This is a genomic window from Curtobacterium sp. PhB78, from assembly GCF_003751685.1.
GTDB lineage: Bacteria > Actinomycetota > Actinomycetes > Actinomycetales > Microbacteriaceae > Curtobacterium.
In genome coordinates this window covers 1-48734 of record NZ_RKIA01000011.1, presented here as the reverse complement: position 1 = coordinate 48734, position 48734 = coordinate 1, and the positions used below count along the sequence as shown (strand labels likewise).

The 48734-nt window shown below is 72.0% G+C and carries 48 protein-coding genes; 16 read left to right on the top strand and 32 right to left on the bottom strand.

The window, feature by feature from the left end; all coding sequences use genetic code 11:
- Positions 1 to 181: 181 nt before the first annotated feature.
- The 3 genes from rlmN to EDF53_RS18665 form a co-directional block, all read right to left on the bottom strand.
- Positions 182 to 1414: a 23S rRNA (adenine(2503)-C(2))-methyltransferase RlmN gene (gene rlmN, locus EDF53_RS18675; RefSeq protein WP_111086542.1), complete on the bottom strand. Its 1233-nt coding sequence runs from the start codon at positions 1412 to 1414 to the stop codon at positions 182 to 184.
- A gap of 90 nt (positions 1415 to 1504) precedes the next feature.
- Positions 1505 to 2260: a C40 family peptidase gene (locus tag EDF53_RS18670; protein WP_148058390.1), complete on the bottom strand. Its 756-nt coding sequence runs from the start codon at positions 2258 to 2260 to the stop codon at positions 1505 to 1507.
- A gap of 367 nt (positions 2261 to 2627) precedes the next feature.
- Complete coding sequence (locus EDF53_RS18665) at positions 2628 to 3362, bottom strand: pyridoxamine 5'-phosphate oxidase family protein (RefSeq protein WP_123294943.1); 735 nt, start codon at positions 3360 to 3362, stop codon at positions 2628 to 2630.
- A 34-nt stretch (positions 3363 to 3396) separates the two neighbouring features.
- On the opposite strand from EDF53_RS18665, the gene EDF53_RS18660 reads away from it, so the two are divergent.
- Positions 3397 to 4881, top strand: coding sequence for a PLP-dependent aminotransferase family protein (locus EDF53_RS18660; RefSeq protein WP_185021111.1), 1485 nt, complete (start codon positions 3397 to 3399; stop codon positions 4879 to 4881).
- Positions 4882 to 4935: 54 nt separating this feature from the next.
- Here EDF53_RS18660 and EDF53_RS18655 read toward each other — a convergent pair whose 3' ends face one another.
- The 3 genes from EDF53_RS18655 to EDF53_RS19510 form a co-directional block, all read right to left on the bottom strand.
- Entirely contained in the window at positions 4936 to 5451 is a 516-nt protein-coding gene (locus EDF53_RS18655; protein WP_123294941.1) for a hypothetical protein, read from the bottom strand.
- A gap of 98 nt (positions 5452 to 5549) precedes the next feature.
- Positions 5550 to 6425: an alpha/beta fold hydrolase gene (locus EDF53_RS18650; RefSeq protein WP_123294940.1), complete on the bottom strand. Its 876-nt coding sequence runs from the start codon at positions 6423 to 6425 to the stop codon at positions 5550 to 5552.
- 44 nt (positions 6426 to 6469) lie between these two features.
- The gene (locus EDF53_RS19510) at positions 6470 to 6637 is read right to left on the bottom strand and encodes a hypothetical protein (RefSeq protein ID WP_159572230.1); all 168 of its coding nucleotides are present in this window, start codon (positions 6635 to 6637) and stop codon (positions 6470 to 6472) included.
- Positions 6638 to 6791: 154 nt separating this feature from the next.
- Here EDF53_RS19510 and EDF53_RS18645 point away from each other — a divergent pair, with 154 nt between their 5' ends.
- Together EDF53_RS18645 and EDF53_RS18640 are read left to right on the top strand one after the other, a co-directional pair.
- A complete protein-coding gene (locus EDF53_RS18645) occupies positions 6792 to 7142 on the top strand; it encodes a GntR family transcriptional regulator (protein ID WP_123294939.1) in 351 nt (116 codons plus the stop codon).
- Positions 7143 to 7192: 50 nt separating this feature from the next.
- Positions 7193 to 8095 carry a DUF1648 domain-containing protein gene (locus tag EDF53_RS18640; RefSeq protein ID WP_260216158.1) on the top strand — a complete coding sequence of 301 codons (903 nt, stop codon included), beginning with the start codon at positions 7193 to 7195 and terminating at the stop codon, positions 8093 to 8095.
- A 164-nt stretch (positions 8096 to 8259) separates the two neighbouring features.
- On the opposite strand, the gene EDF53_RS18635 is transcribed toward EDF53_RS18640, so the two are convergent.
- Positions 8260 to 9021 (bottom strand): SDR family NAD(P)-dependent oxidoreductase, encoded by a 762-nt coding sequence (locus EDF53_RS18635; RefSeq protein WP_123294938.1) that lies wholly within the window; start codon positions 9019 to 9021, stop codon positions 8260 to 8262.
- A gap of 80 nt (positions 9022 to 9101) precedes the next feature.
- Here EDF53_RS18635 and EDF53_RS18630 point away from each other — a divergent pair, with 80 nt between their 5' ends.
- Complete coding sequence (locus tag EDF53_RS18630) at positions 9102 to 10604, top strand: hypothetical protein (RefSeq protein ID WP_148058389.1); 1503 nt, start codon at positions 9102 to 9104, stop codon at positions 10602 to 10604.
- A gap of 80 nt (positions 10605 to 10684) precedes the next feature.
- On the opposite strand, the gene EDF53_RS18625 is transcribed toward EDF53_RS18630, so the two are convergent.
- The 6 genes from EDF53_RS18625 to EDF53_RS18600 are packed head-to-tail and all read right to left on the bottom strand — an operon-like array spanning position 10685 to position 16865.
- Entirely contained in the window at positions 10685 to 11602 is a 918-nt protein-coding gene (locus tag EDF53_RS18625; RefSeq protein WP_123294936.1) for a phosphogluconate dehydrogenase C-terminal domain-containing protein, read from the bottom strand.
- Positions 11599 to 12444, bottom strand: a complete 846-nt coding sequence (locus EDF53_RS18620) for a sugar phosphate isomerase/epimerase (protein ID WP_123294935.1) — start codon at positions 12442 to 12444, stop codon at positions 11599 to 11601. The genes EDF53_RS18625 and EDF53_RS18620 overlap by 4 nt, the downstream gene beginning before the upstream one ends.
- Positions 12441 to 13256, bottom strand: coding sequence for a triose-phosphate isomerase family protein (locus tag EDF53_RS18615; RefSeq protein ID WP_123294934.1), 816 nt, complete (start codon positions 13254 to 13256; stop codon positions 12441 to 12443). Before EDF53_RS18615 ends, EDF53_RS18620 begins: the two co-directional genes overlap by 4 nt.
- On the bottom strand, positions 13256 to 13741 hold the full coding sequence (locus tag EDF53_RS18610) for a ribose-5-phosphate isomerase (protein WP_123294933.1): 486 nt from the start codon (positions 13739 to 13741) through the stop codon (positions 13256 to 13258). The genes EDF53_RS18615 and EDF53_RS18610 overlap by 1 nt, the downstream gene beginning before the upstream one ends.
- A gap of 11 nt (positions 13742 to 13752) precedes the next feature.
- Positions 13753 to 15471, bottom strand: coding sequence for a dihydroxyacetone kinase family protein (locus tag EDF53_RS18605; RefSeq protein WP_123294932.1), 1719 nt, complete (start codon positions 15469 to 15471; stop codon positions 13753 to 13755).
- A complete protein-coding gene (locus EDF53_RS18600) occupies positions 15468 to 16865 on the bottom strand; it encodes an MFS transporter (protein ID WP_123294931.1) in 1398 nt (465 codons plus the stop codon). The genes EDF53_RS18605 and EDF53_RS18600 overlap by 4 nt, the downstream gene beginning before the upstream one ends.
- Before the next feature lie 180 nt (positions 16866 to 17045).
- On the opposite strand from EDF53_RS18600, the gene EDF53_RS18595 reads away from it, so the two are divergent.
- A complete protein-coding gene (locus EDF53_RS18595; protein WP_111086527.1) occupies positions 17046 to 17795 on the top strand; it encodes a FadR/GntR family transcriptional regulator in 750 nt (249 codons plus the stop codon).
- A gap of 183 nt (positions 17796 to 17978) precedes the next feature.
- Positions 17979 to 18662: a bifunctional 2-polyprenyl-6-hydroxyphenol methylase/3-demethylubiquinol 3-O-methyltransferase UbiG gene (locus EDF53_RS18590; RefSeq protein ID WP_123294930.1), complete on the top strand. Its 684-nt coding sequence runs from the start codon at positions 17979 to 17981 to the stop codon at positions 18660 to 18662.
- 22 nt (positions 18663 to 18684) lie between these two features.
- Here EDF53_RS18590 and EDF53_RS18585 read toward each other — a convergent pair whose 3' ends face one another.
- The 4 genes from EDF53_RS18585 to EDF53_RS18570 all read right to left on the bottom strand — a co-directional run bounded on the left by EDF53_RS18585 (position 18685) and on the right by EDF53_RS18570 (position 23499).
- Complete coding sequence (locus EDF53_RS18585) at positions 18685 to 19590, bottom strand: sugar phosphate isomerase/epimerase (RefSeq protein WP_123294929.1); 906 nt, start codon at positions 19588 to 19590, stop codon at positions 18685 to 18687.
- Positions 19587 to 20840 (bottom strand): DUF993 family protein, encoded by a 1254-nt coding sequence (locus tag EDF53_RS18580; protein ID WP_123294928.1) that lies wholly within the window; start codon positions 20838 to 20840, stop codon positions 19587 to 19589. Before EDF53_RS18580 ends, EDF53_RS18585 begins: the two co-directional genes overlap by 4 nt.
- Positions 20837 to 22039, bottom strand: coding sequence for a Gfo/Idh/MocA family protein (locus EDF53_RS18575; RefSeq protein ID WP_260216163.1), 1203 nt, complete (start codon positions 22037 to 22039; stop codon positions 20837 to 20839). The genes EDF53_RS18580 and EDF53_RS18575 overlap by 4 nt, the downstream gene beginning before the upstream one ends.
- A gap of 404 nt (positions 22040 to 22443) precedes the next feature.
- Positions 22444 to 23499, bottom strand: a complete 1056-nt coding sequence (locus EDF53_RS18570) for a LacI family DNA-binding transcriptional regulator (protein WP_123294926.1) — start codon at positions 23497 to 23499, stop codon at positions 22444 to 22446.
- A gap of 246 nt (positions 23500 to 23745) precedes the next feature.
- On the opposite strand from EDF53_RS18570, the gene EDF53_RS18565 reads away from it, so the two are divergent.
- The 6 genes from EDF53_RS18565 (at position 23746) to EDF53_RS18540 (ending at position 31084) form a co-directional block, all read left to right on the top strand.
- A complete protein-coding gene (locus tag EDF53_RS18565; RefSeq protein WP_254067257.1) occupies positions 23746 to 25026 on the top strand; it encodes an ABC transporter substrate-binding protein in 1281 nt (426 codons plus the stop codon).
- An 80-nt stretch (positions 25027 to 25106) separates the two neighbouring features.
- The gene (locus EDF53_RS18560) at positions 25107 to 26081 is read left to right on the top strand and encodes a carbohydrate ABC transporter permease (RefSeq protein ID WP_207895555.1); all 975 of its coding nucleotides are present in this window, start codon (positions 25107 to 25109) and stop codon (positions 26079 to 26081) included.
- Positions 26078 to 27001, top strand: a complete 924-nt coding sequence (locus EDF53_RS18555) for a carbohydrate ABC transporter permease (RefSeq protein WP_260216151.1) — start codon at positions 26078 to 26080, stop codon at positions 26999 to 27001. Before EDF53_RS18560 ends, EDF53_RS18555 begins: the two co-directional genes overlap by 4 nt.
- Positions 27001 to 28683, top strand: coding sequence for a hypothetical protein (locus EDF53_RS18550; protein WP_123294924.1), 1683 nt, complete (start codon positions 27001 to 27003; stop codon positions 28681 to 28683). The genes EDF53_RS18555 and EDF53_RS18550 overlap by 1 nt, the downstream gene beginning before the upstream one ends.
- A complete protein-coding gene (locus EDF53_RS18545) occupies positions 28680 to 30605 on the top strand; it encodes a DUF6807 family protein (RefSeq protein ID WP_123294923.1) in 1926 nt (641 codons plus the stop codon). The genes EDF53_RS18550 and EDF53_RS18545 overlap by 4 nt, the downstream gene beginning before the upstream one ends.
- A complete protein-coding gene (locus EDF53_RS18540) occupies positions 30602 to 31084 on the top strand; it encodes a tetratricopeptide repeat protein (protein WP_123294922.1) in 483 nt (160 codons plus the stop codon). The genes EDF53_RS18545 and EDF53_RS18540 overlap by 4 nt, the downstream gene beginning before the upstream one ends.
- Positions 31085 to 31355: 271 nt before the next feature.
- On the opposite strand, the gene EDF53_RS18535 is transcribed toward EDF53_RS18540, so the two are convergent.
- From EDF53_RS18535 to EDF53_RS18525, 3 genes are all read right to left on the bottom strand, one after another.
- Complete coding sequence (locus EDF53_RS18535) at positions 31356 to 31574, bottom strand: PLDc N-terminal domain-containing protein (RefSeq protein ID WP_123294949.1); 219 nt, start codon at positions 31572 to 31574, stop codon at positions 31356 to 31358.
- 482 nt (positions 31575 to 32056) lie between these two features.
- The gene (locus tag EDF53_RS19505; RefSeq protein ID WP_134195974.1) at positions 32057 to 33490 is read right to left on the bottom strand and encodes a GAF domain-containing serine/threonine-protein kinase; all 1434 of its coding nucleotides are present in this window, start codon (positions 33488 to 33490) and stop codon (positions 32057 to 32059) included.
- 117 nt (positions 33491 to 33607) lie between these two features.
- On the bottom strand, positions 33608 to 35506 hold the full coding sequence (locus EDF53_RS18525; protein ID WP_123294921.1) for a family 43 glycosylhydrolase: 1899 nt from the start codon (positions 35504 to 35506) through the stop codon (positions 33608 to 33610).
- Between the two features lie 106 nt (positions 35507 to 35612).
- On the opposite strand from EDF53_RS18525, the gene EDF53_RS18520 reads away from it, so the two are divergent.
- Complete coding sequence (locus EDF53_RS18520) at positions 35613 to 36212, top strand: dihydrofolate reductase family protein (RefSeq protein WP_123294920.1); 600 nt, start codon at positions 35613 to 35615, stop codon at positions 36210 to 36212.
- Here EDF53_RS18520 and EDF53_RS18515 read toward each other — a convergent pair whose 3' ends face one another.
- From EDF53_RS18515 to EDF53_RS18505, 3 genes are all read right to left on the bottom strand, one after another.
- Positions 36213 to 36692, bottom strand: coding sequence for a hypothetical protein (locus EDF53_RS18515; protein ID WP_123294919.1), 480 nt, complete (start codon positions 36690 to 36692; stop codon positions 36213 to 36215).
- A 108-nt stretch (positions 36693 to 36800) separates the two neighbouring features.
- Positions 36801 to 37667: an ABC transporter permease gene (locus EDF53_RS18510; protein WP_123294918.1), complete on the bottom strand. Its 867-nt coding sequence runs from the start codon at positions 37665 to 37667 to the stop codon at positions 36801 to 36803.
- Positions 37664 to 38596, bottom strand: a complete 933-nt coding sequence (locus tag EDF53_RS18505) for an ABC transporter ATP-binding protein (protein ID WP_123294948.1) — start codon at positions 38594 to 38596, stop codon at positions 37664 to 37666. The genes EDF53_RS18510 and EDF53_RS18505 overlap by 4 nt, the downstream gene beginning before the upstream one ends.
- A 97-nt stretch (positions 38597 to 38693) precedes the next feature.
- On the opposite strand from EDF53_RS18505, the gene arr reads away from it, so the two are divergent.
- The gene (arr, locus tag EDF53_RS18500) at positions 38694 to 39104 is read left to right on the top strand and encodes an NAD(+)--rifampin ADP-ribosyltransferase (RefSeq protein ID WP_123294917.1); all 411 of its coding nucleotides are present in this window, start codon (positions 38694 to 38696) and stop codon (positions 39102 to 39104) included.
- A 93-nt stretch (positions 39105 to 39197) separates the two neighbouring features.
- Here the strand turns inward: arr and EDF53_RS18495 are convergent, their stop codons facing one another.
- The 3 genes from EDF53_RS18495 to EDF53_RS18485 form a co-directional block, all read right to left on the bottom strand.
- Positions 39198 to 39740 (bottom strand): cysteine hydrolase family protein, encoded by a 543-nt coding sequence (locus tag EDF53_RS18495; protein ID WP_123294916.1) that lies wholly within the window; start codon positions 39738 to 39740, stop codon positions 39198 to 39200.
- A 24-nt stretch (positions 39741 to 39764) separates the two neighbouring features.
- Entirely contained in the window at positions 39765 to 40541 is a 777-nt protein-coding gene (locus tag EDF53_RS18490; protein ID WP_260216143.1) for a hypothetical protein, read from the bottom strand.
- An 80-nt stretch (positions 40542 to 40621) separates the two neighbouring features.
- Positions 40622 to 41473, bottom strand: a complete 852-nt coding sequence (locus EDF53_RS18485) for an SDR family NAD(P)-dependent oxidoreductase (protein WP_123294946.1) — start codon at positions 41471 to 41473, stop codon at positions 40622 to 40624.
- Positions 41474 to 41575: 102 nt separating this feature from the next.
- On the opposite strand from EDF53_RS18485, the gene EDF53_RS18480 reads away from it, so the two are divergent.
- Positions 41576 to 42784, top strand: coding sequence for an MFS transporter (locus EDF53_RS18480; protein WP_123294915.1), 1209 nt, complete (start codon positions 41576 to 41578; stop codon positions 42782 to 42784).
- On the opposite strand, the gene EDF53_RS18475 is transcribed toward EDF53_RS18480, so the two are convergent.
- From EDF53_RS18475 to EDF53_RS18465, 3 genes are read right to left on the bottom strand one after another with little or no spacing between them, the layout of a single operon-like run.
- On the bottom strand, positions 42781 to 43317 hold the full coding sequence (locus EDF53_RS18475; RefSeq protein WP_123294914.1) for a GNAT family N-acetyltransferase: 537 nt from the start codon (positions 43315 to 43317) through the stop codon (positions 42781 to 42783). The two genes, EDF53_RS18480 and EDF53_RS18475, sit on opposite strands and share 4 nt — an antisense overlap.
- A 4-nt stretch (positions 43318 to 43321) precedes the next feature.
- Positions 43322 to 45079: an AMP-binding protein gene (locus EDF53_RS18470; protein ID WP_123294913.1), complete on the bottom strand. Its 1758-nt coding sequence runs from the start codon at positions 45077 to 45079 to the stop codon at positions 43322 to 43324.
- Positions 45069 to 46064 (bottom strand): amidohydrolase family protein, encoded by a 996-nt coding sequence (locus EDF53_RS18465; protein ID WP_123294912.1) that lies wholly within the window; start codon positions 46062 to 46064, stop codon positions 45069 to 45071. The genes EDF53_RS18470 and EDF53_RS18465 overlap by 11 nt, the downstream gene beginning before the upstream one ends.
- 91 nt (positions 46065 to 46155) lie before the next feature.
- On the opposite strand from EDF53_RS18465, the gene EDF53_RS18460 reads away from it, so the two are divergent.
- Positions 46156 to 46722: a TetR/AcrR family transcriptional regulator gene (locus EDF53_RS18460; RefSeq protein WP_123294911.1), complete on the top strand. Its 567-nt coding sequence runs from the start codon at positions 46156 to 46158 to the stop codon at positions 46720 to 46722.
- 6 nt (positions 46723 to 46728) lie between these two features.
- On the opposite strand, the gene EDF53_RS18455 is transcribed toward EDF53_RS18460, so the two are convergent.
- Genes EDF53_RS18455 through EDF53_RS18445 form a run of 3 tightly spaced genes read right to left on the bottom strand, consistent with a single transcriptional unit; the run spans position 46729 to position 48541 of the window.
- Positions 46729 to 47388: an HAD family phosphatase gene (locus EDF53_RS18455; protein ID WP_243834110.1), complete on the bottom strand. Its 660-nt coding sequence runs from the start codon at positions 47386 to 47388 to the stop codon at positions 46729 to 46731.
- Complete coding sequence (locus EDF53_RS18450) at positions 47385 to 48026, bottom strand: HAD-IA family hydrolase (protein WP_123294910.1); 642 nt, start codon at positions 48024 to 48026, stop codon at positions 47385 to 47387. Before EDF53_RS18450 ends, EDF53_RS18455 begins: the two co-directional genes overlap by 4 nt.
- A complete protein-coding gene (locus EDF53_RS18445) occupies positions 48023 to 48541 on the bottom strand; it encodes a GNAT family N-acetyltransferase (RefSeq protein WP_123294909.1) in 519 nt (172 codons plus the stop codon). The genes EDF53_RS18450 and EDF53_RS18445 overlap by 4 nt, the downstream gene beginning before the upstream one ends.
- Positions 48542 to 48734 lie beyond the last annotated feature (193 nt).

Below are 48734 nucleotides of genomic sequence, written 5' to 3'. Positions count from 1 at the left end.
ATCCGCTGCCCGGGGAAGAACCGTGGCGGACAAGATCCCCGGGTAAACCCAGTGACCGTCTCAGCCGTTCCGTTCTCCGCCGCCGTGGCAACGAGAGGTAACACTACACAGGCTCCGGGGGCCTCGCCAACCGTGGTTCCTCCCGGGCGTGTCGGCCCGGGAGCGCCCGTCGGCGCCGGGGCTACTCCGCTGCAGCGAGCTGCCCGCAGGCCCCGTCGATCTCCTTGCCGCGGGTGTCGCGCAGGGTCGTCGGGATGCCCGCGGCGTTGAGCCGGCGGACGAACTCGTCCTGCACGTGCACCTCGGACGAGGTCCACACGGAGCCCGGCGTCGGGTTGAGCGGGATCGGGTTGACGTGCACCCACCCCTTGCCGCGCTTGTTGAGCTTCTCGGCGAGCAGGTCGGCACGCCAGGCGTGGTCGTTCATGTCCTTGATGAGCGCGTACTCGATCGAGACACGGCGGCCCGTCTTGACGTAGTAGTTGTGTGCGGCGTCGATCGCCTCGTCGGCCTTCCAGCGCGAGTTCACCGGGATGAGCTCGTCGCGGAGTTCGTCGTCCGGGGCGTGCAGCGACAGCGCGAAGGTCACCGGGATGTTCTCGTCCGCCAGCTTGAGGATCGCGGGGACCAGCCCGACGGTCGAGATCGTGATGCCACGGGCGCTCATGCCGAGGCCGTTCGGCTGCGGCGCGACCATCAACCGCACGGCGTCCATCACCCGCTTGTAGTTGGCGAGCGGCTCCCCCATGCCCATGAACACGATGTTCGTCACGCGCTCGGCGTCGACGCGGTCCTTGCCGCCCTTGCGGGGATCGCCCCCGAGCTCCCCCGCGGCGATGGCCGCGTTGGCCCGGACGATCTGCTCGATGATCTCGGCGGTGGACATGTTGCGGGTCAGCCCCGCCTGGCCGGTGGCGCAGAACGGGCAGTTCATGCCGCAGCCGGCCTGCGACGAGACGCAGAGCGTGATGCGACCCGGGTACCGCATGAGCACCGACTCGACCAGGGCACCGTCGTGCAGCTTCCACAGGAACTTGATCGTGTCGCCGTTGTCCGTCGCCAGCCGCCGGGTCTCGGTCAGCAGGGGCGGCAGCATCCCGGCGACGAGCTGCTCGCGCTGGGCGGCAGGCAGGTCGGTCATCTTGTCCGGGTCGGACGTGTAGTGCGTGAAGTAGTGGGTCGCGAGCTGCTTCGCGCGGAAGCCCGGCAGCCCGAGTTCCTTGACGCGGGCCTCGCGCTCCTCGGCCGTCAGGTCGGCCAGGTGCACGGGCGGCTTGCCGCGCTTCGGCGACGCGAACTGCAGCAGCGGACGGCCGTCGGTGTCGGTCGCCTGCTTCCAGCCCTCGGTGCGCGGGCGCACCTGCGGACGAGCAGACTGCTGCTGTTCGAACGGGGTACGGGTGTCGGAAGCCATCAGGCCAGGATACGGGAGGCCCGTGACACGTCGGTGCCGGACCCTCCGGTGGCCGGGATGGTCACCGTCGACGGCCCCGCCTGCATCGGGTCAGCTGCCGGCGGGCAGCAGGCGCGCGAAGTGGTGCGCGGCTGAGTACATCGGCACGATGTCGACGACCTCGCCCGGGTGCGGTGCCTGCAGCACGAGTCCCTGGCCGAGGTACAGCCCGACGTGGTCCTCGTCGTCGTACACGACCATGTCGCCGGGCAGCGCCTCGGACTCAGGGATCGTCGTCGCCGCGGCGTCCTGCGTCGGGACGTAGTGCACGAGCGGGATACCGACCGCGGCGTACGCGACCATCGTCAGGCCGGAGCAGTCGATGCCCTCGTGGCTCGCGCCGCCCTCGACGTACGGGTCCCCCATGTACTGCAGGGCGGTCTCGACGATCGTGGCGCGGTCGCCACCGGCGGACAGCGCCGCCGACAGGGCCGACTGCGCCTGGGCCGTCGTCACCCCGAAGCGCAGGTCGAGCGTCGGGTACGAGACGACCGTGGTCGTGGTGGTCATGCCGTCGGTGGTGACGACGGGGACCTTGACGTCGTGCGCCACGGTGAAGGTCTGCGCGGCCTGGGAGGTCGTCGTGCCCTGCTGCATCTCGGCCGGGGTCGCCGCGTTCGCCGGCACGGCCAGGGTCAGGCTCGAGGTCACGGCGATCGCCGGCGCGAGCAGGATCGCGGCACGCTTGGCGTTCGCGGTGCGGCGGATGTGCCGCGGGTCGACGGCCCGCTCGGCACGCAGGACGGCCTTCCGGCTCAGGACGGCCGCACCGGCGCTCGAAGCGACTGGGAGCGGACGCGGCTGCATCCGGACGGTACGGGTCGGCTTCGGGTGCTCCACGAACGTGGCCCGGGCAGCAGCGGGACCGAGGGCCGACCGACGACCACGGGGACGGGACAGCTGCGGCTGCGGAGACGCCGGAGCGGGTTCCACCGCGGTGTGCGGGGTCCCTCGCGAGGGCTGTCGGTCTTCGGCTGCTGCAGGCAGGGCGTGGCGTCCCATGGGTCCTTCCGGGTCGGGACCGCTGGGCGATCCGGAAAGTAACGTATTGGTCACGGGGCGGATCGAGGCTGGGCAGTCCCGGAGTGTTCCTGCGGCTCGTCACAGGAACGGGCGATCCTCGCAGGTCGCTCAGATGCGGCGGATCAGCGTCCAGTGGCCCGAGGACCCGGCCTCAGACGGACGCGACCCGCATGACGGCGGCGATCCGGGCCTCCCGGTCGGACGACAGGTGGTCGAGGCGAGCCGCCAGCGCCACGACGGACGCGTCGACCGGGGCGTCCCCCGAGATGTCCCCCGGTACCGGGACGCCGGCGCGGACGGCGAGCGGCAGCACGCCGGCCCAGACCGCGTGGTCCTCGCCGTCGTCCGCGGCCTCGCCGTTGCCCTGGAACCGGACCTTCACGCTCGCGCGGTCGAGGGGCAGCTGCAGGACCTGGGTGGCGCGGACCTCCTTCGGGGTCATCCCGCGGACCTCGTCGCGGCGGCCGGGCATGAGGTGGTCGGAGACCTGCCAGAGCGCCTCGGTGCGGAGCTCGGGCGGCACGACCGTCGCGGCGCCCGCGATCATCGCGCTGCGGTAGTTCGCGGAGCTGTCGAAGGTCGAACGGGCGAACACGAGCCCGTCCAGGTGCGTGACCGTCGCTGCGACCTGCACGCCGGTGGCACCTGCTTCGAGGAAGAGGCCGCCGCCGGTCGAGCCGTGCAGCAGCAGGACCGGGCCGGCGCCGAGGTCGCCGACGCCGCACAGGAAGGGCAGCACGATCGGGTGGCCGCCGCGGACGAACCCGACGTGGGCGAGGTGGGCCTCGGCGAGGATCGCCCGGAGGACGGCGGGGTCGTCGGACTGGCGCTCGCGGATGCGGCGGACCCGCAGGTCGGGGCCATCGGCGGGGTTGGGGGTGCTCATGCTGGCCACGCTAGGTTCGACAGTGGTCCAGTGCGTGGACCAGATCGAGGTGATCGTGGTGGACCAGTCCGGCAAGACCGCAGGGGTCGTCGCCCGCATCCGACGGATGGTCCACGACGGCACGCTGCGCGAGGGCGATCCGCTGCCGTCGACCCGGGCGTTGGCCGCCGAGCTCGGCGTCGCACGCGGAACGGTCGTCGCCGCCTACGACCAGCTCGACGGCGAGGGCTGGATCCGGACGCGGCACGGTGCGGTGGCGCGGGTCGTCGCGTCGGCTGGCATAGGCGGCGTGGGCGGCCGGGGCGGCGCCGTCTTCGGGGACTTGCGGCCAGCGACCGAGAGGGGCGCGGCAGCGTCGGCCTCAGCGGCGGCCGCCGCCGCCGCCCGGACCATCGACTGCCGCCCCGGGGTCCCCGCCGTCACCGCGATCGCGCAGCGGGACTGGCGCGCAGCCTGGCGGGCGGCGGCCGACGCCCCACTGCGGAACGCGGTCGCGGACCCCCTCGGCACGGTGGACCTCCGAGCGCAGGTGGTCGCGCAGCTCGGCCTGAGTCGCGGATTCGCGCCGTCGGTCGACCGGGTGCTGCTGACCGCGGGGACCTCCGAGGCGCTGTCGCTCGTCACCGAGGCGCTCCGCGTGCACCTCGGTCGCGCCCCCGTGTTCGCGGTCGAGGACCCGGGGTACCGGACCGGTCAGCGTGCGGTGCTCAGCGCGGGCGGTACCGTCGTCGGCATCCCGTTGGACGACGACGGGATGGACCTCGACGCCCTGACCGCCGCACCGCCGGTCGACGTCGTGCTCGTCACGCCGACGCACCAGTACCCGCTCGGCTCGGTGATGCCGGTGGCGCGACGGCAGCGGCTGCTCGCCTGGGCTGCGGCGACGGGCACGCTCGTGGTCGAGGACGACTACGACTCCGAGTTCCGGCACCGCGGCAGCCCCGTGCCCGCACTCGCGGCGCTCGACGCCGACGGGGTGGTGCTGCACGTCGGCGGGTTCTCGAAGACGCTCGACCCGCGGCTGCGGTGCTCCTACGTCGTGCTGCCCGGGGCGGCAGGTGTGCCGGTCGGGGCCGGATCCGTGGCCGGGGTCGCCGACGCGGTGCTCGCTGCCCGTCGTGCCCGCGGCGCGGTCGTCGCCGAGCCCGTGCAGGTCGCGCTCGCGCACCTGCTCCGGACCGGTGCGCTCCGCCGGCACCTCGGCCGGGTCCGGCGCGACTACACGCACCGTCGCGCCCGGATCGCGGCTCGGCTCGACGGCGTCGCCGGACTGGAGGCCCGTGCCCTGACCGGCGGACTGCACGCCGTGGTCGTGTGGTCGGGTCCGGCGACCGGGCATGAGGTCGCGGCGCGGATAGCCGGTGCCGGCGTGCTCGTCTCGACGCTCGAGGAGTACGGGATGGCTCCGGGCAGCACGCCGGCCGGGGTCGTGCTGGGGTACGGGGCGGTGACGGTGCCGGAGCTGGACCGGGCGCTGGACGCGCTGGTCGCCGCGGTCGCGGCGCTCGAGCGGGCCTAGCGCCTTCGGTGGCGCTGGTGCCCCGGTGCGCTCCGGCCGCCGGACGAGTCGCGATCAGCCGCCGGACTGAGCGGTCGCCACCACGTTCGAACCGGCCTGCTGGCACGCGGTGTTCAGGGTGCGCCCGACGAGCTCCCACTCGGGGCTGTCCTGGAGCGCCGGCCCCGACGCGGGTGCCGGGTGGGCGTCGAGGTACTCGAGCGCGTAGTCGATGGCGTTGTCGAGCCGCTCGTCGGTGCTCGACAGGTGCTCGTACCCGAAGCGCTCCGCCGCGATCAGCGCCTCGTACTGCGCATCGGTCAGGGCACCGCGGGAACGACCGTCCGAGGCGTTCAGGGCGATCGTCGACAGCGCGCTGATCTGCCCGCAGACGGCCGCGGCGCTCCGGTCCTCCTCCATCGGGTCCACCGTGGGGGACGCCGCCGGTGCGTCCACCGCTGCGTCCGCCGACCGAGCGCTCGACGAGGTCGGCGCCGGTGCCGACGAGGCGTCGGCCGAGCACGACGACAGGGCGACGGATGCGAGCAGTGCGCCGACGACCAGGGGCAGTGCGAGTCGGAGGGAAGCCATACCCGCCATCGTGGCAGCGCCGTGGTCACGCACGGGGCGTCGTGTCGAGATCGAGACCTCGTCGATACCGGATCGTGAGCAAGCGGGCGAACCGGTGGTCAGAGCTGCTGCAGGTGTGCGCGCACCTGTGCTTGCACGGCGGCGGCGTCGCGGTGGTCCCAGAGTGCGAAGTGCGTGCCACCCGGCAGCGTGACGAGCTCGGCGCCGGGGATCGCTGCGGCGGCGCGGGTGCTGTCGTCCGGCCGGACCTCGGTGTCGGCGTCGCCGTGCACCAGGAGCGTCGGGGCCCGGACGGCACCGAGGTCGAGCGACTCGACGGCCGCGAGCTGGCGCACGTCGTTGTCCCAGCCGGCGCGTCGGGGTCCGGAGGCGTTGCCGGTCCGGGCGAGACCGAGCAGGAACGCCCGCCGCACCGGCTCGGCCAGGACGCCGGCGACGTGTTCCCGCAGGGCACCGCCACGCAGGGTGCTCACGCCGGCCACCGCAGCGCGTGCCGCGGCAGCCGGGGCGATGCGCGCAGCGGCCGATGCGAGACCGGCGCCGAACGCGGTGTCGGTCACGAGTCGTTCGGCCGGTCCCGCAGACCCGGGGACCCAGCGACCGGACACCCCGGAGGCGACGGCGAGCGCCCTGGCCCGATCCGGGTGACGGACCGCCAGTCGGTACGCGGCCGGCGCGCCACCGGACCAGGCGAGCACGCCGACCCGGTCGATGCCGAGGTCGTCGAGGACCCGGGCGAGCTGGTCGGCCTCGTCGTCGATCGTGGGGTGCTCGGCGTCGAGCCGGGTGCCGAGGTACCCCGGGCGCGAGACCGTGACCACCCGGAAGTCCTGGGACGGCAGGAAGCCGGCCATGAGCTCGGCGACGTCGATCCCGCCGGGACTGCCGTGCAGGACGAGCACGGGGACGCCGGTGTCGGACCCACGGGTCCCGACCTCGACGCCACGGGTGACCGCTCGGGTCGAAGGGGGCATGAGCCGACGATACTGCTGGCCCCCATGCGGCGTCGGTGGCGGGGTCAGCGGGCCTCGGGGCGCGCGGAGCCGCGGGTGCTCACGAGGTCGGCGAGGGACGGTTCGGCCTCGTCGGTGGGCACGGCCCAACCACGTCGGGCGGCCTTGCGGACGAGACGGTAGGTGGTGACCTGGACGGGCTCCACCCCGTCGGCGGATTCGTAGTTCGTCATCGTGGTTTTCTCCCTGAATAGCGAGTGGTTCGCTGCAGCCGAAAGTACCCGGACGCCGTACCCCCGGACGGGGGCCTGCGTTCCATGGCCAAAGGCCGGAGAGCGCGACACGAGAACCCTCGCCACGGCGGGATTGTTCGCATACAATGCGAACATGTTGATCACCGTCGACCCGACCGCACGGGCCACGCTCGCCGAACAGGTCGCGTCGCAGATCCGGTACGCGATCGCACGCGGAGACCTCGCGAGCGGGGAACGCCTGCCGTCGGCGCGCGAGCTCGCCGCCGCGGTCGACGTCAACATGCACACGGTGCTGCGCGCCTACGCGCAGCTGCAGGACGACGGACTGATCGAACTGCGGCGGGGTCGCGGAGCAACGGTCTTGCGATCGGGCAACGCGTCGTTCGACCGGCTGCGCACGCTCGTGGACGAGCTGCGCGACCAGGCCGACACGCTCGGGGTCCCGCTCGACGACCTGTTCACGATGATCAAGGGGGCACGATGACGAACCGACCGATGCACGCAAGGACTCGCCTGGCTGTGGTGGCACCCGGGATGGTGGTGTTGCTGGCCCTGGTGGTCGCGGCACTCCTCGCCGCGCAGACCCTGCCCGACCGCATGGCCGTGCACTTCGGGGCCGACGGCACCGCGGACGGCTGGAGTTCGCCCTGGCCGGTGTTCTGGATCACGCTCGCGGTGACCGCCGGCGCCGTGGCCCTGGCGCTCGCGGCGCTGCGGATGCCGGACCGCCGGACCGCCGCCACCCTGGTGCTCGTCGCCAACCTGTTCGCCGGCAGTCTCGGCACCGCCTGGATCGTGCTCGCCGCGACGAACACCGTCGGCGACGGAACGCTGTCCGGCTGGTGGACCGTGCCGTTCCTGGCCGTCAGCGCGGTCATCGCCGCGGTGCCGGTCGTCGCGCTCGTCCGGTCGGCTCCACCGGTGCCCGCGCACGACGTCGAACCGCTGCGCATCGGGTCGGACACACGGGTCGCGTGGCGCGCCCGCATCGGCAGTCGCTGGTTCGCGGCGCTCGGGGCCGTCGTCGTCGGACTCGGGATCGGCACGGGGCTCGCGATGGCTCCGGCCGACATCGGTACGGCCGTCGCGTCCGGAGCGGTGCTGGTCGTCGCTGGGCTCGCCGTGCTGGTGCTCGCCCGGGTCGAGCTCACCGTGGACCGACGTGGGATGCGACTGACCTCGACGTGGACCCGCATCCCGCTCATGCGCGTCCCGCTCGAGCGGATCGAGTCCTGCGGGTGGGAGGACGTCTCGCCCGGACAGTGGGGTGGCTGGGGCTACCGGTTCTCCGGCCGCGGGGTCGCCTACGTGGTGCGGTCGGGGCCGGGCCTCGTGGCACGGCTCCGCGGTGGGCAGGCACGGATGGTGACGGTGCCGGACGCTGCGGGCGGGGCCGCGGCCCTGGGCGCACTGCTCGCGCACCGCACGCCGGCCTGACGGGGTTGCGCCGGGCCTCCCGGTCGGGGTGGTGGTGCGTCCTGCGAAGGCGACAGATCTCGTCGGCCGCGCGCCGTCACATCCGCGAAAGCGACAGGGTGCTGCGAACCGTTGGCGGCACACTGTCGCTTTCGCGGAGAGGCCTCGCCGCGCGCCGCAGGCGGTCAGAGGCTCGTCATGCCGCCGTCGACGCGGAACTCGGCGCCCGTCGCGTAGGACGACTCCGCGCTGGCGAGGTAGACCATGATGCCGGTGACGTCGTCGGGGGTGCCAGGGCGGCCGAGGGGCGTGCGGGCGACGATCGCGGCCCGCGCCGAAGGGTCGCCGGAGATCGCCGAGACGAGCCCGGTCTCGGTGTAGCCCGGCACGACAGTGTTCACCCGGATGCCGTCCCGCGCGTAGGCCATCGCGGTCGCGCGGACGAGCGAGTGGATACCGCCCTTGGTCGAGGAGTAGGCGGCGAAGTCCGCACCCTCGCCGTTCAGCCCGGTGGGTGAGCCCGTCGCGATGATCGACCCGCCGCCGCCGGCCGCGAGCATCGCCCGGACGGCGTGCTTCACGGTCAGGAACGTGCCCGTCAGGTTCACCGCGACCGTGCGGTTCCAGGTGTCGAGCGACACGTCCGCGACCGCAGCGTCCTGCCCGAACAGTTGCACGCCGGCGTTCGCGACCACCACGTTCGGCGTCAGGTCGCGCTCCGCGAGGGCGGCGAACCCGGCAGCGACGCTCGTCTCGTCGGCGATGTCCATGGTGAGCGGCAGCGCGAGCGCGCCGGCTGCCGCTGCTGCGGTGCCCGCCGCCGTCGCGTCCCGGTCGGCGTAGACGACGCGCGCTCCCTCGGCGACGAACCGGTCCGCGATCGCACGGCCGATGCCGGAGCCCGCCCCGGTGACGAGTGCGGTCCTGTGGTCGAGTCGAGCGGTCATGCGGGAGCTCCGTCCTGGGAGCGTCGTCGCTCCACGGACCCATCATTGCCCAACCGGTTGACCGGTGGTAGTCATGAGCCATGACTACGGTGTCGATCGGCGCGTGGCGGTTCACGCTGCGCGGTGCCGAGCTCGCCGACCTCGAGTACGACGGCGAACCGGTGCTACGGGCGATCCGCTTCGTGACGCGGGACCACGACTGGCGCACCGCCGACGACACCGTGCTCACCCAGACGCTGCCCTCAGGCCCAGGCAGCAGCGGGCGGCTCCGCATCGAGGCCAGCGCCCGCTACGACGGCACCGAGGTGCTGCGGTACACCCTCGAGGTCACCGTCGACGGCCCCACCCTGCACGTGGACGCGGTCGGCACCACCACGACGCCGTTCCGCCGCAACCGCATCGGCCTGGTCGTGCTCCACCCGCCGACCCTCGCCGGCGTGCCCGTCACCGCGCGGCACCCGTCCGGCACCGTCACCGAGGCCGTGTTCCCGACCTGGATCGCGCCGCACCAGCCGGCCGCCGACCTGTCGGGGCTGGACTGGTCGACGGGTCGGGTCGCGCTGACGCTCGACCTGGCCGGCGACGTGTTCGAGACGGAGGACCAGCGCAACTGGACCGATGCCTCGTTCAAGACCTACTCGACGCCGCTGTCCGAGCCGTTCCCCGTCGCGCTCGACGCGGGCTCCGTGATCCGCCAGTCGCTCACGCTGCGCGCGACGACGGACGATCGACCGGGAGGCACGGCCTCCCCCGCCCCGGACCTCGCGTTCCTGGACGGGCCGGCTCCCACCGCCGTGGTCGCCCCGCCGCCGACGCTCCAGCTGCTCGCCGCCTCGGCCCCTGCCGCTGCACGCCCGGCCGCGGTGCCGCTCGGCGTGCCCGTCCTGGTCGAACCCGTGCTCGGCGATCCGAACGTCGGGGCCGTGCGGGCGTCAGCGCGACGCGATGCCGGTGGCGGGCCGCTCGACGTCCGGTTCGTCACCGACGACCCGGATCGGCTGCGCGCCGCGATCGACGACATGCTCGACTCGGGCGCGGTCGTGCGGATCGGCGCGTTCGACCCGACCTCGCACGTGACGACCCCGGCGCTGCAGCAGGCCCTGCGCGACGCCGCTGCTGCTGTGGGCGACCTCGAGGTCGTGGCGGGCACCCGCGCGCACTTCACCGAGCTGAACCGGACCGTCGACCTGTTCCGCGACTGGGACGGGCCCCTGACCTTCAGCGTGACGCCGCAGATGCACGACCGGTCGCCCGAACAGGTGACCGAGTCGATCCGGATGCAGCGCTGGGTGGTGATGAGCGCCTCCCGGCTGGCCGCCGGCAGGGCGCTCCACGTCGGACCGGTGACGCTGCGGCCACGGTTCAACGCGGTGGCGACGTCCGCGCGCCCCGTCGTGACCGACGCGACGATCGAGGCCGGGTACGGGCCGCAGCTCGTGGCGGACGCGACGGACCCGGCGCAGCACTCGGCGGCGGCGCGGGCGTGGTTCGCGGCGTCCGTGGAGGCGCTGACGGTGCCGGGGGTCGTCTCGATCACCCTCGCCGAGGCCTGGGGGCCCCGCGGCGGGCGGCTGCCGGGGTAGCGGGTGGTGAGTACCGCGAAAGCGACAGATTCCCGCCGATGGTCGGCGGGAATCTGTCGCTCTGGCGGATCAGACGAACGTCAGCGGCGGACGGCGTCGATCTTGAGCATCTTGGCGATGACGCTGTCGAGCTCGCTGTCGTCGAAGACCTGCTTCCAGTCCTCCTTGATGAGCTTCTCGCGGCCGTAGCCCATGGCGATGTGGCAGGCGTCCGAGAACGGGTTCGAGCCGCGCAGGCCGTTGGTCAGCGCGATCCAGGTGTGGCCGTAGAGCATGGCGCGGGCGGCCTCGCGGGGCACGCCGACACCGGTGACGGTCTCCTCGAGGGCGTCGTTGAGGAAGTCGCCGATCATGCAGGCGATGGTCTCGACGAGGGTCGGCTCGAGCACGGCGAGCTGCTTCACGGTGACCCAGTGCACCTGGATGACGGGCGCGTACATGGTGGTGATGACGGCCTCGGCGATCGCCTTGGCGGAGTCGTCCGGGTCACCGAGGGACTCGGACGCGTCGAAGGCCGCGATGACCTCCTGCGGGGCGGCGATGCCCCCGAAGGTGTCGTCCCACTCGGCCTTGGTGGTGCGCTCGAGGAACACCGACGGGTGGCACGGGTGCGCTACGGCGTAGTGGATGTCCTCGCGCTTGGCGAGCAGTCCGGCGTAGGCGGCGGCCGGGTCGAGCGTCAGGATGCTGGCACCCGACTTCATGACCGGGACGAGCTGCTCCGAGATGGTGCCGAGCAGGACGTCCGGCACGGCGAGGATGACCACGTCGGCGACCTTGGCAGCGTCGAGGCTGTCGGTGAGTGACCGGCCGAGGGCCTGGATGCGCTCCTGCCCGGCGGGCGAGGCCTCGCTGTAGAGCGTCGTGTACTCGCTCTTCGCGAAGTTGTTCGAGACGCGGGTGCCCATCTTGCCGCCGGCACCGATCACGGCGACGGTGACGTCGGCCGTACCGGATCCGGCAGCGACGGTGTGGGGGGTGGTGACGGTGTCGGTCATGATTCCTTGCTCCTGATGTGCTCGATGGTGTGTTCGGTCCACGCCGCCTCGATGCGGGTGGTGGTCTGTGCGGGCGTCTCGCCCGGTCGTGGGTCGGCGCCCGCGTGCTCGTCCTGCCAGGGCAGCCAGAACTCGATGACGCGGTTGATCCCGCGGGCGTCGGGGTCGATCGCGGCGCGGATGCTGTCGTGGTCGACGACCCCGGTGCCCATCGGGACGCCGGTGTACTGGAACCCGACCCACCCCGGCGACCGGGTGAACCCGGAGTCCTTGACGTGCCAGTTGACGACGTGCGGGGCGGTCATCGCGACGACGTCGGCGGGGTGTTCGAGCCGTGCGACGGTGTTCGCCGGGTCCAGGCAGATGCCGAGGTGGTCGGAGCCGATCGCCTGCACGACCGCGACGAGGTCGGCGGTGGCGATGACCTCGTAGGTCTCGAGGGCGAGCGTCACCCCGGCCGCCTCGTAGGCGGGGAGCGCCTGGCGCAGACGGCGTTCGGTCTCGGCGGTGTCCGGCTGGTCGTCGCCGCTCGTCCACATCGACCGGACGAGCGTCGCACCGAGCACCTGCGCGACGTGCAGGTACCGAGCGAGGTGCGCCGGGTCGGTGCCGCGGGTGCCGACCTCGAGCGTGAGCCCGAGGTCGTCGGCCAGCGTCCGGATCGCGCCCAGCCGGTCGTCGGACGCGGTGTCGAGCGGCAGGTGGTCGCAGATCTGGAACAGGTCGACGCCGTCGTGGGCCGCAGCGTCGCGCAGGGCGTCGTCGAGGGACAGCGCTGCCGGCACACGGTCGGACATGCGCCAGAAGTAGGCGTAGGTGGAGAGGCCGAGCAGGGAGGTCACGCCGGTGCTCCGTCCTGCGTCGCAGCCAGCGCCTCGGCTTCGTCGAGGATCGTGCGGATCGCCTCGGGGTCGTGGGCGAAGCGGCCGAGGAACAGGCCACCGATGCCGCCCCGTCCCCGGGTGAGCAGGCCCGGCCCGGCGCTACCGCCGTAGATGACGACCGACCCGGCGAGCTCCGGCCGGTTCGCCAGGTGCTGCTCGATGCCCGCGAGCACCGCGACGATGTGCTCGTCGGGAGCGGGCTGCGGTGCACCGATGGCCCAGACCGGCTCGTAGGCAGCGATGACCGGTCCGGCGAGCCCGTCGGCGACGGCCGTTGCGACGAAGCGGTCGAGCTGCGCGGTGACCTCGGCGACGGCAGCGGACGGATCGCCGTCGGCCGCGCGGTCGGTCTCACCGATGCAGATGAGGGGACGCAGGCCGTTGCGGAAGGCGGCGTGCACCTTGCCGGCGATGTCCTGGTCGGACTCGTGGAACAGGGAGCGACGCTCGGCGTGCGCGATCTCGACCAGGTCGACCCCGACCTCGCGGAGTTCGCGGCCGGACACCTCACCCGTGAAGGCACCCTCGTCGGCCCAGGCCAGGTCCTGCGCGCCGAGGAGCACCGGGGTGCGCTCGAGCACGGCGTGCACCGGCACGAGCGAGGGGAACGTCGGGATGGCGAAGAGTTCGACGGCGCCGGACTGCACCGCCGGGTGGGTCCGGGCGATGTCGGCCACGGCGGTCGCCCACTCGAGCGTCCGGGCGTGCCCGAAGTACATCTTGAGCGACACCCCGATCGTGATCGGGGCCGCCGCCGTGGTCGCCGGCATCAGGCGTCGGTCCCGACCGGGGCAGAACCGTCGTAGGCACAGATCGCGGCGACCTTCGACGCGCTGGCGGAGGACGGGTCGAACGTGTAGCCCAACCACTCGCGAGCCATCCGGCGGGCGACCTCGACGCCGACGACCCGCTGGCCCATGCAGAGGACCTGGGCGTCGTTCGACAGGACCGAACGCTCGACGCTGAACGAGTCGTGCGCGGTGACGGCCCGGATGCCGGGGACCTTGTTCGCCGCGATCGCGACACCGAGTCCGGTGCCGCAGATCAGGATCGCGCGGTCGGCCTCACCGTTCGCGACGAGTCGTGCAGCATCGACAGCCACGTGCGGGTACGCAGTGTGCCCGTCCGCGTCGACGCCCACGTCGGTGACGCTGACCACGCGCGGGTCCTTCGCGAGGTCGGCCTTGATGATCTCCTTGTAGTCGAACCCGGCGTCGTCCGAGCCGACGACGATGCGGAACTGCTGCTCGGTCATGGGGGGCTTCCTTACTTCTCGGCCAGCGTCGCGAGGACCGCGGCGGTGATCAGGGAGAACGAGATCGCGCCGGCGTCGGGGGTGCCGACCGCGTCCTCGCCGTGGGTGCGGGCGCGGCCCATCTTCGGCAGCAGGTCAGCGGTCGCGTCGGCGGCCGCAGTCGCCGCGGCGGACGCGGCCGACCAGGCACGGACCAGGTCGTCGCCGGCCGCGACGCGGTCGGTGAGGACCTGGTCGAACGGGACGATCGCGTCGACCATGGTCTTGTCGCCGGGGACGGCGCCGAACGCGAGGACCGCCTCGGTGGCGGCGTGCACCGCGCTCTGGACCGCGGCGGCTGTCGGACGCTCGTCGTCCCCGAGGACGCGACCCAGTGCCTCCAGGGCGGCTCCCCAGATCGCGCCGGACGTGCCACCGGCCTTGTCGGACCAGGCATCTCCGGCGATCGCCAGGACGCTGCCGGCGCCGGCGCCGCGCGTCACCGCGTCCGCAGCGGCGCGGTCCGCGGCGGTGGAGCCGCGCTGCATGCCGATGCCGTGGTCGCCGTCGCCGGCGACGGCGTCGATGCGACCGAGTTCGTCGGCGTGGTCGTCGATGGTGGTGCGGATGGCCGTGATCGCCTCGGCGACCCGGGCGGCGGACGCCTGCGACGCCTCGGTGCCCGGCGTGACCGGTGCCTGCTCGTCCGCGGCGAGGGCCTCGGGTGCGACCGGCTGTTGCGGGACGGCACCGCCCTTGCGGTACGCGGGGCTGTCGGCGGGCGCGCCCCAGAGCTGCTCGAGTTCGTCGTCGAGCCAGAAGAGCGTCAGCGAGACGCCGGCCATGTCGAAGCTCGTGACGAGTTCGCCGACCTCGGGCTCGACGACCACGGCACCGGCCGCGGTGAGCCCGCGCTGCACGGCGCCGAAGACGACGAAGAGCTCCTCGTACTTCACGCTGCCCAGGCCGTTGAGGATCGGGACGACGCGTGCCCCGTCGACGACGACACCGGATGGCAGCTCGGTGAGGAGCTTGTCGACGAGCAGTTCGGCCAGGCCGGACGCGGTGGGGACGTCAGCCTCGGCGATGCCGCGTTCGCCGTGGATGCCCATCCCGATGGCCATCCGACCCTCGGGGACGGTGAAGAGCGGTTCGTCGGCTCCGGGGAGCGAGCAGCCGGAGAAGGCGACGCCGAAGCTGCGGGTGCGGTCGTTGGCGCGTTCGGCGACGGCCGTGACCTCGTCGAGCGTCCGGCCCTGCTCGGCCGCAGCGCCGGCGACCTTGAAGACGCAGAGGTCACCGGCGATGCCGCGGCGCTTGTGGGCTTCGGCGCTCGGGGCGGAGGCGACGTCGTCGGTCACCCGCACGGTGCGGACGTCGATCCCGCTGTCGGCCAGTGCCCGCGCCGCAGCGTCGAAGTTGAGCACGTCGCCGGCGTAGTTGCCGTAGCTCAGCAGCACCCCGCCGCCGTGCTCGGACGCCTTCGCGACCGCCGTGACCTGCTGGGCGCTCGGGCTGGCGAACAGGTTCCCCATGGCCGCACCGGCTGCCAGGCCGTGACCGACGAGTCCACCGAAGGCCGGGTAGTGGCCGGAGCCACCGCCGACGACGAGCGCGACGGTGCCCTCGGGGCTGGTGGTCGAGCGGGCGACGCCGCCGTGGACCTTGCGGACCCGGGCCTGGTTCGCGGCCACGAAGCCGTCGACCATCTCGTCGGCGAAGTCGGCCGGGTCGTTGAACAGGCGGGTCATGCGTGGCTCTCCTGGGTCGTGGTCGTCGTGGCCTGCGCCGCAGCGTCGGCGTCCCGTCGTTCGTTCCGCTTGGTGTTCCGACCGAGCACGAACATCAGCACGCTCGACAGCACCATGAAGAAGCCGACGATGAACATCGGGACCTGGTAGCCGCCGGTCCACCCGCTGACGACACCCGTGATGTACGGGGCGGCGAACCCACCGAGGTTGCCGATCGTGTTGATGAGCGCCACACCCGCGGCAGCGGCGGCACCGGTCAGGAACTGCGTCGGCACGGTCCAGAAGTTCGGCAGCGCGGCGAAGATCGCGCAGGCGGTGACCGCGATGACGGCGATCGTGGCGGCCGGGCTGTTCATGTAGAGCGCGACCGGGATGCTCAGGCCGCCGACGAGCGCGGGGACGGCGATGTGCCAGACCCGGACGCCACGGCGGAAGGCGTCACGCGACCAGAAGTACAGGACGACCGCGGCGGGGACGTACGGGATCGCCGTGATCATGCCCTTCTGGAACAGGTCGAACGTGGTGCCGAACTGCTCCTGGAAGCCGTCGATGATCGTCGGCAGGAAGAAGCTCAGTGCGTAGAGGCCGTAGATGAAGCCGAAGTAGACCGCGGCGAGCATCCAGACGCGGCCGGAACCGAAGGCTGCACGGAGACCGCCCTTGGCGTGCCCGTCTCCCCCGCCCTTGGCCTTGTTCTCGGCTGCGAGGGCACCCTCGAGCCACAGCTTCTCGTCCTCGTCGAGCCACTTCGCCTGCGACGGCTTGTCCTTGAGGACGAAGAGGCACAGGACGCCGACGATGATCGCCGGGATCGAGACGCACAGGAACATGAAGCGCCAGCCGGCCAGACCGCCGAGCATGCCCTCGTGGGTCATCAGCCAGCCGGCGAGCGGGGAGCCGATGACGCTCGTCAGGGGCTGGGCCAGGTAGAACAGCGCGAGCATCTTGCCGCGGTGCCGGGCGGGCACCCACGTCGACAGGAACAGGATCGCGCCGGGGAAGAAGCCGGCCTCGGCGATGCCGAGCAGGAAGCGCAGCCCGACGAGCTGCGGGTAGTTCTGCACCCACGTGAAGAGCAGCGAGACGATGCCCCACGTGATCATGATGCGCGCGAGCCAGATCCGCGCGCCGAACTTGTGGAGCGCCAGGTTGGAGGGCACCTCGAGCACGAGGTAGCCGATGAAGAACACGCCGGAGGCGAACCCGAACTGGGCGGCGGTCAGACCGAGGTCCGCCTCCATGCCGTTCGGGGCCGCGAAGGAGATCGCGGTGCGGTCGAGGAAGTTGATGAAGAACATCAGTGCCACGAACGGCACGATGCGGATCGCGATCTTGCGGATGGCCGTCTTCTCGACGACCGAGGTGGGGATGCCTCGCGTGGCGGGGATGTCCACGATGACTCCTGCTCGGTGGGGGTGGTACGACTCCGACCCGTGCTGCTGCGCCCGGACGGAGCGGGCGCATCGGTGCGCCTGGTCCAGTGTGCGGATTCGAATCCGACTTGTCAACCGGTTGACCAAACCATCCCGAGTGCCTCGAAGCCCAACCGGTTGACCGAACGGTACGCTCACTGCATGCCCGCGTTCAGCCCGGACGACCCCCTCAACATCCGACTCGAACTCGAGTCCGTGCCCGCGGGGTCGCCCGCCTCCGAGGTCGCCCGACAGCTCGTGTCCCTGCTCACCGCGGGTGAGCTGGCCCCCGGTTCGCGACTGCCGTCCGAGCGGATCCTGGCCGAACGGCTCGGTGTCGGCCGCTCCGCCGTGCGCGAGGCCCTGGCGGCCCTCGAGATCCTGGGCATCGTGCAGATCCGGCCCGGCTCGGGCACGTACCTGCAGGGCGGCACCTCGGACCTGCTGCCGACGACGCTGTCGTGGGGCCTCATGCTCGCCTCGAACCGCACCCGCGAGCTGCTCGAGGTCCGGTCGTCGCTCGAGCGCACGGTCGCGATCCTCGCCGCGCAGCGCGCCACGCCCGAGCAGGTCGCGGAGCTCGGCGAGTACCTCGTCCGGCAAGAGGCCACGCTCGACGACCCCGAGGCCTTCATCGACGCCGACGTTCGCTTCCACGTCCTGCTCGCCCGGGCCGCGGGGAACGACGTGCTCGGCGACCTGCTGCAGAGCCTGCGCTCGATGCTCAGCGTGTGGGTCGGCCGCCGCGTGCAGACCCGCCAGGCCACCGAGGCCGCCTACGACGAACACCGCGCGATCTACGAGGCACTCCGGGCCGGCGACGTGCCCGCCGTGCAGCGGGCGATGGACGAGCACATGGCCACGGCGAGCGCCCGCATCGAGAACGCGGAGCCCATCCCTCCCGCCGAGTAGCGGGCGCGTGCGGCGCGTGCGCTTCGTGAGCAGAAATGGTCGGGTCCGTGGCGGCGACCCGACATCTTCTGCTCACGATCGGGCGGCCGGGAGGCGCGGTGCGGGTCCGCCTCGCACCGTGCGACGTTGCTGGGGCGGCAACAGGGCTTGGGTCGGGCCCGGCGGGTGCGCTGGAGTGGGCGGATGCATGCACACGAGACCACCACCGATGGCGTCGGCTCCCCCACCGCCTCGGCCCGCGACTGGTGGGAGCAGCGGTACGCCGAGCGCGACGGGATCTGGTCGGGCCGGGTGAACGCGGTGCTGGCCGACGTCGCCGGGGCGCTGCCGACGGCGCCGGGCGGCGGTGCGCGCCGCGCCCTCGACCTCGGCTGCGGTGAGGGCGGCGACGTCGTCTGGCTCGCCGAGCAGGGTTGGGACGCACTGGGGGTCGACCTGTCGGTGACGGCGATCGAGCGCGGTTCGCGGGCGTCCGTGTCGGCCGGGGTCGAGGAACGGACCGCGTTCGTCGCCGCCGACCTCGCGACGTGGGAGACGGCTGCGCGCTTCGACCTGGTGACGGCGTCGTTCTTGCAGTCGTGGCCGGTCGAGATCCCGCGCGCGGAGATCCTGCGCCGGGCGACCGGGTTCGTCGCGATCGGCGGGCACCTGCTCGTCACCGCGCATGCCGCCCCACCGCACGACGACCTGCCGGCCGAGATGCGGGAGTACCGGTTCCCGACGCCCGACGAGGACCTGACGGCCCTGCAGCTCGACGGCTCGTGGGACGTCGTCGCCGCCGGACTCCGGCCGCGCACCGCGACGACTCCCGACGGCGACCCGCACGAGGTGCTCGACAGTGTGGTGCTGGTCCGCCGCGCGCGCTGACGACGGCTGCAGCGCGGGACGGTCAGCGTAGGAGCGGCACCGCGGCGTCGAACGCCTGCACGACGCGGGCCACCACTTGGGCGGGCGGGGTGTCCCAGATCGTCTGGTTGAAGAGCTCGACCTCGACGTCACCGGTGTACCCGGCAGCGACCACCGCGTCCGTCACCGGCCCGAAGTCGACGTGGCCGTCCCCCGGGTAGCCCCGGGACAGCAGCGGGTCCGCCGCGATCGGGGTGGTCCAGTCGCACACCTGGTACGACGCGATCCGCCCGGCAGCCCCGGCGCGGGCGATCGACGCCGCGAGCGCCGGGTCCCACCACACGTGGAACGTGTCGACGACGACCCCCACGGCAGCGGCCGGGAACGGCGCCGCCAGGTCGATCGCCTGCGCGAGCGTGGACACCACGGCACGGTCCGCGGCGTACATCGGGTGCAGCGGCTCGACGGCGAGCTGGACACCGGCGTCGAGGGCGTGCGGCACCAGGTCGGCGAGCGCATCGGCCACCCGGCCCCGGGCGTCGACCAGGTCGCGCGACCCCTCGGGCAGTCCCCCGGCGACGAGCACGAGCACGGGCGCCGAACCGGGTGCTCCGGCCGCGGCGAGGGCGGCGGTCTCGTCGATCGCGCGGCGGTTGTCGTCGAGCGCCTGCTGCCGCGCGGTTCCTGGCGGGAGCGTGAAGAAGCCTCCGCGGCAGTGCGACGACACCCGGAGTCCGGAGTCCGCGACCATCCGGACGGCCTCGGCCAGTCCGACCTCGGCCACGGGCTCCCGCCAGGTGCCGATGGCTCCGACGCCGGCCCCGGCCACGGTGTCGAGCGCCCGCCGGAGCGGCGCGTACTTGATCGTCGCCTGGTTGACCGACAGCCGCGGATGCGGCGCAGCACCGGCGGACCGGACCGGCGTGACGGCGTCCGCCGCGGTCGTCACGCGACCACCTCGGCGACGGTGCGGTCGACGGCGGGTGATCCGGGCCTCCCGGTCGGCCCTGTCTCCACGCCGGCCACCGTGAGCAGCGCGTGCCAGCGCGAGGCGGCGAGGTCCGGGTGTTCGAGGGCGCCGCAGGCGTTCGCGAGCCGGACGGTCTCGGACAGGTGCGGCAGGGAGCGGCCGGCGTGCTGGCCGCCGACCATCTGGAAGGCGGGCTGGTGGCCGTTCAGCCAGGCGAGGAACGCGATGCCGGTCTTGTAGTGCCAGGTGGGGGCGCTGAAGACGTGGCGGGAGAGCGCCTCGGTGGGGGCGAGGAGGACACGGTAGGCGGTCTCGTCGGGCAGGGCCCGGACGGCGGCGGAGGCGATGGGGGCGACGGCGGCGAAGGCGCCGAGGAGGGCGTCGGAGTGGGCTCGGCCGTCTCCCGCTACGAGGTCCACGTAGTGGAAGTCGTCGCCGGTGAACATCCGCGCGGTCGCGGGCAGCTGGGAGCGGAGGGCGACCTCGGCGCGGGCGTTCAGCAGGCTCATCTTGATGCCGGAGACCTTCGGCCCGGCGTCGCGCATGATGTCGAGCACGGTGTCGGGGCCTTGCTGCCCGCCGAAGTAGCCGGCGAGGGCGGGGTCGAAGGCCTCCCCCAGCCAGTGCAGGACGACGGGGGCGCTCGCCCGCTCGATGACCCGGCCGTAGACGCGGCGGTAGGTGCTGGCGGCGGCGTTGCTGCTGTCGCTGTCGCTGTCTGCGCGCTGCGCGAGTCGGGCCAGGTGGCGGCTCGCCATGAGCACGACGCCGGCGCCGGCATCCTCGGCGTGGTGGAGCTGGGCGACGTAGGCGTCGACGACCTGCTGCTCGGTGGGCAGGTCGTCCCCGTCGTCCGGCAGGTCGTCGGTGTTCACGCCGACGACGATGCGGCCGCCGACGGACTGCGCCTCGCGGGCGCTGCGGGTGATGAGTTCGCGCGTCGCGGCCGGGTCGAGGCCCATGTTCCGCTGCGCGGTGTCCATCGCGTCGGCGACGCCGAGTCCCCACGACCACAGGTGGTGGCGGAACGCGAGGGTGGCGTCCCAGTCGAGGTCGGCCGGGGCGCCGGGGGTGTTGTCGGCGGCGGCGCGCGGGACGACGTGGGCGGCCGCGTAGACGAGGCGCTCGCTCAGGGGCGCGGTCGGCTTGGCGGCGGCCGTGACCGTCGGCGAGTTCAGGGTCGCCCGGCTGGTCGTGCCGTCGGCGGCGAGGAGGGTGAGGTCGGTCATGCGCGTGCGCCGACCGTTTCGGTGTGCTGGGCGACCTCCGGCGTCTCGACCTGGAGGCGCGGCTCGGCCCCCGTGGGCAGGTGCAGCTCCGGCAGGTCCACGCGTCGACCCTCGGCGCTGGACCGCAGGCCGGCCTCCGCCAGCGCCACGCCGCGGGCACCGGAGAGCAGATCGTAGGGGTGCGGGCGGCCGGCGACCAGGTCCTGCAGGAAGTCCTCCCACTGGGCGCGGAACCCGTTGCCGAACACCTCGTTGTCGGGGACCTCGAGCCACTGCGCCTTGTAATGGCGGTCGTCCTTCAGGTCGGGGTTCCACACCGGCTTCGGCGTCGCCGTCCGGGGCTGGATGCGGCAGCCGAACAGCCCCGCGACGGCGCTGCCGTGGGTGCCGTCGACCTGGAACTCGACGAGCTCGTCACGGTCGACCCGGACCGCCCAGCTCGAGTTGATCTGCGCCGTGATGCCGCCGGCCAGGTCGAAGACGCCGTAGGCGGCGTCGTCCGCGGTCGCCGGGTACTCGTGGCCCTGCTCGTCGGTGCGCTGCTCGATGTGGGTGACGGCGCGGGCGTACACGGACTCGACGCGGCCGAACAGCTGCTCGAGCACGTAGTTCCAGTGCGGGAACATGTCGACGACGATCCCGCCGCCGTCCTGCTGCCGGTAGTTCCAGCTCGGGCGCTGTGCGGTCTGCCAGTCCCCCTCGAACACCCAGTAGCCGAACTCGCCGCGGACGCTGAGGACCTTCCCGAAGAACCCGGAGTCGATCAGGCGGCGGAGCTTCCGGAGGCCGGGCAGGTAGAGCTTGTCGTGCACGACGCCGTTCGGCACCCCGGCCTCGGCGGCCAGTCGGGCGAGTTCGAGCGCTTCCGAGGAGGTCTCGGCGGTCGGCTTCTCGGTGTAGACCGCCTTGCCGGCGGCGATCGCCTTGCGCAGGGCGTCGGCGCGGGCGCTCGTGACGGCGAAGTCGGCGAAGACGTCCCAGCGCGGGTCGGCGAGGGCGGCGTCGAGGTCGGTCGTCCAGTGCTCGAGGCCGTGGCGGGTGGCGATCTCCTCGAGCTTCGCGGCGTTGCGGCCGACCAGGATCGGTTCGAGCTGCACGCGGGAGCCGTCCGGCAGCCGGAGTCCGCCGTCCTCGCGGATGGCCAGGATCGACCGGACGAGGTGCTGGCGGTAGCCCATCCGTCCGGTGACGCCGTTCATGATGATGCCGATGGTGCGCGTGGTGGTCAACGCGTGCTCCCTTGCTCGCTGTGGCCTGCTCTCCGCGTGGTGGAAAGCGCTTGCCCGGAACCGTACACCACGCCCGGCGCGCTGCAGTAGTACCCGAACACGAACGCACACGCGCGGCCGGGCCCGGCGGCGGCGGCCCGCGCCCGAGGTTCCGAGATCTCGGAACCTCGGCGCGCCAGGCGGCACTCCGTGGAACCTCGGCGCCGAACCCGCGGCGTGTTGTGGAACCTCGACGTCCGAGCGTCGGCGTGTCGCGCGCCCTCGAGCCCGACCGGCCGCCGGCGCCGCCGCACTCAGTGAGCAGAAAAGGTCGAGTGGCGGCGCCGGACCCGACCTTTTCTGCTCACGAAGCGCCCGCGAAGCGCCCCGCCGCGCTACCGCGCCGTGCTCGCGCGCAGGACGACCTCGCCGTCGATGGCACCGTCGGCCTCGAGCCCCAGCGCCCGCCGCACCGCCCGCTCCCCGATCTCCTCGAGCGGGAGCCGCACCGTGCTGAGCGCCGGCACGACGTCGGCGAGCATCTGCACGTCGTCGAACCCCGCGACGCCGACGTCGACCCCGGGGACGAGCCCACGCTCCCGGATCGCCGCGACCGCCCCCACCGCCATCAGGTCGGTGACCGCGAACACGCACCGCGGCAACGCCCACGCGCTCCCGGCCGCCCGGTCGAGCAGGGTCACCATCGCCTGGTACCCGCCGTCGCGCGTGAACGCCGACGGCACCACCGCGTCGTCCGGCACCCGGATGCCGTGCGCGGCGAGTCCGGCGACGAAGCCCTCGACCCGGGCGTGCGCCGTCGCCAGGTCCGGGTCGCCGGACAGGACGGCGAAGGAGTCGTGCCCCTGCTCGACCAGCGCTCCCGCCAGGGCCGCGGCACCACTGAGGTTCCGGATGACGACCCCGTGCACGCCGGGCACCCCGGCGGCGGCACCGTCGAGGTCGGACACGAGCGCGGACACCCCGGCACCGGCGGCGACGAGTGCGCCGACGGCAGCTGCGGAGTCCGACGCTCCCGACGTCTGCCCGGCACCGAGTCGACGACTCACGGCGAGCACCACGGCCCGCGGACGGAGTCCGGCGACGACGCCGAGCACCGCGGCCTCGCGCGAAGGATCCCCGCCGGTCGAGGTGATCGTCACCACGAGCCCGGCGTCGTCGGCAGCCCGGATCGCCCCCGCGGCGATCGCGGCGAAGTACGGGTCGGCGATGTCGCCGACGACGAGCGCCAGGGTCGTGGTGGTCCCGCGAGCGACGGCCTGCGCCTGCACGTTGGCGGTGTACCGGAGCTCGTGGGCGGCGGCCTGCACCCGGTCTACCGACTCCGGTCGGACCTTCCGCGTGCTGCCGTTCAGCGCCCGCGAGGCGGTCGCGAGCGACACGCCTGCGAGCTCGGCCACGTCGGCCAGGGTGACGGTGCCTCGCTCGGGCATGTCGTGCCTCCAGTCCGGTCCGCGCCGTGCGCGGTCTGTGGCGAGGATAGCGATTTCCCGGGAGGCCCGACCAGCGTCCGCGCCGTCAGCGCGGCCATCCGAGACGGCTGGTCACATTGTCAGAACATCACGCAGGAAAGCGCTTGCCATGAGCGCTCACGTCGTGTAGACCTGGGGTCCTCGGCCGAGACACCCCGAACGCTCGCCCACGGCAGACGCCAGTGGTCCCGAACGAAAGCAGTGACGATGAAGTCATCCAAGAGAATGCTCGCGCTCGCCGGCGGCATCGCCGCACTGGCCCTGTTGAGCGGCTGTGCCTCCGGCAGCTCCGGCGACGGCGGCAAGGTCGATCAGCTGACCTTCTGGCTCTCCACCTCCACCGCGCAGGAGAAGGGCTACCAGGACCTCGCCACCGCGTACGAGAAGAAGACCGGCGTCACGGTCAAGATCGTGAACCTGCCGTACGACGGACTGCAGACCAAGCTCCGCGAGTCCGCGCAGGCGAACTCGCTGCCCGACGTCGTGCGCGCCGCCGGCATCGACCCGATCTGGACCGGCAAGACCGTCGACCTGGCCTCGATCGTCGACGACGACGCGAACAAGATCGACCAGGACATCATCGCGAAGGACGACGACGGCAAGGTCACCTCGATCCCGTCCGACGTCACCGCCGCCGGCCTGTTCGTGAACAAGTCGCTGTTCGAGAAGGCCGGCGTCGACTACCCGACCGACCCCGCGAAGGCGTGGACCTGGGACGAGTTCCTCACGGCCGCCGACAAGGTGAAGGCGAAGACCGGCGCGAAGTACGACATGGTGTTCGACTCGTCGCCGTCGCGTCTGCGTGCCTACATGTTCACCAAGGGCACCGACTTCATGCAGCAGGAGAAGGACGGCTCCTTCCCGACCGACGCGAAGACCGTCGACGCACTGCAGGACTTCGCCGACATGAACGACGACTCGGTCATGCCGAAGTCGGTGTGGACGAGCGGCCAAGACCCGAACGCCCTGTTCAAGAGCGGTCAGGTCGTCGCGTACTTCTCGGGTGTCTGGCAGTCGTCGGACTTCGCGTCGAACATCACCGACTTCGACTGGGCGAGCGCCGCCACCCCGGCCGACCCGACCCACGCCACCGAGATCAACTACGGCGGCAACATCGTCGGCTTCGAGAACTCGGACGCCCGCGGTGCCGCGGCCAAGAAGTTCATCGACTACATGTACGACCCGACGAACTACGCGAAGCTCGTGACGACGAACGGCTTCCTGCCGGTCGAGACCGGGCTGGACATCCAGTACCCGTTCGAGTCCCAGGCGGCCAAGGACTCCTTCGCGCTCTACCAGAAGGAGATCGACGCAGCAGACCCGATCTCGAGCTCCTACGCCAAGGAGAGCGCGAAGTGGGCGGTCGAGGGCAAGGAACTCGGCACCGATCCCACCACCGCCGAGGTCGGCAAGCTCATCAACGGGCAGCAGTCGGCCAAGAAGACCCTCGAGACGATCACGAAGTACTACGAGGAGCACGTCGGCTGACGGAACGGGGTCGGGCGCACGCGTCCGGCCCCGTTGTCTCTCCTTCCACAGCAGCACCACGTCGAACGAAGAGGATCATCGTGAGCATCCCCACCGCAGCCGGTGACGTGCAGACCGCCGTCCCCACCCCGGTGCCGCCCCGTCGGCCCGGAGCCGCGAAGACGACGAAGCGCCGCCGCTCCGGCGTCAGCAAGCCCGTCCTCGCCCCGATCCTGTTCGTGAGCGTCAACGCCGTCCTGTTCGTCGTGTTCTTCGTGTGGCCCGCCGTCATCGGCCTCGGCTACTCGTTCACCGACTACAACGGCGTCGTCGACCCGAAGTTCATCGGCCTGGCGAACTACTTCGAGCTGTTCGCCGACGACACCTTCTACGCAGCCCTCGGGCGCACCTTCCTCTACGCGATCGTCGCCGTCCCGCTCGGCTTCGTCCTCGCACTGTCGATGGCGCTGATGCTGACGAGCCCGGCGGCGAAGGGCCGCAGCGTCGCCCGCATCGTGTTCTTCGTGCCGTGGCTCATCTCCCCGATCGTCACCGGTGTGATCTGGCGGTGGATGTTCGGCGAGAACTTCGGCCTGGCGAACTTCGTCATCGAGTCCCTCGGTGGCAAGGCCGTGCCGTGGCAGTCGAACGCCGACCTCTCGCTGCTCGTGGTGGTCTTCGCCACCGCGTGGGCCGGAGCCGCCTTCAACATGCTGCTGTTCGTCGCCGCGATCCGGAACGTGCCGCAGTCCTACTACGAGGCAGCGTCCCTCGACGGGGCCGGCGCCTGGCACCAGTTCCGGTACATCACGCTGCCGAGCATCGCGCCGACGTCGTTCATCGTGATCCTGCTGTCGTCGCTCGGGGCGTTCAAGGAGTTCGCCACCATCCAGGCGCTCAACGGCGGCGGACCCGGCACCGACAACAACCTGCTCGTGCAGTACATCTACACGAACGGGTTCCAGAACGCCCACATCGGCTACGCGAGCGCAGCGTCGATGGTCCTCATGCTCATCCTCATGGCCATCGCGCTCATCCAGTTGGCCGTGAACCGTCGGACGGAGGCCCGTCGATGACCGCCACCCTGCCCAGCACCCCCGGCGCACCCGCAACCGACAACACGACCAAGAGCAAGAGCAAGAGCAAGAGCACGACCAAGACCAAGCGCCTCGACGGCCCGCCCCGTCCGAAGGCCATCGCCGCCACCGCCCTGCTCTGGGTCTTCATCATCGCCTTCGGCTTCCCGGTGCTCTGGTTCGTGCTGAGCGCCTTCAAGCCCGGCGGCGAACTGTTCTCGTACCCGCTGACCCTGCTGCCGAAGAACTGGTCGGTCAGCGGCTTCACCGAGGCGTGGGCGAGCTACGACTTCGCCCGCTACTTCGGCAACACCGTCATCGTCGCGCTGGTCACCACCGTGCTCACCGTGCTGGCGAGCGCCGCCACCGGCTACGCCCTGGCGAAGTACGACAACAAGTGGCTCAAGGTCTTCTTCGTCTGCATCCTGGCGACGACCATGCTGCCGACCGAGGTCATCCTCGCGCCGACGTTCATCGTCATCCGCGACCTCGGCATGTACGACTCGTTGGCCGGCATCATCGTGCCGTCGGTCATCACCGCGACCGGCATCTTCATGTTCCGGCAGTTCTTCATCACGGTGCCCGACGACCTAGTCGAGGCCGCGCGCATCGACGGTGCGAGCGAGTTCGGGATCTTCTGGCGGATCATGCTGCCGATCTCACGGCCGATCATGCTGACGCTCGCGATCTTCTCGTTCCAGTGGCGGTGGAACGACTACATCTGGCCGCTGCTGGTGCTCAACGACCCGCACCAGTTCACGATCCAGATCGCACTGCAGAGCATCGTCGGTGCCGAGAACGTCAACTGGACCGTCCTGCTCGGTGCCTCGGTGATCTCGATCATCCCGCTCGTGCTCATCTACCTGGTGTTCCAGAAGTACGTGAACGGCGCGGACCTCAACGCGGGACTCAAGGACTGATGGGGTTCCTCGACGCGGTCGGCCCGGCCACGGACGCCGCCGTCGCGCGCCTCCGGCTCGCCGACGACGATCCGGCTGCGCTGCAGCACCGGGAACTGATGGCGCGTGCCCTCACCCTGGTCGGGGCGTGGGTCCGGAACGAGCGGACGGGAGGCCCGGGTTGCCTTCCCGACGACGACCTCGCCACCGCGCACGGCTGGGTCCGGCACGTCGCGGCCCGGCAGTCCCCCGGCGGCACGTTCGTCGGCGGCGACAACGTGCTCTCCCCGCCGGACTCGGCGTTCACGGTGAACGACGTCTGCGACGCCCTCGAACTGCTCGCGCCGTACCGGGCGTCGGTCCCGGCGGCCGCGGTGCTCGCCGACGACCTCGACCGGATCGTGCACCGTGCGACGCCGGCGCTGCTCACCGGTGGCGTGCACACGCCGAACCACCGGTGGGAGGTCTCGGCCGCGCTCGCCCGGATCCACCGACTGCACCCGGCACCAGCGCTGGTCGCGCGGATCGAGGAGTGGCTCGCCGAGGGCGCGGACATCGACGCCGACGGGCTGTGGTCGGAGCGCAGCCCGAACTACGCGGCGGCCGTCTCGTGCCCGTCGTTCCTCGTCCTCGCCTCGGTGCTCGACCGGCCGGAACTGCTCGACCCCGTCCGCCGGTCCCTCGACGCCACCCTCGCGCTGCTGCTGCCCGACGACACCGTCGAGACCGTCCAGTCCCGCCGTCAGGACCAGTCGCAGGCGTTCGGCATCGGCGCGTTCGCTCCCCTGCTCTGGCACCTGGCCGTGCTCGACGACCGCGCCGACCTCGCCGCCGTCGCTGCCCGGGCCGCCGCCGCGGATATGTGGCAGCCCGGTGCGGTCGCGGCCCGCGCGATGACGGATCCGCTGCTCGCCCGCCCGTTGCCCGTCGGTGCGCCGCTCGAACCGGCCGTGCACTCCTTCGCCGACGCCCGGCTCGTGCACGTCCGCGAACAGGACCGCAGCGTCGTGCTGTTCGCCGGGTCGGACGTGCCGTCGCAGGGCCACGTCCGATCAGGCCTGGCGAACAGCCCCACGTTCCTGCGGGTGTTCGCCGGCTCGGTCGTGCTGTCCGACGTCCGGCTGTCGCGGGAGTTCTTCGGGCTCGGACCGTTCCGTCCGACCTCGCTGGAGTCCCTCGGCGACGGGCGGTACCGACTCGTCGAGACCGTGTCCGCCGGCTACCACCAGCCCCTGCCCGCCGCGGCTCGACGGACCGACGGCGCGTACACGCTCGGTGACGAGGGCCGGTTCTCGGCGTCGATGTCCTTCGGCGCGCGCGCGGCCGACACCGTCTCCCTCACCACGACGGTCGACGTCACCACCACGCCGGACGCGGTCTCGCTCGACGTGACGACCGAGGGCGCCGACGTGCCGTGGTCGCTCCAGCTGACGTTCCGCGGCGGGGGTACGTTCACGGGTGTGAGCACCGACGCCGCGACCGGGGAGACCGTCCTCGCCGACGGGACCGGCACCTACCGGGTCGGCGACGACGCCGTGTCCTTCGGGGCAGGCAACGGCAGCGGCCCGACCCAGCCGGCGTTCTACGCGCCCGGACAGGACTACGCGTTCCTCGGCGGCACCGACCGACCGGACGGCGAGCACGTCCACGTCACCGGGCGCTCCCCCGGCACGACGCGCATCACGATCGGCACCGCTCGATGACCCTCCCCGGCGTGGCGCTCGTCGGAGCGCGTGGTTACGGCCTGCACCACCGGGCGAACATCGACCGTCTCGTCGCCGCGGGGGTCTGCACGCTGACCGCCGTCGTCGACCCCACGCTGGGCACGACCACCGACGACGGGGCGGTCGTCGTGGCCGACGTCGTGGCAGCACGCGACCACGGCCCGGTCGACGTCGTCGTCATCGCTGCCCCGATCGCCGCGCACCTGCCACTGGCGCTCGCTGCCCTCGAGGCCGGTGCTGACGTCCTGCTCGAGAAACCCCCGGTGACCACCCGCGACGCGCTCGACACCCTGCTCGACGCCGAGCAGCGCACCGGCCGCGTCGTGCAGGTCGGGTTCCAGAGCCTCGGGTCCGAGGCGCTGCCGGCGTTCCGTGACGGGTCGCTCGTCGGTCCGGTCCGCTCCGCCGCGGCCGTCGGCACGTGGACGCGGAACCAGGCGTACTGGGACCGCTCCGGGTGGGCCGGACGGCGTCGGGTCCAGGGCGTCGACGTCCTCGACGGCGTCGTGACGAACCCGCTCGCCCACGCGGTCGCGACGGCCCTGGCGCTCGTCGGCTGCCGTCGGGCGTCCGACGTCAGGCGCGTCGAGGTCGAGCTGTTCCGGGCGAACGACATCGAAGGCGACGACACCTCGGCCGTCCGGGTCACGACCAGCGCCGGGCTCGAAGCCACCGCCGCTCTGACCCTCTGCGCTCCGTCCGAGGTCCTGCCGACCGTTCGGGTCCGCGGCACCGCCGGGAACGCCGTGCTGCACTACACGGCCGACGAGGTCACCATCGGCGACACCACCCGGACCGTCGGCCGGACGGACCTGCTCGAGAACCTGCTCGCCCACCGGTCCCGCGGCGACGAACTGCTCGTCCCCCTGGTCTCCACGGGTGCGTTCGTCGAGGTGCTCGAGGCCGTCCGTGTCGCCGAGCCCGTCCGCATCGACCACCCCTGGGTGACGTGGGAGGGCGAGGGGCCTGCCCGTCGTCCGCTCGTCGCCGACGTCGAGGCGATCGTCGACCGCGCCGCCGACGCACGAGCGTTGTTCTCCGAGGTCGGCGCGCCCTGGGCCCACACCGCCCGCGACGAGGTGCTGCAGGTCCTGCGCGTCAGCGGGGCCCCGGTGGCCACGGAACTCGACGGCTCCGGGACCATCGCGACGTCGTCCCCGCGCCCGTACCTGCACCCCGTGCGGACCCTCGGCGGCACCGTCCTGAGCGCCCACCACCCGGCCGACCACGACTGGCACTGCGGTGTCGGGGTCGCGATCCCGGACGTCGACGGCGTGAACTGCTGGGGCGGCCGCACCTACGTGCACGGTCCGGGCTACGTGTGGCGCGACGACCACGGCCGCGTCGACGTCGTGCGTGCCGAGCAGCACCCAGCCCCGCACGGCGGCGGCACGGTCCAGGAACTCGTCTGGCGCGGCCCCGACCACACGGTCGTCCTGCACGAGGACCGCACCCTCGCCTGGCGCGCCGTCGACTCCGGGTGGGAGCTGACCTGGTCGTCCTCGTTCCGAACCCCCGGCGACGCCGTCGTGCACCTCGGCGGTCCGGGCAGCAACGGCCGGGTCGGCGCCGGGTACGGCGGGTTCTTCTGGCGCTTCGCCGACTGCACCGACGTGGTCGTCCGGACCGCTGACGCGCAGGGCGAAGCGGCGGTGCACGGCTCGGTCGCGCCCTGGGTGGAGTGGTCCGCGGTGTTCGAGGGAGGGCCTGCGACGATCCGGCTCGAAGCGCTCGACCACCGCGATCCCTGGTTCGTCCGGGCCGCCGAGTACCCGGCGATCGGTTCGGCCCTCGCCTGGCGTGCGCCGGCGCTCGTGCACCCCGGTGTCCCGCTCGTCCGGTCCTTCCGCGCGACGATCGCCGACGGTGCGACGCCGGGCGGCAATACGCTGGACCGATGAGCACCGCAGACTGGGAAGCCCGCATCGCCGCACTCTGGGCCGACGACACGATCGACGACCAGCAGCGCATCGACCGCATGCGCGAACTCGCCGACGCTGCGCCGCACCCGGCCCTCGGCGCGTTCGAACTCGGCGGCGCGAACGACTCCGGCGGCCACGAGGCCGAGGCCGACGTCCACTACGCAGCCGCCACCGCCGCGGGACTCGCCGACGTCGATCCCGCCCGTGCAGCGCAGATGGTCGTGCAGCACGCCTCGACCCTGCGGAACCTCGACCGCGTCGACGAGGTCATCGCTATGCTCCGCGACGCCCCGGAACACCCGTCCACCGGTGCTGCGCCGAAGGTGTTCCTCGCGCTCGCCCTGCACAGTGCGGGCCGTCACGACGAGGCGCTCCGTGTCGCGATCGAGGCCGTCGAACCGACGCTCCCCCGCTACCACCGCTCGGTCCGCGCCTACGCTGCTGCCCTCACTGAGTGAACTGCACGAGCCGGGCGACGGTGAGGGCCCGGCTCGCGGGGACGCGGACGTCCCTCCCGTCCGGTCGCGACACCCGAATCGCGGCGGGACGAGCTGCGGGGCAGGACAGGAAGGAAGCGTCGACGCTCGACAGAGGCCCAGAGAGGCGCTCCCTCCCCACGGGTCGATCGTGCTTCGACCACTTGCGGATTCGGGTTCCGTTACCTCGCACAGCATGCGCCTGCGCGGCCTGAACCGATAGGGGCAGTGCCCGATCAGCCGGGATCGGCGGTCAGGCGTTCCGTCGCTGCAGCGCTTCTGCAGCCTTGCCGAGCAGCCAGTTGACGGCCCAGCCCAGCACGCCGATGACCGGCAGTGCCAGGATCACGAGCGTCCAGAGGACCTTGACCACGAGCGTGCGCCGACGGTCACGCCAGACCTGCACGAGCGCGAGGACCTCGAGGGCCAGCATCAGCAGGAGCACAATCACGTGCGACTCGGACAGGTCCATGAACACAGTGCAATCCCTCCGTGGCGGCCGCTGCCGCGCAACGAACCGACGGTAGGGCCGACGCCGCCGCCCACGCCACCTCCCGTCCAGGTGTCACCGAGCCACCGTTCCCGCACCCGCAACATCTCCCCACTCCCGCGAACGGGCGAAATACCCCGGCCGGCCAGCTCCTCACCCCGGCATTTCGCCCGCTCGCGCGAGCGGGCACTCGTATTCCACCGGATGCATGCGAGTTGCGGCATGCGACCGCGAGCGGGCGAAATGCCCGGGTCGCGGGGCGCGCAACCCCGGTATTTCTCCCGCTCGCCGTCGAGCGCGCGCCGACCGGGCGAGCGAGCAGGCCGGCGGGAGGCGCGCAGGCGGGCGCGCGGGCGGGCGGGCAGCCGTCCGCGGGCGGAACCGAGGCACGAGGCGTGACCGCGGGCGGACGGGAGGCGCGGGGCGGGCCCGCACCGGCCCTCCCGTCCGCCAGCGGCGACCGTCTAGGGCCGCGCGCCCTCCTGCGGGACCGCCTGCGCGACCGGCAGGGAGTCGCTCGTCGTGCGGAGCGACTCCTGCCGGATCTCGAGCTGTGTGACGGCGAGCGCGGCCAGGTCGTGCAGGTTGGCGAGGTCGCCCTCCGTCGCCTGCCGCGGCTTCGTGTCGAGCACCGCGAGGGTGCCGATCGGAACACCGTCGTGCCGCACGAGCGGCACGCTCACGTAGAACCGGATGCCGAGCGCGCCGGTGACGAGCGGGCTGTGCTGCATGTCGGGGTGGATCGACCCGTCCGGGATGACGACGGGGACCGCGACGGGCGCGAAGCCGTTGCCGAAGTTGATGTTGCGCGCTGCTTCGTCGACGCCCTCGGCGATGTACGACTGCGACCAGGCGCGGTCCTCGTCGAGCACCTCGACCAGGGCGATGGGCGCGTCGAACAGGCGGGCGGCCATCGCGGTGGTGCGGTGCAGGGCCTCGTCGGGCAGGGTGTCGAGCGTCGCCGGGCGGGCTGTGTCGGCGTCGGCTCGCGGCGCACCGGCAGCGGCGGTCGGAGCCGCGGCGGTGGTGTCCACGACGTGGTCGGTGCCGGCCGTCTCGGTCATGACGACGTCGCGCAGCATCGTGACCAGCTCGGCGCCGGCGGGGCGCGCGGCCGGGTCCTGCGCGGTCATCGCACGGAGCAGTTGCTTCCAGTGCTCGGGCAGTGGCTCGGGCACGACCGGGTCGCGGGACAGCCGGGCGACCGCGGACTCGACGAGCGAGCCGGGGAACTCGCGGCGGCGGGTGAAGCACTGCAACAGCACGAGGCCGAGCGAGTAGACGTCGCTCGGGCTCCCGACGTCGCCGCCGCGGGCCTGCTCGGGGCTGAGGTAGGCGGCGGTGCCGGTGGTGACGCCGTCGGCGGTCATGCGTTCGACGCCCGCGGCGAGCGCGATGCCGAAGTCGGTGAGCCGCGCGCGGGCACGGTCGGAGTCGTGGCCGTAGTCGACGAGCAGGATGTTCGACGGCTTGATGTCGCGGTGCACGACGCCGTGGCTGTGGATGTAGTGCAGCGCCTCGGCCATGTCGTAGCCGATCTCGGCGATGTGGCGGGAGGCGAGCGGGCCGACGGCGAGGCGTTCCTCGAGGTCCTGGCCGACGACCAGCGCCATCACGAGGTACCGCTGGTGGGTGCCGTCGTGGCCGGTGACGACGCCGGTGTCGAGCAGGCTGACGAGGTTGTGGTGCTCGAGCGAGGCGAGCACGCCGAGTTCGGCCTCTTGCCGGGCGATGTCGACCGTGCCGGCGTGGAACACCTTGACGGCGACGGGGCGGTGCAGGCTCTCGTCGATGCCGCGGTACACGACGGACATGCCGCCCTGGCCGATGGCGTGTTCGAGTCGGTAGCGCCCGTCGAGCAGTGGGGCCGCGGACTGGGGGTCCTCGGTCGGACTCATCGAACCTCGTTCTCGGTGCGGGCAGGCGTCGGTGCATCCTCCCATCCCGACGGGGATCGTGGGGGCCCGCGGCGTTCTCCGGATGGACGGCGCCGGCGTGCGCGGCACGTCAGACCGTCACCGCCGGTGCGTCGCCACCGTGCTCACCCGCAGGTCCTCGAACGTGCTCGTGAACCCGGCACCGCCGAGCGAGATGAGCCCGATCCTCGGCTCGCTCCCGAGGTCCGCCGTCCAGGTCCCGCCTCGGACGAAGTGCCGCCCGTCGACGCTCGTGTAGGCCGTGTACCGGTGCTCCCCGCCGACGACCCGGTGCACGATCCGGAGCGTGGTGGTGTCCCCGACCGGTCCGACGACCGTGTTGCCGTAGCTCGGCGCCCCAGCCGGTTGCCCGGACACCTGCTTGCCGAACTCCGTCTGCCGGGTGTTGAAGATCGAGTTCGACGTCAGCCGGACGTAGTTCCCGTCGTCGCCCCACACGATCAGTCCGCCCTGCACGTAGTTCACGCCGTCGCCGGTGGCGGGGGTGTGCACCGCGACGGTCGTCTGCAGCACGTAGTCGCCTCGCGGCGCCGGTTCGGACAGGACCGAGGCGAGTGGCGTCGCCGGCGGGTGGATGTCGGCGTCCTGTGTCTGCCAGCGGAACGTGCCGCCGCCGACGGTCCAGGTCGAGCGGTCGGGTTCGCGGGTCCAGCGGAGCGCCGTGGGGAGCGTGGTCCCGTCGAACGACGTCGACAGCGCGCGGATGGTGCGTCCGGGCACGTCGACGGGTGCGGTGGTCGCCCGGTAGGTCGCACGCTGTCCCGGCTGTGCGACCGGCCCCGGCTGCACCGTGTCGGACGGTCCCGCCCCGCCCCGCACGACGGGCCAGCCGTGCCGCCAGTCGAGCGGGTCGATGAGCGCCGGCCGCTTCGTGTACGTCGGCTGCCCCGCGTAGTACGGGTCGCCGCGGTCGACCGCGTGGTAGATGATCCAGTCCTGGCCGGCGAGATCGGTGACCACGGTGTTGTGCCCGGTGCCGACCCAGCGGTTGCCGTTCTGCGCGAGCAAGGGTGTCCCGCCGACCCGGGTGCTCGTGATCGCCACGCCGTCCTGGTCGGTGAAGGGTCCGAGGGGGCTGCGCGACCGGGCGACGAAGACGCCGTACCCGGTCAGGGCACCGTTGCAGCAGTTCGTGGCGGAGCCCGTGAAGTACCACCAGCCGTCGTGGCGCATCAGGTACGCGCCCTCGTACCGGTTGTCGATCGCGATCTGCCGTTCGCTCGCGGGGTCGGAGCGGAGACCGTCGGCGTTGAGCGTGCGGACGTTGACGCCGCCGAAGTAGCTGCCGAAGTACAGGTACGTGGTGCCCTTGTCGGTGATGACCTCGGGGTCGAACGCCCAGCGCGCCCCGGTGCCGTTCGCGGCGGTCTGCGGTGCCACGACCGGGCCGCCGGAGTCCGTCCACGGACCGGTCGGGCTCGCGCTCGTCGCGACGCCGACCGCGGACCCCCCGCCGGTCGGTGCCGATGCCGAGGGCGTGTCGGACGCGGCGTAGTAGAGGTACCAGGTGCCCGCGCGACCGCGGTCGCCGGCCCGGTACACGACGTCCGGCGCCCATATCCCGTTGGCGGACCCCACCCAGGCCGGTCGCGTCGGGAACGCGTCGTTCACGTACGTCCAGTGCGTCAGGTCGGTCGACCGGTAGGTCGGCACACCGTGCTGCACGAGCGATCCGTCGGCGTTCTGCTCCGTCGCCGTCAACGCGTCGGTCGTGCAGTACAGGTACCAGTTGCGGTCGCGCCCGACGCCGCGGATCGCGGTCGGGTCGGCGCAGCTCGCTGCCGTCTCGCCGTCGGGCAGGCTGAGCGCGACCGGGTTCCGGTGGGTCGGCGCAGCCGCGCCGTGTCCCGAGCCGCTGTGTCCGGTGGTCCGGTCCGCCACGGGCGTGGACGCTGCGGCGGGGCCGACCGGGAGGCCCGTGGCCGCGACCGCCGTGAGCGTCGCGACGGCGAGGATGGTTGCGACTGTTCGGCGCACGGGGTCCTGCTCTCATCGTCGAGGAAGGGCTGCGTGCGCGAGCGTACGCTCGCGGGCAGCGGACCGGGACGGTTCCGTCCGGTTCCGCGCGACGAAGGAGTCAGCGATGCCCGCGAGGTTCGTGTACTGGATGAACGTGTCGATCGACGGCTTCGTCGAGCGTGACGAGGGCGAACTCGGCGACGTCGAGGGGCCCGAGTGGATGCGGATCGACGAGCCGCTGCACCGTGAGTTCAACGCCCGCGCCGCGGCGATGACCCTGTCCGTCGAGGGGCGGGTCGTCCGCGACATGATGGACCCGTTCTGGCCGGACGCCCGCACCGACGAGTCGATGCCGGCGTTCATGCGCGAGTACGGCGAGGTCTGGACCGACCAGCCGAAGGTCCTGGTCTCGCGCACCCGGACCAGCGCCGACCACAACACCCGGGTCATCGGGGGCGACGACGCCATCGCGCAGCTCGCCGTCCTGCGTGAGGAGTCGGAGGGCGACATCGGCGTCGGCGGCCCGAACCTCGCGACGCAGTTGCTCGACGCGGGGCTGCTCGACGAGCTGTTGCTCTACACGCACCCCGCGGTGCTCGGCGCCGGTCGGCCGCTGTTCGACCCGCCGGCGACGGGCGTGCGACCGCCGGTGCTGCTGGACCTGCTCGAGCAGCGGGAGTACCACAACGGTGTCACGCTGCACCGCTACCAGGTGCTGCGGTAGTCACTCCCCCGAGGGCCCTGGACCGAAGATGACGAGTCGCCAGGCACTCGGCCGGTCGCTGTCGAAGTCGTTGAACGCGACGCTGTCGACGTCCTTGCTCGATGACAGTTCGATCTGGTGCGGGCTGTCGCGGCAGGCCATCGGATCGAGTTCGATGCTCTGCGATCCGCGCGCCGACACCGTCCGCACGACGCCGCGCATCTGCCCGTTGCCGTAGCACGAGAACTCGAGGTGGTCGATCGTCCGCGAGTCCGGGAACTGCACGTGGACGCCGGGCTCGAGATGGGCCGGGTCCTCGTCGCCGGGGCTCGTGTCGGCGCTCAGCACCCCGAGGACCGCGTCCTCGGTCTCGGTCGTCGCCTCCTGCTGCGTCTTCCACTTGCCGAGAGCCTGTTCGTCGACGGGCGGCGCCGAGGTGCAGCCGGCGAGCAGGGCCACGACGGCGAGCGCCGGCAGGACCAGGGCGGGGAGGTGTCGCACGGTGCGAGCTTAGCTACGCCTGGGGCAGTCGATGCGTGTGCAACGAGCGACGTCCCACCCGTCGATCGACAGGTGGGACGTCGCAGAACGCGTGCGCAGTCGGTCGGGTCAGACGTCGCGTCGACGTGCGACCGTCAGCGCGAGTGCACCCACGACGAGCACCTCGCCCGCCAGGACACCGAAGCCGCCCCAGCCGTTCAGGACCACGCCGCTCGTCGGTCCCGCGTCCGCGCCGGTGTACGGGTACGCGAACAGCTGGCTGCCGGCCTGGTCGGGCAGGAACTTGAACACGTCGCCGATCCACTCGGCGTTCAGCAGCCCGGACACGAGCGACAGGATCACCGGCAACACGAGCAGGATGCCGAGCGTGATCGCGATGCCACCGGCGCTGGACCGGACGAACAGCCCGATGCCGTAGGCGAGCAGCGCGAGGAGCGTCACGTACACCGACGAGCCGAGGATCGGCATGAACACCGACGGGTCACCGATCTGCGGGCTCGTGCCGCCGGAGGCCAGGAGCAGCGCCGACAGCACCACGCCGATCCACGTCGACACCACGCTCACGACGAAGGTCGTCAGCGCGAGGACGGTCGCCTTCGCGAGGATCACGCCCGTGCGACGGGGGTCAGCGGTGAAGGTCGAGCGGACCTGACCGGTGCCGTACTCGCCGGTGATGATGAGCACGCCGAGCACACCGACGACGAGCGCACTGAGCGAGACGCCCGTGGTGTTGATGCTCACGAAGCTGCCGTTCGCGACGTCCTGCGGGGAGTTCGCGGGCAGGTCGACGAAGGCGCCGAGCAGCCCGGCCATGCCGATCGTCAACACGGCCAGGATCGCGAAGCACCAGATCGTCGACCGGATGCTGCGGAGCTTGATCCACTCGCTGCGGACCAGGTGCGGGAACGACAGGCGGACCGAGTCCGGCACGGAAGCCGAGTGTGTCCGGGTGACGGACGGGTTGGTGGCGCTCATCGGGTGCCCTCCGATCGGTACTCGACGTCGTCGCGGGTGAGGGCCATGTAGGCCTCCTCCAGGCTCGCGCCGGTCGGGGTGAGTTCGTGCAGTGCGACGCCGGCCTGGGCGGCGATGTTGCCGACCGTCGGTGCGTCGGGACCGACGACCAGGAAGGTGCCGTCCTCGCGCGGGGTGACGGTCGCGTTCGGGCCGATGGCCTGGAACAGCTGGTCGGGCGACGGCGTCCGGACGATGACCCGGCTGCCACCGCCGGCGGCGCCCGGTGCGACTCCCCCACCGGCGACGAACTCGGCGATCGGGGCGTCGGCGAGGACCTTGCCGCGGCCGAGCACGACCACGCGGTCGGCGGTCTGCGCCATCTCGCTCATCAGGTGGCTGGACAGGAACACGGTGCGACCGTCGGCGGCCATCCGGCGGGCGAGCTGCCGGACCCACAGGACGCCGTCGGGGTCGAGGCCGTTGACGGGCTCGTCGAGGATCAGGGTCTTCGGGTCGCCGAGCAGTGCGGCAGCGATTCCCAGACGCTGCCCCATGCCGAGCGAGAACCCGCCGACGCGCTTCTTCGCGACCGACTCGAGGCCGGTCATGTCGATGACCTCGTGCACGCGGGCCTTCGGGATGCCGTGGGTCGCCGCGAGCGAGAGGAGGTGGTTGTAGGCGCTGCGGCCCGAGTGGACCGCCTTCGCCTCGAGCAGGGCACCGACCTGTCGGAGCGGGTCGCGGAACGTCGTGTACGGCTGGCCGTTCACCGTCGCGCTCCCCGCCGTGGGCCGGTCGAGGCCCATGATCATGCGCATCGTGGTGGACTTCCCGGCGCCGTTCGGCCCCAGGAAGCCGGTCACACTGCCGGGTCGGACGACGAACGAGACGTCGTCCACGGCGGTCTTCGGACCGTACTGTTTGGTGAGGTGGCTGACTTCGATCACGGCGGCCACGCTATTGCAGCGGTGTCCGGCGGCGCGTCCGTCGGAAGGGGGACATGTCAGGTGCCTGGGGTTGACCCGCTCGGCGTAGCCTGTCGCCGTGAAGCAGGCACATGACGACGGACCGTTCTTCCACGGCACCAAGGCGGACCTCGTGAAGGGCGACGTGCTCACCGCGGGCTTCCGGTCGAACTACCGCCCCGAGGTGGTCATGAACCACGTCTACTTCACGGCGGTCTCCGACGGCGCCGGGCTCGCGGCCGAGCTCGCCGCCGGTGACGCCGAACCGCGGGTCTACGAGGTCGCGCCGACCGGTCCGTACGAGGACGACCCCAACGTCACCGACAAGAAGTTCCCCGGCAACCCGACCCGGTCCTACCGCAGCACCGAACCAGTACGGATCGTCCGCGAGGTCACCGACTGGCCCCGACTCACGCCCGACGCGCTGCGCCTCTGGCGCGAGCGCCTGGCCGCACTGCGCGCGGACGAGCGCGGCGAGATCATCAACTGAGCCGGCTGACGGACGGGAGGCGCGGGGCGGCGCCGCCACGGGCCTCCCGTCCGCTCTGCCCCATCTCAGGGCCCCGAACGCGCCCTGCGGACGTCAGCGACTGAGCGCGTCGCTCGTCGTGACGGTCGCGAAGCTGCCGTCGAGCGCCGCCATGAAGGCGGCGTGGACGCTCGCGCCCGGGACGGTGACGCCCCCGGAGGTCAGGTCCGGCGCGGCGCACGCGTCGGCGACGACCGTCGCGGTGAAGCCGAGTTCGTGCGCGGCCCGGGTCGTCGAGTCGATGCACATACTGCTCATCATCCCGACGATCGTGACCTCGTCGACTCCGGCGTCGGTCAGCAGTTCCTGGAGTCCGGTGCCGATGAAGCTGTTCGGCTCGTGCTTCTCGAGGACCTGCTCGCCGTCGAGGGGCGCGACCGACGAGTGGAAGTCGAGGCCCGGCGTGCCCGGCACGAAGAACGTGGCGTCCGGGTCGGTGGACACGTGGAAGACGTGCACCACGAGGTCGCCGGCAGCGCGGAAGGAGTCGAGCACGGTGCGGGCTGCGGTGGCAGCGGCCTCGGGTTCGACGAGGGGGAAGGCCCCGCTCGGGAAGTAGTCCAGCTGGATGTCGACGAGGAGCAGCGCGCGGGTCATCGGTTCAGTATGGCGGGCGGCGGGTCATGGTTTCGCGCCGTTGCCGAACGCGCCGTGCAGCGTCGTGTCCGCGAAGGCCGTCGTGTCGATCACGGCGCGGACGCGGTCGAGGACGCCCTGGTCCTCCGAGTCCACGCCGATGACGAGTGAACCGTAGTCGACGCGCATCGTGTACGGGATCGAGGCCTCGAGCCCGGTCACGTGCGGGGTCGCGGCGAGGGTCGCGAGTCCCTGCGCCACCGCGGTCGACGTCGACTCGGGGATCTGCTGGTCGAACGTGCCGTCGTAGTGGACGGTGCTGGCGATGTGCCCCTCGTCCGCCGGCACGGTCAGCGTCAGGGAGACGCCGGTCCACGCCAGCTCGGTGGCCATCGTCGTCGGGACGGCTCCGGCCTCCGACGGTGTCGCGTCGGGGTCCATCGTCACCGTGAACCGCGACGCGAAGTGGTTCGCCGTGACCCACCGGGTGGAACAGGTCGGGTCGGGAGTGGAGCTGGGGGTGTTCGTGGTCGTCTGCGTGGCCTCGGCGACGGACGAGAGCGCACGGACCTGTCGGAGGGCGGTGCGCACCTGGCTCGCAACGGCGGGGTCGAGTGTCGGCGCCGGGGTCGGGTCCGGTGTCGCATTCGCTGCGTCCGGCGCCGGCGCCTCCGCGCTCGGGCAAACCGCCGTCTCGGTGCCGCTCGATCCGCCAGACGACCCCAGTGCGTTCCGGGCCAGGCCCTCCGCGGCCGAGCACGCTGTGAGCGGCACGGTGCAGGCGAGGGCGACGAGGAGTCCGATGACGAGACGAGAGCGCACCGACCCAGTCTCGCTGCCGCGTGCTGCACGCTGGAGCCGGATCCGTGCGCTGTGTCCCGAGTGCTACCCGGTCGCCCTCCTCAGTTCGACTGGTCGTCCAGGTCGAGCGACGTGGTCAGTTCCGGGAACGACCGCGCCTGCTCGATGAGCTGCTGCGCCTTCCGCACGACCCCCTCGACGCTGTCGGCACCGGCGACGAGGCGCACCGGTGGTGCGGACATCTCGGTCAGGGCGAGGAGCGTCCGGGCGAGCTTCGCCGGGTCGCCGCTCTGCTTGCCCTCCATGCCGCGGAAGAACTCCTTGGTCTGGTCCGACGAGGACCGGTAGTCGTCGAGGTGGACGTCGCCCCAGAACGTGGAGCTGCCCTCCGCGAGCAGGTCGGTCCGGAAGAAGCCGGGCTCGACGACCGTGGTGTGGATGCCGAACGGCAGGACCTCGTCGTGCAGCGCTTCCATCCACCCCTCGAGCGCGAACTTCGACGCGGCGTACGCGCTCCCACCGGCTCCGGCGACGATGCCGGCGGTCGAGCTGATGCTGATGACCCGACCGGAGCCCTGCGCGCGCATGACGGGGAGCACCGCGCGGGTGACGTTCATCGCACCGAAGAAGTTCGTCTCCATCTGCGCGCGGAACTGCTCCGCGGAGACCTCTTCGAAGAACCCGCCCTGGAAGCTCCCGGCGTTGTTCACCAGGACGTCGATGTGGCCGAACCGCTCGATCGCTGCCTCGACCGCGCTCCGGACGGTGCGCTCGTCCGTGACGTCCAACGCGACGGCGAACAGCTCGTCGTGCTGGCCGACCGCTGCGACGACACGTTCCGGGTCCCGCCCGGTCGCGACGACGTGGTGTCCGGCGTCCAGGGCGGCGCGCGCGAACTCGGTGCCCATGCCGCGGCTGGTCCCGGTGATGAAGAAGGTCTGGGGTTCGGTCATGCCCCCAGCGAAGACCACTTCCGCGCAGCGAGTGAGGCTCTGCCGAAACGGGGTCGAGCAGAACCTCCCTCCCGACGCTCGAGCCGCCCTACCGTCAGGGACATGGACCCCCTCGTGACCACGACCCCGTCGACTCCGTCGACCACTCCGGTTGCCGACGACCGGCTGCCGTGGTTCCCGCTCGCACTGCTCGCGGCGATCGGGTTCGTGCTCGTCGCCATGGAGACCATGCCCGCGGGCCTCCTGCCGGTCATCGCGGACGGCATGGGGACGTCCGAGGGCACGGTCGGACTGTTCGTCAGCGCCTACGCGATCGGCACGGTCATCGCCACGGTGCCGGCGATCGCCCTCACGCGGGGCCTGCGCCGCAAGCCGTTGATCATGACGGCCATCGCCGTGCTGATCATCGCGAACACCGTCACCGCGTTCGCCCCGAACGTGACCATCGCGCTCGTCACGCGGTTCGTCGCCGGCGCCGCTTCCGGGATCATCTGGGGCATGTTCGCCACCTACGCGCGGCGCATCAGTCCCGCCCGGTTCGCGGGCGTCTCCCTCGCCATCGTCTCCACCGGTGCGCCCGTCGGCTTCGCGCTGGGCACGCCGCTCGGGTCGTTCATCGGCACCGCCCTGGACTGGCGCTGGTCGTTCATCGGCCTCAGCCTCGTCGGGGTCGTCATCCTCGGGTTGATCGCCGTGTTCGTGCCGGACACACCCGGCCAGACCGGCACTGCGAAGCTCTCCGTGGTCAAGGTGTTCCGCATCCGTGGGATCGCGATCATCCTCGCCGTCATCGCCGCTTGGATGGTCGCGCACAACACGATCTACACCTACATCTCCCCGTACCTGCGGGTGACCGGCACCGACCTCAGCGCCGGGCTCGTCCTCCTCGTCTACGGCATCGCGGCGATCCTCGGCGTCGTGGTCACGGGCGCGCTCCTCGACCGGCATCCCCGGCCGCTGCTGCACCTGAGCGTCGGACTGTTCGTCGTCACCGGGGTCGTCCTGCTCGTCGGCCACGCGTCGCCGGTCGCCGTCCTCGTCGCCGCCGTCCTGTGGGGTGTCAGCTTCGGAGGCGCCTCGACGCAGCTGCAGGCGGCGCTCACCACGGCAGGTGGGGAGAACGCCGACGTCGCCAGCGCCTTCCTGCCCGTCGCGTTCAACATCGCGATCTTCGTCGCCGGGATCTTCGGAGCCGCGCTGTTGACCGTGTTCGACGGACTGGTCTTGGCCGTGGTGATGATCGTGTTCGGGGCGATCGCGGCGCTGCTCACGCTGGTCGGCCGGCGGTCGGCGTTCCCCGCGCGGCTCTAGTCGGAGACCTGGAGCAGCGCCGGCAGAACCGGGGCCGGGTCGGTCGCGAGCCGAGCGTGGGTCTCCACGTCGAAGCGTTCGACGCCGTACCGCAGCTTCTGTCGCTCGATGCCCTCCGCGGCGAACCCGGCAGCGGTGGCGACCCGGCACGACGCGGGGTTGTTCACCCGGTGCCCGAGCTCCAGGCGGAACAGCCCGACACCGAACGCCCAGGACGAGACACTCGCCAGCGCCGTCGTGGCGAGTCCGCGTCCGCGTCCACCACGCGCCAGCCAGTACGACGCCCAGGCGGTCCCGTGCCGGAACTCGATCGCGGTGAGCCCGACGTTCCCGACCGCGACACCGTCGTCCACGACCGCCCAGTTCTTCGCGCGATCGTCGAACCCGAGGAACCGGCTGATGTGCTCGCGCGTCTGCGCTTCGTCGCGCAGTTCGGCGTCGGGGAACTGCGAGTCGAGGTCCGGCGTCGTCCGCCGGGCGAGGAGCAGCGCGGGTGCGTCGTCGACCGACCACGGGCGCAGGACGACCACCATGCGATCAGCCGACGGCGGGCGGAAGCGGACGAGACGCGCGCAGTCCCGGGAACTGCTCGTCGCGCCACTCGCGGTCGACGGGCACCCCGCTCGCGGCCGCGCGCTCTTCGCGCTCCCGCAGCTCCACGCGTCGGATCTTGCCCGAGATGGTCTTCGGCAGCTCCGCGAACTCGACCCGACGCACGCGTGCGTACGCAGGAAGTGCGGTCCGCGCGTAGGCGAGCACCTGTTCGGCGGTGTCCGCCGTCGCCTCGAACCCGGCGGCGAGGGTGACGTACGCCTTCACGACGTTGAGCCGGGCGTCATCCGGCGCGGGTACGACGGCGCTCTCGGCCACGGCGGGGTGCTGCAGCAGGGCACTCTCGACCTCGAACGGTGACACCTTGTAGTCGGACGACTTGAACACGTCGTCGGTCCGGCCGATGAAGGTCAGTTCCCCGTCGGCGTCCCGGACCGCGATGTCGCCGGTGTGGAAGAAGCCGTCGCGCATCGATGCCGCGGTGCGGTCGGGGTCGCCGAGGTACTCGGCCATCAGGTTGACCGGTCGCTCGTCAAGGTCCAGGCAGACCTCGCCCTCGTCGCCGGGCTGACCGGTGACGGGGTCCAGCAGCGTCACGGTGACACCGGGCAACGCACGGCCCATCGCCCCCGGGGTGACGGTGGTGCCGGGGGCGTTGCCGATGATCGCGGTGGTCTCGGTCTGCCCGTAGCCGTCGCGGATGGTCAGACCCCACGCGCGTTCGACCCGGTCGATGACCTCGGGGTTCAGCGGTTCTCCGGCCGACACGACCTCGCGCAGTGCCCGAGGGCGCGCACCGAGATCGGACTGGAGCATCATCCGCCAGGCGGTGGGCGGTGCGCAGAACGTGCTCACCTCGGCGGACTCCAGCTGGGCGAGGAGCGCGGCCGGATCGAACCGCGGGGTGTCGTGGACGAAGACGGTCGCCTCGGCGATCCACGGCGCGAAGAAGCAGCTCCAGGCGTGCTTGCCCCAGCCGGGTGAGCTGATCGCCAGGTGCACGTCTCCGGGCCGCAGACCGAGCCAGTGCATCGTGCTGAGGTGTCCGACGGGGTAGGACGTCTGGGTGTGCACGACCATCTTCGGCTTCGAGGTCGTGCCCGACGTGAAGTAGACGAGGCAGGGATCGGAGGTCTTGGTGACCACGATCGGTCGCGACTCCCCCGCGGGCGCTGGTTCTCCGAGGTCCGACGGGTAGTCCGTCCACCCGTCCGCCGTGCCGCCGATCACCACGCGCGAGAATTCCCCGCGGACGTCGTCGTACTTCGCGGTCTCGCTGCGGTTCGTGACGACGTGTGCGACGGCTCCGCGGTCGACGCGGTCCTGCAGGTCGGCGGTGTCGAGCATCGTCGACGTCGGCAGGATCACCGCTCCGAGCTTGATCACCGCGAGAATCGTCTCCCACAGCTCGAGCTGGTTGCCGAGCATGACGAGCACGTGGTCGCCCTTCCGGACGCCGTGCTCGTGCAGGCGACCGGCCAAACGGTCGGACCGGGCGGCCATCTCCGCGTAGCTGAGCCGCTGTTCCGAGCCGGCCGCGTCGACGATCCAGAGCGCGATGCGGTCGTTCCCGGCCGCGATGACGTCGAACCAGTCGTCCGCCCAGTTGAAGGTGTCGCCGAGGTCCGGCCACCGGAAGGCGGCGCGGGCGGCATCGGCGGACTCTGCGGAGAGCAACTGGTCACGGGCAGCGCGGTACGCGGCGGTCACGTTCGGGTTGGGCACGGACCGATCATGCCGCATCCTTCTGGTCGCCGATCCTGAACAGCCGACGTGCGTTCCCCGACGTGAACGCGTCGCGGGCCGCGTCCGAGGGGAACTGCTGCAGGAACGTGTCGATCTCGGCGGCGGAGGGTCGCTGGAACGGGTGGTCGGTGGAGAACAGCAGCCGATCGGTCGTCGTGACGTCCAGCGCGTGCCGGAGCAGCGTGGGGCTGAGCATCCCTGAGCTGGTGATGTGGAGGTTCGAGCGGACGGTGTCGGACACCGTCCGCTCGAGTCCGGCGACCCGCGACAGGCTGTCCGCACGGTCGAGCCAGAACAGCAGCAGCTCGCCCCAGTGGCCGAGCACGACCTGCAGGTCCGGGTGCCGGTCGAAGGTGCCGCCGACGATCAGGCGCAGTGCCGCGCGTGCCGCCTCGAGGTGCCACCCCCACCCGAAGGTCGCCAATCCGAGCTCGACCATCGGGTCGAACCCCTCGTACGCCGCCTCGCGCAGGCGCTTCGACGGGATCTGCGGGTGGATGAAGACCGGCTGCCCGAGCGACGCCGCGACGGCGAAGAGGTCGTCGTACCGGCGGTCGTCGAGCTGCACCTCGCCCGTCCGCCCGTAGACCATCGCCCCCACGCAACCGAGGCCGGCAGTGCGCTCCAGTTCGGCGACGGCAGCGTCCGGGTCGGCCATCGGCAGGGTCGCGAACGCGCGGAACCGGTCCGGGTGGTCCGCGACCGCGGCGATCGCGATGTCGTTCGCCTGCCGACTCAGCGGGATCGCGTCCGCGGCATCGAGCGGCTGCGCTCCGGGCGGCGCAAGGGACAGCACCTGGACGTCGATCCCCTGCTCGTCCATCGCTGCGAGCCGGGCGTCATCGAGGTCACGGAGCAGCTCGCCGTTGTCGCCGAGTTCGTCCAGCGCCGTGCTCGGGTCGCGGCGGTCGTCGGGCAGGGCGTTGACGGCGTCCGTCAGGGCCGGGTGGTTCCAGTGCTCTTCGATCGCGATCAGGGTCATCGGGGTTCCTCCGTCTGGTCTCGCGCCGGTGCATTCACTCATCGGCGTTGAGTGAACCGTACACCTCGCTCAACGCCGTAGAGTCGGACGCATGGCCGAGACCTCACGTGACGCGAAACGCGCACAGACCGCCGAGCGCATCCGCGCAGCCGCTCGGCGGCAGTTCGGTGCGAACGGGTACGAGGGCACGACGATCCGGAGCATCGCCTCAGCAGCGGGCATCGATCCGTCGCTCGTCATGCAGCACTTCGGGTCAAAGGCAGCGCTGTTCGCGACCGCCGTGCAGCTGCCGGCCACGTCGGACGGTGGGAGCGAGCGCGCGGCGGCCGACCACCTCCTCGACGTCCTGGGCATCCGGTTCGACGCGCTCCCCGCCGAGACGGCGGCGCTCGTCCGGTCGATGCTGACGGTGCCCGAGGCGGCGGACACCATGCGCGGCTACCTCGACGAGCGGGTCGAGAACCTGGCGCGCTCTCTCGACGGCGACGACGCCCGGCTGCGGGCGTTGATGACCGTGAGCGGCATCCTCGGCATCACGATCACGCAGCACTTCCTGCGCCTCAGCGCGTTCGAAGGCGCGTCACGTGACGACCTGCTCCGCGCGGCGCAGGGCTGGGTGGAGTCGCTCACGACGGAGGCCGGGGCATCCACTCGCTGAGCCGGGTCAGTCCAGACTGTTCAGCCACGTCTCGAGCCACGGCACGACGTCCGACAGGTCCGCCGTGTCGATCGCGGTCGATGCTGCCGCCCTGGCCGCTCCGGTCGCGTTGAGAGCCAGCGCCGCGGGGACCACCTCGAAGAGTGGGATGTCCGACCGACTGTCCCCGATCGCACAGCACCGCTCGATCGGCACGCCACGGGCCAGCGCGTACCGGAGCGCACGGTCTCGCTTGTCGAACTCGTCGAAGTGCTCCGCCACCGCCCCGTCGTAGGTGCCACCCGTGACCCCGACCCGCGGTCCGCCGTGCGCGACGAACCCGAACCGCCGCGCGAGCGACCGAGTGACCGGCTGCCACGCGAGCGACGCCAGCACGGGGACGACCTGGTGCGTGCGGCACCACGCCACCACGAGCTCCACACCGGGGAGCACCGGTAGGTCGTCGAGCCAGCGGTCCACGGTCGTCGTCGATGCGCCGCGCCAGCCCGCGGCATCGATCTCGCTCACCTGTCGATTCGTGAGCGAGCCGTCGGCGTACCGACGCTCAGCCTCGTCCAGCGCGTCCTGGTGCCCGAATCGTTCCGCGAGATGACTGCTGCTCGAACCGGTCGACACGAGCGTCCCGTCGACGTCGAAGAAGACCATGCCGCGCACCGGCTCCGTCACTGCTCCCGATCCTCCGGCATCGCCGCGCGGATTGCTGCGATCGTGTCTGCGGTCTCGACGTGCAGGTGCGCCCGGATCCCGACCGCCCGCGCAGCCTCGATGTTCTCCGGTACGTCGTCGACGAAGAGGACATCCGCGGGCGCGGCAGCGAGCCGATCGAGCGTGATCCGGAAGGCCTCTGGCTCCGGCTTCGTGACCCCGATCTCGTGGCTGTAGCAGATCGGGTCGAACACGGCCGCGAACCCGAATCGTCGCTCCTCTTCCTGACGGGCGCCGTCACCGGAATTGGACAGGATCGCGAGCCCGACCGTCCCGCGCAGACCGGCGACGAAGTCGAAGAGCGGCTCGTTCAAGGAGCCGCAGTACGCGTCCCAGAAGTCGGCTCGCATCGACGCGAGCACCTCGGCCGAGGCGCCGAGAGCGGCGCCGATCTTCCCCCAGTACTCGTCGTCGACCCCGGTCCGTCGCGCGGCATCGGGCAGGTCGGCGTCCGACAACCGCGCGGAGAACTCCTCGTCCGTCAGACCGAACGCAGCCGCCCACCGCGTGCGGAACTGCCCGGGCCATGCCGCGTCGTCGACCATCTCGAGCACGCCACCGACGTCGAGCAGCAGCCACCGCACCCCACCGCCGGTCATGCGGAGATCCCGTCGAGTCGACGGATCATCTCGAGCTCCCGCTCGTCGGGCGCGAGGACGTACGGCTCGGTCGCCCCGGTCAGCTCGTACCCACGTCGCGCGTAGAAGGCCTGCGCCCGGAGGTTGCGCTCGTGCACGTGGAGTCGGAGCGTGGCGCCGTGGCCGGAAGCCCACGACTCGATGGCGTCGAGCAACGCATCGGTCACGCCGGCCGCACGGCCGCGGTGTGACGGCGCGACGTACACGCCGACCAGCAATGGTCCGGTGGCGGCGTCCGGGATGAACGCCCCCATCGCACCGACCCAGCGGCCGTCGGCGTCGATCGCCACGAGCGAGGTTCCCCCGACGTCCTGACCGCGGCGACCCCGCGCACGCCATTCGGTCTCGTCGTGCTGCTCGGCGTCCGCCAGGTGCTCCGCGTAGGCCATCGGGGTGTCCTGGATCATCTCCAGGCGGAGCGCTCGGAGGGCTTCCCAGTCAGCCTCGGTCGTCGGTCGGATCGTTATCCCCTGCATGGACCGAGCGTAGGACAGACAGCCGTCGGCGAAACTCGTCCGAACGGATTCCAATCGACTTGGGGCAGGGCGCCGAATCACCTGCACAGACCGGGAAACACCCGGAGCGCTCACCAGCCGCACATTGCTGGTTCTCCACCCTGCACCAGGGTGTGTTCGGCGCGCACACAGCAGCCGCGCCGAGCGCGACACC

What these genes read in the sequence shown, in the direction of transcription:
- EDF53_RS18475 (WP_123294914.1), bottom strand. Translation starts at nt 43,317, where the DNA reads ATGGTGGTCGTCCTGCGCCCGTGGTCGGTCGACGACGCACCCGCGCTG.
- EDF53_RS18640 (WP_260216158.1), top strand. Translation starts at nt 7,193, where the DNA reads ATGGTGGTGTTGCTGGCCCTGGTGGTCGCGGCACTCCTCGCCGCGCAG.
- EDF53_RS18565 (WP_254067257.1), top strand. Translation starts at nt 23,746, where the DNA reads ATGAAGTCATCCAAGAGAATGCTCGCGCTCGCCGGCGGCATCGCCGCA.
- EDF53_RS18650 (WP_123294940.1), bottom strand. Translation starts at nt 6,425, where the DNA reads ATGCCCCCTTCGACCCGAGCGGTCACCCGTGGCGTCGAGGTCGGGACC.
- EDF53_RS18555 (WP_260216151.1), top strand. Translation starts at nt 26,078, where the DNA reads ATGACCGCCACCCTGCCCAGCACCCCCGGCGCACCCGCAACCGACAAC.
- EDF53_RS18625 (WP_123294936.1), bottom strand. Translation starts at nt 11,602, where the DNA reads ATGACCGACACCGTCACCACCCCCCACACCGTCGCTGCCGGATCCGGT.
- EDF53_RS18635 (WP_123294938.1), bottom strand. Translation starts at nt 9,021, where the DNA reads ATGACCGCTCGACTCGACCACAGGACCGCACTCGTCACCGGGGCGGGC.
- EDF53_RS18510 (WP_123294918.1), bottom strand. Translation starts at nt 37,667, where the DNA reads ATGAGCGCCACCAACCCGTCCGTCACCCGGACACACTCGGCTTCCGTG.
- EDF53_RS18645 (WP_123294939.1), top strand. Translation starts at nt 6,792, where the DNA reads ATGTTGATCACCGTCGACCCGACCGCACGGGCCACGCTCGCCGAACAG.
- EDF53_RS19510 (WP_159572230.1), bottom strand. Translation starts at nt 6,637, where the DNA reads ATGACGAACTACGAATCCGCCGACGGGGTGGAGCCCGTCCAGGTCACC.
- EDF53_RS18495 (WP_123294916.1), bottom strand. Translation starts at nt 39,740, where the DNA reads ATGACCCGCGCGCTGCTCCTCGTCGACATCCAGCTGGACTACTTCCCG.
- EDF53_RS18605 (WP_123294932.1), bottom strand. Translation starts at nt 15,471, where the DNA reads ATGACCCGCCTGTTCAACGACCCGGCCGACTTCGCCGACGAGATGGTC.
- EDF53_RS18630 (WP_148058389.1), top strand. Translation starts at nt 9,102, where the DNA reads ATGACTACGGTGTCGATCGGCGCGTGGCGGTTCACGCTGCGCGGTGCC.
- EDF53_RS18480 (WP_123294915.1), top strand. Translation starts at nt 41,576, where the DNA reads ATGGACCCCCTCGTGACCACGACCCCGTCGACTCCGTCGACCACTCCG.
- EDF53_RS18540 (WP_123294922.1), top strand. Translation starts at nt 30,602, where the DNA reads ATGAGCACCGCAGACTGGGAAGCCCGCATCGCCGCACTCTGGGCCGAC.
- EDF53_RS18595 (WP_111086527.1), top strand. Translation starts at nt 17,046, where the DNA reads ATGCCCGCGTTCAGCCCGGACGACCCCCTCAACATCCGACTCGAACTC.
- EDF53_RS18545 (WP_123294923.1), top strand. Translation starts at nt 28,680, where the DNA reads ATGACCCTCCCCGGCGTGGCGCTCGTCGGAGCGCGTGGTTACGGCCTG.
- EDF53_RS18465 (WP_123294912.1), bottom strand. Translation starts at nt 46,064, where the DNA reads ATGACCCTGATCGCGATCGAAGAGCACTGGAACCACCCGGCCCTGACG.
- EDF53_RS18535 (WP_123294949.1), bottom strand. Translation starts at nt 31,574, where the DNA reads ATGGACCTGTCCGAGTCGCACGTGATTGTGCTCCTGCTGATGCTGGCC.
- EDF53_RS18470 (WP_123294913.1), bottom strand. Translation starts at nt 45,079, where the DNA reads ATGCGGCATGATCGGTCCGTGCCCAACCCGAACGTGACCGCCGCGTAC.
- EDF53_RS18665 (WP_123294943.1), bottom strand. Translation starts at nt 3,362, where the DNA reads ATGAGCACCCCCAACCCCGCCGATGGCCCCGACCTGCGGGTCCGCCGC.
- EDF53_RS18580 (WP_123294928.1), bottom strand. Translation starts at nt 20,840, where the DNA reads ATGACCGACCTCACCCTCCTCGCCGCCGACGGCACGACCAGCCGGGCG.
- EDF53_RS18615 (WP_123294934.1), bottom strand. Translation starts at nt 13,256, where the DNA reads ATGCCGGCGACCACGGCGGCGGCCCCGATCACGATCGGGGTGTCGCTC.
- EDF53_RS18550 (WP_123294924.1), top strand. Translation starts at nt 27,001, where the DNA reads ATGGGGTTCCTCGACGCGGTCGGCCCGGCCACGGACGCCGCCGTCGCG.
- EDF53_RS18655 (WP_123294941.1), bottom strand. Translation starts at nt 5,451, where the DNA reads ATGGCTTCCCTCCGACTCGCACTGCCCCTGGTCGTCGGCGCACTGCTC.
- EDF53_RS18450 (WP_123294910.1), bottom strand. Translation starts at nt 48,026, where the DNA reads ATGACCGGCGGTGGGGTGCGGTGGCTGCTGCTCGACGTCGGTGGCGTG.
- EDF53_RS18460 (WP_123294911.1), top strand. Translation starts at nt 46,156, where the DNA reads ATGGCCGAGACCTCACGTGACGCGAAACGCGCACAGACCGCCGAGCGC.
- EDF53_RS18570 (WP_123294926.1), bottom strand. Translation starts at nt 23,499, where the DNA reads ATGCCCGAGCGAGGCACCGTCACCCTGGCCGACGTGGCCGAGCTCGCA.
- EDF53_RS18670 (WP_148058390.1), bottom strand. Translation starts at nt 2,260, where the DNA reads ATGCAGCCGCGTCCGCTCCCAGTCGCTTCGAGCGCCGGTGCGGCCGTC.
- EDF53_RS18520 (WP_123294920.1), top strand. Translation starts at nt 35,613, where the DNA reads ATGCCCGCGAGGTTCGTGTACTGGATGAACGTGTCGATCGACGGCTTC.
- EDF53_RS19505 (WP_134195974.1), bottom strand. Translation starts at nt 33,490, where the DNA reads ATGAGTCCGACCGAGGACCCCCAGTCCGCGGCCCCACTGCTCGACGGG.
- EDF53_RS18610 (WP_123294933.1), bottom strand. Translation starts at nt 13,741, where the DNA reads ATGACCGAGCAGCAGTTCCGCATCGTCGTCGGCTCGGACGACGCCGGG.
- rlmN (WP_111086542.1), bottom strand. Translation starts at nt 1,414, where the DNA reads ATGGCTTCCGACACCCGTACCCCGTTCGAACAGCAGCAGTCTGCTCGT.
- EDF53_RS18485 (WP_123294946.1), bottom strand. Translation starts at nt 41,473, where the DNA reads ATGACCGAACCCCAGACCTTCTTCATCACCGGGACCAGCCGCGGCATG.
- EDF53_RS18575 (WP_260216163.1), bottom strand. Translation starts at nt 22,039, where the DNA reads ATGAACGGCGTCACCGGACGGATGGGCTACCGCCAGCACCTCGTCCGG.
- EDF53_RS18445 (WP_123294909.1), bottom strand. Translation starts at nt 48,541, where the DNA reads ATGCAGGGGATAACGATCCGACCGACGACCGAGGCTGACTGGGAAGCC.
- EDF53_RS18590 (WP_123294930.1), top strand. Translation starts at nt 17,979, where the DNA reads ATGCATGCACACGAGACCACCACCGATGGCGTCGGCTCCCCCACCGCC.